General features: G+C 55.6%; 54 protein-coding genes and 1 other annotated feature (2 of these 55 only partly in view). Of the genes, 12 read left to right on the plus strand and 42 right to left on the minus strand.

Translation table 11 applies throughout. The features are described 5' to 3' along the window. Together leuD and leuC are read right to left on the minus strand one after the other, a co-directional pair. Positions 1-579: the 5' portion of a 3-isopropylmalate dehydratase small subunit gene (gene leuD, locus NLX71_RS01030; RefSeq protein ID WP_254361640.1), read on the minus strand. The gene continues 27 nt to the left of window position 1, outside the view; the window shows 579 of its 606 coding nt (coding positions 1-579); it begins with the start codon at positions 577-579; its stop codon lies off the left edge, out of view. Between the two features lie 35 nt (positions 580-614). After that, positions 615-2,033, minus strand: coding sequence for a 3-isopropylmalate dehydratase large subunit (gene leuC / locus NLX71_RS01035; RefSeq protein ID WP_254361641.1), 1,419 nt, complete (start codon positions 2,031-2,033; stop codon positions 615-617). 220 nt (positions 2,034-2,253) lie between these two features. Here leuC and NLX71_RS01040 point away from each other — a divergent pair, with 220 nt between their 5' ends. Together NLX71_RS01040 and NLX71_RS01045 are read left to right on the plus strand one after the other, a co-directional pair. Beyond that, positions 2,254-2,412, plus strand: a complete 159-nt coding sequence (locus tag NLX71_RS01040) for a hypothetical protein (protein WP_254361642.1) — start codon at positions 2,254-2,256, stop codon at positions 2,410-2,412. A 202-nt stretch (positions 2,413-2,614) separates the two neighbouring features. Next, complete coding sequence (locus tag NLX71_RS01045; RefSeq protein ID WP_254361643.1) at positions 2,615-3,538, plus strand: LysR family transcriptional regulator; 924 nt, start codon at positions 2,615-2,617, stop codon at positions 3,536-3,538. 33 nt (positions 3,539-3,571) lie between these two features. Here NLX71_RS01045 and NLX71_RS01050 read toward each other — a convergent pair whose 3' ends face one another. Then, the gene (locus tag NLX71_RS01050) at positions 3,572-4,369 is read right to left on the minus strand and encodes a carbon-nitrogen family hydrolase (RefSeq protein WP_254361644.1); all 798 of its coding nucleotides are present in this window, start codon (positions 4,367-4,369) and stop codon (positions 3,572-3,574) included. Positions 4,370-4,540: 171 nt separating this feature from the next. Then, on the minus strand, positions 4,541-4,873 hold the full coding sequence (locus tag NLX71_RS01055; RefSeq protein ID WP_254361645.1) for a hypothetical protein: 333 nt from the start codon (positions 4,871-4,873) through the stop codon (positions 4,541-4,543). A 207-nt stretch (positions 4,874-5,080) separates the two neighbouring features. Between NLX71_RS01055 and NLX71_RS01060 the strand changes: the two genes are divergently transcribed. The 7 genes from NLX71_RS01060 to mtnB all read left to right on the plus strand — a co-directional run bounded on the left by NLX71_RS01060 (position 5,081) and on the right by mtnB (position 12,608). Beyond that, positions 5,081-6,292, plus strand: coding sequence for a pyridoxal phosphate-dependent aminotransferase (locus NLX71_RS01060; RefSeq protein ID WP_302058020.1), 1,212 nt, complete (start codon positions 5,081-5,083; stop codon positions 6,290-6,292). 339 nt (positions 6,293-6,631) lie between these two features. Beyond that, positions 6,632-7,765: a glutamate 5-kinase gene (gene proB, locus NLX71_RS01065; protein ID WP_254361646.1), complete on the plus strand. Its 1,134-nt coding sequence runs from the start codon at positions 6,632-6,634 to the stop codon at positions 7,763-7,765. A 68-nt stretch (positions 7,766-7,833) separates the two neighbouring features. Then, positions 7,834-9,081 carry a glutamate-5-semialdehyde dehydrogenase gene (locus NLX71_RS01070; RefSeq protein ID WP_254361756.1) on the plus strand — a complete coding sequence of 416 codons (1,248 nt, stop codon included), beginning with the start codon at positions 7,834-7,836 and terminating at the stop codon, positions 9,079-9,081. A gap of 47 nt (positions 9,082-9,128) precedes the next feature. Further along, on the plus strand, positions 9,129-9,995 hold the full coding sequence (proC, locus tag NLX71_RS01075; protein ID WP_254361647.1) for a pyrroline-5-carboxylate reductase: 867 nt from the start codon (positions 9,129-9,131) through the stop codon (positions 9,993-9,995). Positions 9,996-10,010: 15 nt separating this feature from the next. Then, entirely contained in the window at positions 10,011-11,309 is a 1,299-nt protein-coding gene (locus NLX71_RS01080; protein WP_254361648.1) for a 2,3-diketo-5-methylthiopentyl-1-phosphate enolase, read from the plus strand. Next, positions 11,306-11,974 carry a 2-hydroxy-3-keto-5-methylthiopentenyl-1-phosphate phosphatase gene (locus NLX71_RS01085; protein WP_254361649.1) on the plus strand — a complete coding sequence of 223 codons (669 nt, stop codon included), beginning with the start codon at positions 11,306-11,308 and terminating at the stop codon, positions 11,972-11,974. Before NLX71_RS01080 ends, NLX71_RS01085 begins: the two co-directional genes overlap by 4 nt. Continuing rightward, positions 11,964-12,608 carry a methylthioribulose 1-phosphate dehydratase gene (gene mtnB / locus NLX71_RS01090; protein ID WP_254361650.1) on the plus strand — a complete coding sequence of 215 codons (645 nt, stop codon included), beginning with the start codon at positions 11,964-11,966 and terminating at the stop codon, positions 12,606-12,608. The genes NLX71_RS01085 and mtnB overlap by 11 nt, the downstream gene beginning before the upstream one ends. A gap of 124 nt (positions 12,609-12,732) precedes the next feature. Here mtnB and NLX71_RS01095 read toward each other — a convergent pair whose 3' ends face one another. The 11 genes from NLX71_RS01095 to pyrR all read right to left on the minus strand — a co-directional run bounded on the left by NLX71_RS01095 (position 12,733) and on the right by pyrR (position 25,440). Continuing rightward, positions 12,733-13,614 carry an ABC transporter permease gene (locus NLX71_RS01095; RefSeq protein ID WP_254361651.1) on the minus strand — a complete coding sequence of 294 codons (882 nt, stop codon included), beginning with the start codon at positions 13,612-13,614 and terminating at the stop codon, positions 12,733-12,735. After that, the gene (locus tag NLX71_RS01100) at positions 13,611-14,576 is read right to left on the minus strand and encodes an ABC transporter ATP-binding protein (RefSeq protein WP_254361652.1); all 966 of its coding nucleotides are present in this window, start codon (positions 14,574-14,576) and stop codon (positions 13,611-13,613) included. Before NLX71_RS01100 ends, NLX71_RS01095 begins: the two co-directional genes overlap by 4 nt. Next, complete coding sequence (locus NLX71_RS01105) at positions 14,573-15,694, minus strand: hypothetical protein (RefSeq protein WP_254361653.1); 1,122 nt, start codon at positions 15,692-15,694, stop codon at positions 14,573-14,575. Before NLX71_RS01105 ends, NLX71_RS01100 begins: the two co-directional genes overlap by 4 nt. 13 nt (positions 15,695-15,707) lie before the next feature. Then, positions 15,708-16,226, minus strand: coding sequence for a sigma-70 family RNA polymerase sigma factor (locus NLX71_RS01110; RefSeq protein ID WP_254361654.1), 519 nt, complete (start codon positions 16,224-16,226; stop codon positions 15,708-15,710). A 136-nt stretch (positions 16,227-16,362) separates the two neighbouring features. Further along, on the minus strand, positions 16,363-17,022 hold the full coding sequence (pyrE, locus tag NLX71_RS01115; RefSeq protein WP_254361655.1) for an orotate phosphoribosyltransferase: 660 nt from the start codon (positions 17,020-17,022) through the stop codon (positions 16,363-16,365). Between the two features lie 55 nt (positions 17,023-17,077). Continuing rightward, on the minus strand, positions 17,078-17,800 hold the full coding sequence (gene pyrF / locus NLX71_RS01120) for an orotidine-5'-phosphate decarboxylase (RefSeq protein ID WP_254361656.1): 723 nt from the start codon (positions 17,798-17,800) through the stop codon (positions 17,078-17,080). A 117-nt stretch (positions 17,801-17,917) separates the two neighbouring features. After that, complete coding sequence (gene carB, locus NLX71_RS01125; protein WP_254361657.1) at positions 17,918-21,133, minus strand: carbamoyl-phosphate synthase large subunit; 3,216 nt, start codon at positions 21,131-21,133, stop codon at positions 17,918-17,920. Next, entirely contained in the window at positions 21,120-22,295 is a 1,176-nt protein-coding gene (carA, locus tag NLX71_RS01130; RefSeq protein WP_254361658.1) for a glutamine-hydrolyzing carbamoyl-phosphate synthase small subunit, read from the minus strand. The genes carB and carA overlap by 14 nt, the downstream gene beginning before the upstream one ends. Positions 22,296-22,623: 328 nt before the next feature. Beyond that, positions 22,624-23,907 carry a dihydroorotase gene (locus NLX71_RS01135; RefSeq protein ID WP_254361659.1) on the minus strand — a complete coding sequence of 428 codons (1,284 nt, stop codon included), beginning with the start codon at positions 23,905-23,907 and terminating at the stop codon, positions 22,624-22,626. Positions 23,908-23,953: 46 nt separating this feature from the next. Then, the gene (locus NLX71_RS01140) at positions 23,954-24,862 is read right to left on the minus strand and encodes an aspartate carbamoyltransferase catalytic subunit (protein ID WP_254361660.1); all 909 of its coding nucleotides are present in this window, start codon (positions 24,860-24,862) and stop codon (positions 23,954-23,956) included. Continuing rightward, complete coding sequence (gene pyrR / locus NLX71_RS01145) at positions 24,859-25,440, minus strand: bifunctional pyr operon transcriptional regulator/uracil phosphoribosyltransferase PyrR (protein ID WP_254361661.1); 582 nt, start codon at positions 25,438-25,440, stop codon at positions 24,859-24,861. The genes NLX71_RS01140 and pyrR overlap by 4 nt, the downstream gene beginning before the upstream one ends. Before the next feature lie 414 nt (positions 25,441-25,854). Between pyrR and dapD the strand changes: the two genes are divergently transcribed. Then, positions 25,855-26,568 carry a 2,3,4,5-tetrahydropyridine-2,6-dicarboxylate N-acetyltransferase gene (gene dapD, locus NLX71_RS01150; RefSeq protein WP_090670002.1) on the plus strand — a complete coding sequence of 238 codons (714 nt, stop codon included), beginning with the start codon at positions 25,855-25,857 and terminating at the stop codon, positions 26,566-26,568. Between the two features lie 76 nt (positions 26,569-26,644). Then, entirely contained in the window at positions 26,645-27,793 is a 1,149-nt protein-coding gene (locus NLX71_RS01155; RefSeq protein ID WP_254361662.1) for an N-acetyldiaminopimelate deacetylase, read from the plus strand. 61 nt (positions 27,794-27,854) lie between these two features. Here the strand turns inward: NLX71_RS01155 and NLX71_RS01160 are convergent, their stop codons facing one another. Genes NLX71_RS01160 through lspA form a run of 3 tightly spaced genes read right to left on the minus strand, consistent with a single transcriptional unit; the run spans position 27,855 to position 30,514 of the window. Then, complete coding sequence (locus tag NLX71_RS01160; protein WP_254361663.1) at positions 27,855-29,018, minus strand: aminotransferase A; 1,164 nt, start codon at positions 29,016-29,018, stop codon at positions 27,855-27,857. Between the two features lie 18 nt (positions 29,019-29,036). Then, the gene (locus tag NLX71_RS01165) at positions 29,037-29,990 is read right to left on the minus strand and encodes an RluA family pseudouridine synthase (protein ID WP_254361664.1); all 954 of its coding nucleotides are present in this window, start codon (positions 29,988-29,990) and stop codon (positions 29,037-29,039) included. Then, on the minus strand, positions 29,987-30,514 hold the full coding sequence (gene lspA / locus NLX71_RS01170; protein WP_254361665.1) for a signal peptidase II: 528 nt from the start codon (positions 30,512-30,514) through the stop codon (positions 29,987-29,989). The genes NLX71_RS01165 and lspA overlap by 4 nt, the downstream gene beginning before the upstream one ends. 117 nt (positions 30,515-30,631) lie before the next feature. Here lspA and NLX71_RS01175 point away from each other — a divergent pair, with 117 nt between their 5' ends. Next, positions 30,632-31,402: a TraR/DksA C4-type zinc finger protein gene (locus NLX71_RS01175; protein WP_254361666.1), complete on the plus strand. Its 771-nt coding sequence runs from the start codon at positions 30,632-30,634 to the stop codon at positions 31,400-31,402. Between the two features lie 9 nt (positions 31,403-31,411). On the opposite strand, the gene NLX71_RS01180 is transcribed toward NLX71_RS01175, so the two are convergent. The 24 genes from NLX71_RS01180 to NLX71_RS01295 form a co-directional block, all read right to left on the minus strand. Then, positions 31,412-31,738 (minus strand): DUF5665 domain-containing protein, encoded by a 327-nt coding sequence (locus NLX71_RS01180; protein ID WP_254361667.1) that lies wholly within the window; start codon positions 31,736-31,738, stop codon positions 31,412-31,414. A gap of 78 nt (positions 31,739-31,816) precedes the next feature. Then, positions 31,817-34,585, minus strand: a complete 2,769-nt coding sequence (gene ileS, locus NLX71_RS01185; protein WP_254361668.1) for an isoleucine--tRNA ligase — start codon at positions 34,583-34,585, stop codon at positions 31,817-31,819. Between the two features lie 49 nt (positions 34,586-34,634). Then, positions 34,635-34,903: a binding site (T-box leader), on the minus strand. Positions 34,904-34,963: 60 nt separating this feature from the next. Next, entirely contained in the window at positions 34,964-35,443 is a 480-nt protein-coding gene (locus tag NLX71_RS01190) for a DivIVA domain-containing protein (protein WP_254361669.1), read from the minus strand. Positions 35,444-35,561: 118 nt separating this feature from the next. Continuing rightward, complete coding sequence (locus tag NLX71_RS01195) at positions 35,562-36,344, minus strand: YlmH family RNA-binding protein (RefSeq protein WP_254361670.1); 783 nt, start codon at positions 36,342-36,344, stop codon at positions 35,562-35,564. 26 nt (positions 36,345-36,370) lie between these two features. Further along, positions 36,371-36,640, minus strand: a complete 270-nt coding sequence (locus NLX71_RS01200; protein ID WP_254361671.1) for a YggT family protein — start codon at positions 36,638-36,640, stop codon at positions 36,371-36,373. Between the two features lie 28 nt (positions 36,641-36,668). Next, a complete protein-coding gene (locus NLX71_RS01205; protein WP_254361672.1) occupies positions 36,669-37,094 on the minus strand; it encodes a cell division protein SepF in 426 nt (141 codons plus the stop codon). 29 nt (positions 37,095-37,123) lie between these two features. Further along, positions 37,124-37,813 carry a YggS family pyridoxal phosphate-dependent enzyme gene (locus NLX71_RS01210; protein ID WP_254361673.1) on the minus strand — a complete coding sequence of 230 codons (690 nt, stop codon included), beginning with the start codon at positions 37,811-37,813 and terminating at the stop codon, positions 37,124-37,126. Between the two features lie 78 nt (positions 37,814-37,891). Continuing rightward, complete coding sequence (gene pgeF / locus NLX71_RS01215) at positions 37,892-38,752, minus strand: peptidoglycan editing factor PgeF (protein WP_254361674.1); 861 nt, start codon at positions 38,750-38,752, stop codon at positions 37,892-37,894. Between the two features lie 98 nt (positions 38,753-38,850). Then, the gene (locus NLX71_RS01220; RefSeq protein ID WP_254361675.1) at positions 38,851-39,150 is read right to left on the minus strand and encodes a YlmC/YmxH family sporulation protein; all 300 of its coding nucleotides are present in this window, start codon (positions 39,148-39,150) and stop codon (positions 38,851-38,853) included. Positions 39,151-39,477: 327 nt separating this feature from the next. Continuing rightward, positions 39,478-40,260, minus strand: a complete 783-nt coding sequence (sigG, locus tag NLX71_RS01225) for an RNA polymerase sporulation sigma factor SigG (protein WP_010491950.1) — start codon at positions 40,258-40,260, stop codon at positions 39,478-39,480. A 171-nt stretch (positions 40,261-40,431) separates the two neighbouring features. Next, on the minus strand, positions 40,432-41,154 hold the full coding sequence (sigE, locus tag NLX71_RS01230; RefSeq protein WP_254361676.1) for an RNA polymerase sporulation sigma factor SigE: 723 nt from the start codon (positions 41,152-41,154) through the stop codon (positions 40,432-40,434). Between the two features lie 148 nt (positions 41,155-41,302). Beyond that, positions 41,303-42,202 (minus strand): sigma-E processing peptidase SpoIIGA, encoded by a 900-nt coding sequence (spoIIGA, locus tag NLX71_RS01235; protein ID WP_254361677.1) that lies wholly within the window; start codon positions 42,200-42,202, stop codon positions 41,303-41,305. Positions 42,203-42,648: 446 nt separating this feature from the next. Next, positions 42,649-43,785, minus strand: a complete 1,137-nt coding sequence (gene ftsZ / locus NLX71_RS01240) for a cell division protein FtsZ (RefSeq protein WP_254361678.1) — start codon at positions 43,783-43,785, stop codon at positions 42,649-42,651. 49 nt (positions 43,786-43,834) lie between these two features. After that, complete coding sequence (ftsA, locus tag NLX71_RS01245) at positions 43,835-45,082, minus strand: cell division protein FtsA (RefSeq protein WP_090669944.1); 1,248 nt, start codon at positions 45,080-45,082, stop codon at positions 43,835-43,837. A gap of 182 nt (positions 45,083-45,264) precedes the next feature. Beyond that, the gene (locus tag NLX71_RS01250; RefSeq protein ID WP_254361679.1) at positions 45,265-46,179 is read right to left on the minus strand and encodes a cell division protein FtsQ/DivIB; all 915 of its coding nucleotides are present in this window, start codon (positions 46,177-46,179) and stop codon (positions 45,265-45,267) included. Between the two features lie 250 nt (positions 46,180-46,429). Continuing rightward, a complete protein-coding gene (gene murA / locus NLX71_RS01255) occupies positions 46,430-47,698 on the minus strand; it encodes a UDP-N-acetylglucosamine 1-carboxyvinyltransferase (protein ID WP_254361680.1) in 1,269 nt (422 codons plus the stop codon). A 15-nt stretch (positions 47,699-47,713) separates the two neighbouring features. Then, on the minus strand, positions 47,714-48,619 hold the full coding sequence (murB, locus tag NLX71_RS01260; protein WP_254361681.1) for a UDP-N-acetylmuramate dehydrogenase: 906 nt from the start codon (positions 48,617-48,619) through the stop codon (positions 47,714-47,716). Positions 48,620-48,813: 194 nt separating this feature from the next. Beyond that, positions 48,814-49,887, minus strand: a complete 1,074-nt coding sequence (locus tag NLX71_RS01265) for an undecaprenyldiphospho-muramoylpentapeptide beta-N-acetylglucosaminyltransferase (protein WP_254361682.1) — start codon at positions 49,885-49,887, stop codon at positions 48,814-48,816. A gap of 9 nt (positions 49,888-49,896) precedes the next feature. Then, entirely contained in the window at positions 49,897-50,994 is a 1,098-nt protein-coding gene (gene spoVE / locus NLX71_RS01270; protein WP_254361683.1) for a stage V sporulation protein E, read from the minus strand. 89 nt (positions 50,995-51,083) lie between these two features. Beyond that, positions 51,084-52,505, minus strand: coding sequence for a UDP-N-acetylmuramoyl-L-alanine--D-glutamate ligase (gene murD / locus NLX71_RS01275; RefSeq protein WP_254361684.1), 1,422 nt, complete (start codon positions 52,503-52,505; stop codon positions 51,084-51,086). Between the two features lie 2 nt (positions 52,506-52,507). Next, positions 52,508-53,470, minus strand: a complete 963-nt coding sequence (gene mraY, locus NLX71_RS01280; RefSeq protein WP_254361685.1) for a phospho-N-acetylmuramoyl-pentapeptide-transferase — start codon at positions 53,468-53,470, stop codon at positions 52,508-52,510. Positions 53,471-53,474: 4 nt separating this feature from the next. Continuing rightward, positions 53,475-54,884 (minus strand): UDP-N-acetylmuramoyl-tripeptide--D-alanyl-D-alanine ligase, encoded by a 1,410-nt coding sequence (locus NLX71_RS01285; protein ID WP_254361686.1) that lies wholly within the window; start codon positions 54,882-54,884, stop codon positions 53,475-53,477. Next, positions 54,881-56,374 carry a UDP-N-acetylmuramoyl-L-alanyl-D-glutamate--2,6-diaminopimelate ligase gene (locus NLX71_RS01290; RefSeq protein WP_254361687.1) on the minus strand — a complete coding sequence of 498 codons (1,494 nt, stop codon included), beginning with the start codon at positions 56,372-56,374 and terminating at the stop codon, positions 54,881-54,883. The genes NLX71_RS01285 and NLX71_RS01290 overlap by 4 nt, the downstream gene beginning before the upstream one ends. Positions 56,375-56,483: 109 nt before the next feature. Next, a protein-coding gene (locus tag NLX71_RS01295; protein ID WP_254361688.1) for a stage V sporulation protein D crosses the window boundary here: on the minus strand, positions 56,484-57,671 show its 3' portion. 762 nt of this gene lie beyond the right edge of the window; the window shows 1,188 of its 1,950 coding nt (coding positions 763-1,950); the start codon falls outside the window, past its right edge; it ends in the stop codon at positions 56,484-56,486.

Genomic DNA, 57,671 nt, shown 5'->3' on the forward strand with positions numbered 1-57,671 from the left:
CCCCACTTCGTATGCCGTGATTTTGTCTTCATGCTGCAGCGTCAGACCGATATCGTCGAGACCGAGCAGCAGGAACTGGCGGCGGTGCTCATCCAAATCAAAGTCGATGCTCAGGCCTTGATCGTCGGTGATCCGTTTGTTCTCCAGATCGACGGTCAGCTTGTAGCCTTCTTTCGCCGCGGTGCGTTGGAACAGCTCCTCGACCTGCTCTTCGCTCAGCTTGATCGGCAGAATGCCGTTCTTGAAGCAGTTGTTGTAGAAAATGTCGGCGAACGACGGCGCGATCACGACTTTGAACCCATAGTCCTGAATGGCCCAAGGCGCATGCTCCCGGGAGGAGCCGCAGCCGAAGTTGGCGCGGGAAATCAGAACGGAGGCGCCTTGATAGCGCGGCTGGTTCAGGCTGAACTCCGGAATCGTATGGCCATTCAGGTCAAAACGCCACTCGTAGAACAGAAATTGGCCGAAGCCGGAACGCTCGATACGCTTCAAAAATTGTTTAGGAATAATGGCGTCCGTGTCCACGTTCACGCGGTCCACCGGACCGACCAGGCCGGTATGCTGTTTAAAAGCTTCCATATCGTTTAACTCCTCGCTTCGATAAAATAATCTTCTTAAGCTTCCTGCTTCACTTTGAATTTCCAATCGCGCACGTCGGTGAAACGGCCTTCGATCGCCGCTGCGACTGCCATTGCCGGAGACACGAGGTGCGTGCGCCCGTCACGGCCTTGTCGGCCTTCGAAGTTCCGGTTCGACGTCGAAGCGCAGCGTTGGCCCGGCTTCAGCACGTCCGGGTTCATCGCCAGACACATGCTGCAACCGGCATCGCGCCATTCAAAGCCCGCTTCGATGAAAATTTTATCGAGCCCTTCTTTTTCCGCTTGGATTTTTACCCGGCCCGAGCCCGGCACGACGATCGCCGTCACGTTCGGAGATACCTTGTAGCCTTGAGCTACGGCAGCCGCCGCGCGCAGGTCCTCGATCCGGCCGTTCGTACAGGAACCGATAAATACGTAATCGATCGTAACGTTCGTCATCGGCGTTCCCGGCGTCAAGCCCATGTACTCGATCGCTTTTTCCGCTGCTTTGCGCTCGTTCTCCGTGCTGAAATCCGCCGGATTCGGCACGCGGGACGTTACGTCGGTACCCATGCCCGGGCTAGTGCCCCAGGTGACTTGCGGAATCAGGCTGTCCGCGTCGAAATCGACTACACGATCGTACACTGCGCCTTCGTCCGTCGTCAGCTGCTCCCACGCCGCTACCGCTTGCTCGAACGCTTCACCTTGCGGCACATATTCGCGTCCGCGGAGGTAATCGAACGTCGTTTGGTCCGGAGCTATCAAGCCTGCTCTTGCACCCGCTTCGATCGACATGTTGCACACGGTCATGCGCTCTTCCATGGACAAGCTGCGAATCGCTTCGCCCGTGTACTCAATCACGTACCCGGTTGCAAAATCCGTGCCGTATTTCGCAATGACGCCGAGAATCAAATCCTTTGCCGTAACGCCTGGCTTCAGCTTGCCGTTGATGCGCACTTCCAGCGTTTTCGGCTTCGCTTGCTGCAAGCACTGCGTCGCAAGCACATGCTCCACTTCGCTCGTTCCGATCCCGAACGCCAAAGCTCCGAACGCGCCGTGCGTCGACGTGTGGCTATCGCCGCAAACGATCGTTTTGCCGGGATGCGTCAAACCGAGCTCCGGTCCCATAACGTGGACAACCCCTTGATCGATGCTGTCCAGGTCAAACAGGGTGACGCCAAAATCCGCACAGTTTTTGGAGAGCGTATCGATCTGCTGCTTGGAAATCGGATCGGTGATATTGAAGCGATCCTTCGTCGGAACGTTGTGATCCATCGTTGCGAACGTCAAGTCCGGACGGCGAACCTTGCGGCCGCTCAGGCGAAGACCTTCGAACGCTTGCGGCGAAGTCACTTCATGGACCAATTGAAGGTCGATATAAATGATGCTCGGCTTGCCCGACTCCGAATGAATAACGTGATTGTCCCAAATTTTTTCGAACATTGTTTTTGCCATCGGTTCCACCTCGGTATCTGAATGATGCTCCTAATGTCACCTATCGTATCACGTCCATCTTCATTGATCCAAGATATAATATCTATAGCCTTCATAGGTTTTCACTATGAGATAATCAAAAAAACGACCGGGGCTCTTCCCCTTCCCGCTGTATAAATGAAGGCCCGGCTGGACAACCTTTCAACGAAAGCAAAAGTAAGGAAACTGGGAGGACTGTACAATGACCGATACGCCTCGCCCTGCAAATGCGGCCCCGTCAGAGGAGCCAACTCCCGGCAAAGTAAAGCTGGTCGCCGAAATGCCCGGAGACGAAGAGATGCGTGAGCATTTGGAAGATATGAAACGGAACGACGGGTATCCCGGCTCTTGCGGGACTTGATGCTTCCTAACCGAAAAAATGCGACTGCTTGCGCGTGCCAGCCAATATTCCGTTATGCCCTGGAAGAAGGAGCCTCCCGCTCTTTCTTCCTTTTTTACTTGCAAACGGGGAGTACCGCACGCCAGCTCTTTTATTCTTATAGCAAATACGTTACGATTAACGTATCATTCATAGGTATTCTTTATAAAAGGAGCCGAGCCGCATGGAACTGCGCCAGCTGCAATACGCTTTGCAAATCGCCATTGAAAAGAACTTTTCCCGCGCAGCCGAAAAGCTGCATATCGCCCAGCCGTCGCTCAGCCAGCAGCTTTCCAAGCTGGAGAAGGAGCTCGGCGTCCTTTTGTTTCAACGGACGACCAACTCGGTGGAGGTCACCTATGCCGGAACCCGGTTCGTGGAAAAAGCGCAAAAAATTCTCGACATGGTCGAGCAGTTAAAACAAGAAATGGAAGACATTTCCCAAATGCGTAAAGGCAAGCTTGTCGTAGGTAGCCTCCCGATTACGGGCGCGCACGTGCTGCCCCTCGTTCTGCCCGTCTTCCAAGAGCGCTACCCGGAAATCGATATCGTGCTCGTCGAAGAGACAACCTCGAACCTCGAACAATTGACGACGAGCGGGCAAGCCGACATCAGCCTGCTTTCCCTGCCCCTGATCGACGACTCGCTTGACTACGAGCCGATCATTGAGGAAGAAATCGTACTAGCCGTCCCGCCGCAGCATCCGCTGGCCGCGCGTCTGACCGAGGGAGCAAACAAAACGGTCAATATTGCGGAATTGCAGGAGGAGCCGTTCATCGCGCTAAAAAGAGGCCAGGGCTTCCGTCAAATCGCGATCCAATTGTGCAACGACGCCGGATTTACGCCGAACATCGTGTTCGAGAGCAGCAATATCGAGACGGTCCAGTCGCTCGTCGCGGCGGGGATGGGCATTGCCTTCATCCCGCATATGCTGCTGAGGGGGCGGAACGAGCTGGCGCCCGCGTACCTGCAGCTGTCCAGCCGGCCGACCCGTACGCTCGTGATCGCCCATCGCAAGGGGCGTTATTTATCGAAGGCGGTCGCCGCGTTCATGGAGACGTTCCGCAAGGTGATGGAAGCCGAACGCGCAAAAGACCGGCCGGAATAATCCGAGCCGGCTTTCGCATGCTGTTTGTGCTTTTTAATATAAGGAAGGACGTCTGTCTTCAAATACCGGAATTTTGCTGCGTACGGCAGGTACCTGGCTAAGATCGACGGATGCGCGAACGATCGTTTCCGCTTCTTCCCCTTCGGCCAGCACCTCGCCCCACGGATCAATGACCATCGAATGGCCGAAAAACTCCGTCTTCCCGCTCATGCCTACACGGTTGCAGGAGACGACGAACATCTGGTTCTCGATCGCCCGCGCCATCAGCAGCGTGCGCCAATGATGCAGCCGCGGGTTCGGCCATTCGGCCGGAACGAATAAAATTTGCGCGCCGCCGAGCGCCAGCTTTCGCGCAAGCTCCGGAAAGCGGATGTCGTAGCAGATCATCATGCCGGCCGGAATACCGTCCAGTTGAAGCTCGCCTGCGCGGTCTCCGCTTTGCAGAAACTTCTCCTCATCCATGAGCCGGAACAAATGAATTTTCGAGTAGTCTCCTGCACGGTTTCCTTGCCGGTCATATGCGAATATCGTATTGTAGACACCGTCGTCCCGCTTCTCCGCGATCGAACCGCCGATGATGTTCACGCCGTTCTTTCGGCTAAACGCCGACAGCAGAGCTTCGGTCCGCTCTCCGTAATGGTCCGCCAGCTCCTGAATCCGATCCAACGCGTAGCCGGTGTTCCACATCTCCGGAAAGACGATCACATCCGGCTTCGTATCGTGAGCGACCGCTTCATGCAGAAGGCTCTCCAGCTTTGCGAAGTTGCGATCGGGCTCTCCTATCGCGATGTCCATCTGCAACAGAGCCAAATTCCATTGTTGCCCAGCCATCTAACCTTCCCCCTCACCCGTCTCGAAATTCCGAACGCAGCGGCCCGCTTGGGGAAACTGCGCCGTTTCTTCCTATTATGATAGAGCAACGGAAGCGGAACTTCAACGCGCCTGTGCAAAGAATATGGTCCAGCGGTCCCGTTCCCGGACGGGCTCATTTATTCCATAGCCCTAGTCCGCTGCGATGGCATCAGCCAAATCCTGAAGCTCCGCATCCGACAATTCATGCAAAATCGAACGGCCCTTCCGGCTCAAAAGCTCCTTTCGATAATAGCTATAGCTTGCGTAGCTTTTGCGCACTTCCCATACCTGCGTTTCTTCCACGACCGAGAACCCGGATGCTTCCAGAGCCTTGCGTATGGCCGCCGCATCGTGACGGCGTCCTGCTTCCAGCTGGCGGAGACGCGGGTACTTCTCGAACCAGTAACCGCGCATATGCTCCCTGCTCCCGGGAAGCAGGCAGTCCTCGGGCGTGCGATCCTGCACGATCAGCAGGTAACACATCCCCTTGAAGTTTGCACATGATAAGCTATGAAAAACGTTTCCCTCGACAGTTAAACGGATGATTCGACGAAATAGACCCGTATACACGCACCGTTTTTCATGTTACATTATTCCTATCCGTTCAGATTATTTACTATATTCCGATAAGAACACGAGGAATTTATTGTATGGCAACACATTTGAAACCAAACAAATGGAGTGACATAGATGAAGACCAACAACCCGACGAAAGCAGCCGTCAGCGCTTTTCCCATGATTCCGGCTGAACGGCTGCAAGAGCTGCCTACCCAATTTTTCGCCACGCTTGTGCGCAAAGCCAATGTTCAGATTGCCGCTGGACACGACGTGATCAATCTGGGACAAGGGAATCCGGATCGACCGACCCCGCCGCACATCGTCAAGGCGCTGCAGCAAGCGGCGGAAAACCCGCAGTACCACCGCTACCCTCCGTTCAACGGCTACTTGTTTTTAAAAGAGGCCGCCGCACATCGATACCGGGAAGATTACGGCGTCGAGCTCGACCCGGAGACGGAAGTGGCGGTTTTGTTCGGCGGTAAAACCGGTCTTGTGGAAATCGCCCAATGCCTGCTCAATCCCGGCGACGTCTGCTTGGTACCGGACCCGGGATACCCGGATTACTGGTCCGGCGTCGCCCTGGCCGGCGGCCGGATGGCCTTCATGCCGCTTCTGGAATCGAACGGGTTCCTGCCGGATTACAGCGCGCTTTCGGCCGATGACGTGAATCGGGCGAAGCTGCTGTTCATCAACTATCCGAACAATCCGACGGCGGTTTCGGCTCCGGCTTCCTTCTATAAGGAGACGATTGCTTTTGCGGCGAAGCACGGCATTGTAGTGGCCAGCGACTTCGCTTACGGCGCCATCGGCTTCGATGGGCAGAAGCCAGTCAGCTTTCTGCAGCTGCCGGGCGCCAAGGAGGTCGGCGTCGAATTTTACACGCTGTCCAAAACGTACAACATGGCCGGCTGGCGGGTCGGCTTCTGTCTCGGCAACCGCGAAATCGTGCGAATGATCAACTTGATTCAGGATCATTACTACTGCAGCTTGTTTGGAGGCATCCAAGAGGCGGCGGCCGTCGCGTTGACCGGTCCGCAGGACAGCGTTTGCGAGCTCGTGCAGATGTACCAGAGCCGCAGAGACGCCCTATTCGGGGCTTTGGACCGGATCGGCTGGCAAGCGTCGCGTTCGCAAGGCTCTTTCTTCACTTGGCTGCCTGTGCCAAAGGGTTATACGTCGGAGTCGTTCTCCGACATGCTGCTTGAGAAGGCCAAGATCGTCGTCGCTCCGGGAGTCGGCTTCGGCGACCACGGCGAAGGCTACGTGCGCCTCGGCTTGCTCAGTACGGAAGAGCGGCTCCGTGAAGCGGTTGACCGAATAGACGCCCTTCGCCTGTTCGGCTGATTCCTTTACAAACCTCCCCCCTCATGCTATGCTAATGAAAAGCAAAACGTATTGATGGGAATAGTAGGAAAGCCCCTGCACGATCAGAGAGTAAATTCCACCGGCTGCGAGAATTTACCGTGGAGCCTTGCCGAACCCGCCCCTGAACGGCCAGCGACGAGCTGGACGGCTTTCCCTGCCGTTACAAGGGACTGAAGCAGGATGGATTGGTCGTCAATTCATCAAGTAAGGTGGTACCGCGGAAGTGGAGGCTTTCGTCCTTAAAGGACGGGGCCTTTTTGCGTTTTCCGCACCTGCCCCGGGGCGGCAGCCAGATCAGTCATAGAAAGAGTGATTCCTATGCAGCAAACGATCGTAGTGAAAATCGGCAGCAGCTCGCTAACGTCCAACGAAGGCGGATTGAACCGGGCAAAAATCGCATTTTTCGCCGCCGAGCTGGCGGCGCTTCACCGTCAAGGCTTTCCCGTGCTCCTCGTGACCTCGGGAGCCGTGGCAGCCGGCTTTCGGGAGCTGGGGTACGCATCCCGTCCCAAGCTGCTGCACGAGAAGCAGGCCTCCGCTTCCGTCGGGCAGGCGCTGCTGATGCAAGCATATCAGGCGGCATTCTTGGGGCAAGGCGTAGGCGTAGGGCAAATTTTGCTGACCCGCTCCGACTTCTCCAACCGCAAGCGAATCCATAACGCGCAGATGACGATTGAAGAGCTGCTGCGCCGCGGAATGCTGCCGATTATTAACGAAAACGATACGGTCTCGGTCGACGAGCTGAAATTCGGCGACAACGATACCCTTTCCGCCCTCGTAGCCAATTTGGTCCGGGCGCAAAGGCTGGTCATCCTTACCGATACGGACGGATTGTACACCGAAGACCCGCGCAAAAACGCGGACGCCAAGCGGATCGAACGCGTGCTGGAAATCGACGAAAACATTTCCCGGATCGCTGGGGGCTCCGGCTCTATGGTCGGCACCGGTGGCATGCGCTCCAAAATCGAGGCCGCTCGAATCGCAATGCGCGGCGGCGTGCCGGTGTTCGTCGGGCGCGTCACGGAGCCCGGCGATCTGACGCTGGCCGTGGAAGGAACCGGGAAAGGCACTTATTTCGATACGGCGGAGCATAATTTACCGATGAAAAAGCAGTGGCTCGGGTTCCACTCCCAGCCGCAGGGCTCAGTCTATGTGGACGAAGGCGCGGAGCTGGCGCTCGTCACAGGAGGCAAAAGCTTGCTGCCCGCGGGCGTCAAGGAAGTGACCGGGGAGTTCCATCCCGGGGATGTCATCGAAGTGCTCGGCCCGGATGGGGAAACGATCGGGCGCGGCGTCGTCAATTACGCCTCCTGGCAGCTTCAAGCCGTTGCCGGTCTTAGTACGGAGGAAGTGCAGAAGCGGATCGAGGTGCCGCGCATCGAAGTCATACACCGCGACGAATGGATTACCCTGGCATCGACGGCTAAAGCAAAGGATGCTGCCGAAACCTAAGCAAGTACGACCTTAGAAAGACGCTTCGAAGGAGGAAATTGAATATGACAACGGATCAAGCTCTAAACCTGAGCGAAGTAGTGCAAAAAGCGAAGCTGGCCAAGCAAGCCGCGCCGAAGCTCGGTTTGCTACGCACCGAGCAAAAGAACGACGCGCTGCTGTGCATGGCGGACGCCCTCGTAGCGGAGGCCGAATCGATTATCGCCGCCAATGCGGAGGATCTGCAGCGCGGGCGCGAGAGCGGCATCAGCACGTCGCTGCTCGACCGGCTGGCCCTGAACCGCCAGCGGATCGAAGCGATGGCTGACGGACTGCGGCAGGTCGTCGCCTTGCCCGATCCGATCGGCGATACGCTGGAGACGTTCGACCGCCCGAACGGACTGCAAATCCGCAAAGTCCGCGTGCCGCTCGGCGTCATCGGCATCATCTACGAAGCGCGTCCGAACGTTACCGTAGATGCGGCCGGGCTCTGCCTGAAAACCGGCAACGCCGTCGTGCTGCGAGGCGGCTCCTCGGCGCTTCATTCCAATAAGCGGATCGTCGAGGTGCTCCACAATGCGCTGAAAACGACCGACGTTCCGGCGGACGCATTGCAGCTCGTCATGGACCCAAGCCGCGCATCAGTTGACGAAATGCTCAAGCTGAACGGCCTGCTCGATGTGCTTATTCCGCGCGGCGGCGCTTCTTTGATTCAGAACGTCGTCAAAAACGCAACCGTGCCGGTGATCGAGACCGGAGCCGGCCTTTGCCATACCTATATCGACGCCAGCGCGCAGCCGGACATGGCGCTGAAGATCGCCATCAACGCGAAGGTGCAGCGGCCTTCGGTATGCAACTCGATGGAAACGCTGCTGGTGCATCGCGATTTTGCGGAGCGTCATCTGGCGAACATCGCCGAGTCATTCGTGCAGCAAATGGTCGAGCTGCGGGGCGATGCGGAAGCGCAGCGGCTCGCACCGGCGGTGAAAACGGCCTCGGAAGCCGACTGGGATACGGAATATAACGATTATATTTTGAACGTTCGCGTCGTGAACGGGCTGGACGAGGCGCTGGCGCACATACACCGCCACGGAACGATGCATTCGGAGTGCATCGTGACCGAAGACGCGGCGAACGCTGCACGCTTCCTGCAAGAGGTCGATGCAGCCGCCGTGTATCACAACGCCTCCACTCGTTTCACCGACGGCTTCGAATTCGGCTTCGGCGCCGAAATCGGCATCAGCACGCAAAAGCTGCACGCTCGCGGTCCTATGGGCTTGCCAGCGCTGACATCGAGCAAATACTGCATTATAGGAAACGGGCAAATTCGCGGTTAACCCAGAAGATCGTATACACTTTATGGATATCGAAAGGAGCAGCCAATATGTCACAGATTTTATCCAAAAACATCACGTTCGTCGGCGCCGGCTCCATGGCAGAAGCGATCATCCGGGGACTCGTCTCCGAGGCGGGCATGGAGGCGGGACAGCTTGTAGCTGTTAACCGGTCGAATGAGGCCCGGCTGCAACAATTGAACAAGCAATATGGCATTCGTTATGCCGCCGGTGCTGCCGAGCGAAACGAAGCCATCGGTTCCGCCGATATCGTCGTACTGGCCTTTAAGCCGAGCGACGCCGCTCAAGGCATACTCGACTTGAAGCCGGTGCTCCGCAAAGAACAACTGCTCGTATCCGTGATTGCCGGGCTTTCCATCGAGACGATGGAGGCGATTCTTGGCAGCCCCGGCTGGGCCATCGTCCGCACGATGCCCAATACGTCCAGCACAATCGGGCTTGGCGCGACCGGGCTCAGCTTTTCCGGCGGCGTCTCGGACGCGCAGCGGCAGCTGGGCGAAGAGATGTTCCGCTCCGTCGGCATCGTATCGATCGTCGAGGAGCCGCTGATGGAGACGATTGTCAGTTTGTCCGGCTGCGGCCCGGCTTACATTTATTATATGATGGAAGCGATGATCGAGAGCGGAATGAATGGCGGGTTGACGCATGAAGAGGCCAAACGTCTGACCGTGCAAACGGTCTTGGGCGCGGCCCGCATGGTCGAGCTGAGCGGAGAAGAGCCGGCCGAGCTGCGCCGCAAGGTGACGTCTCCGAACGGCGCTACGCATGCAGCCATTGAGACGATGGACAACTGCGGCTTCACCGATGCGATCTCCAAGGGGATACGTCGCGCCGCGGAACGCTCCGCCGAAATGGGCGCGGCCATCAGCGCGGCCATCGCTTCCCATACCAAGTAAAGAAGGTGTAAGTTTGTGAGTCTTGCTATATCCTCAGCGTATTGCGTAGCCACCTACCGTTGCTACGACGAGAAAGCCGATTTTCATAAAAAAGCGACCGGCATCGCCGTCGGTCTAACCGTCGGAAGCTGGACCGAGCTGCCGGAAGCGCGCAAGGCGGAGATGGAAAAACATCTCGGCCGCGTCGTCAGCGTGGACGTACACGAACCGTCTGCGGGCGAGCCCGCTTCCGCAAGATATGCCGATATTCGTATTGCTTATCCCGATATTAATTTCAGCCGCGATATCCCCGCCCTACTCGTCACGGTTTTCGGGAAGCTGTCGATGGACGGCCGGATTAAGCTGATCGACCTGGCATTCTCCGAGTCGTTCTTATCCGCCTTCCCAGGACCGCGCTTCGGTATCGAGAGCGTGCGCAAGCTGCTTGGCGTCTACGACCGTCCGCTGCTCATGAGCATTTTCAAATCGGTGATCGGCCATGATCTTCCCGCGCTGCGGGAGCAGTTTTATCAGCAGGCGCTCGGCGGCGTCGATCTGATCAAGGACGACGAGATTTTGTTTGAGAATCCGCTGACTCCGATCGAGAAGCGGGTTGAGCTGTGCATGAAGGCAGCGGCCGAAGCCGAGCGGGAAACCGGCCAGAAGCTGCTGTACGCGGCCAATTTGACCGGACCGACCTTCGGGCTCGTCGAACAAGCCAAAAAAGCGATCGACGCCGGAGCCAATGCGCTGCTGTTCAATGTGCTCGCCTATGGCTTCGACGCGCTTAGCGAGCTAAGCCGTCACCCTGACGTCAACGTGCCGCTGATGGCCCATCCGTCGCTTGCCGGCGCCTTGTATCCGTCGCCGTATCACGGCATCGCCGCGAACGTGCTGCTTGGCAAGCTCATGCGGCTAGCCGGGGCCGATCTCGTGCTGTTCCCTTCGCCGTACGGTTCCGTCGTTATGCCGAGGGAAGAGAACATGGCGATCAAGGAAGCGCTGCTGACAACCGAAACGGCCGACTATATCTACGGCGGGGACGGCGCAACACCGTCTGCGAACGGGCAAGTTCCACTTGCAGCGAGCTTCCCAGTTCCTTCGGCCGGCATTCATCCCGGACTTGTGCCGCTCATCTTGCGGGATTTTGGCGGAGAAGTGGTCGTCAATGCCGGAGGCGGAGTCCATGGCCATCCTATGGGCGCTGCGGCCGGCGGGCGGGCCTTCCGGCAGGCGATCGACGGCTGTCAGGCAGGGGTTCCGCTGCGGGAGTATGCCGCAGACGGGCATCCGGAGCTGCAAGCCGCAATTGACGCATGGGGGATCAAAGAATGAGCAAGCAGCGGGTTATTTTTTGCGATTTCGACGGGACGATTACCGTCAACGACAATATCGTAGCGATTATGAAGCATTTTCAGCCTGAGGGCTGGGATACGTTGGTTAATCAAATTATTTCCAAGGAAATTACGATTCGAGAAGGCGTCGGACGCATGTTTGCGCTGCTTCCGACCTCCCGCCGGCAGGAAGTCGTCGATTACGCGATCGGCAACGTGACGATTCGCAGCGGGTTTCGCGAGCTGCTGGATTACTGCAAGCAGGAGGACATCCACTTCCTGGTGACAAGCGGCGGAATCGACTTTTTCGTTTATCCCGTCCTGTCGTCGTTTGCGATTCCGAAGGAGAACATCTATTGCAACGCGAGCAACTTCAGCGGCACGCATATTCGCATTTTGTGGCCGCATTCGTGCGACGCGGAATGCGACAACGACTGCGGCATGTGCAAAACGCGAATTATTCGCTCCTACCCGCGGGAGACGTACGAGCGCATTATGATCGGCGACAGCGTCACCGATTTTGCCGGGGCCAAGCTCGCCGATACGGTATTCGCCCGCTCCCATCTGATCAAGCTGTGCCAGGAGCTTGGGTTGAACTACTATCCTTTTGAAGATTTTCACGACGTGATCAAGCGGTTAGAGGAGATGAAAGTGCGTGAGCTTTAGCGCCATTCGTTTGGAAGAAAAGCAGCAGGCGTTCGCCGAGCTGCGGGAGATTAAAACTTTGCTGGCCGCACGCGGCTTGTTCCCGGGAACAAGCGGCAACCTGTCAATCCGGACGGGAGAATTTTCTCCCGAGCAGTTTGCGTTTGCCATCACGGCCAGCGGCAAGGACAAGTCGGTCAATACGCCGTCCGATTATTTGATAGTCGACCAGTCGGGCCAACCGATCGAAACGACCGGGCTGAAGCCGTCCGCGGAAACATTGATTCATTGCGAGATTTACCGTTTGACGGGCTGCGGCGCTATTTTTCATGTGCACACTGTGTTTAACAATCTGATCTCCGAGCTGTATGCGGAACGAGGCAGCGTGCCGGTCGACGGCGTCGAGCTGATCAAGGCTTTCAATATTTGGGAAGAGGAAGCGCACATCGATATCCCGATTCTGCCCAACTATGCGGAAATTCCGCGGATTGCCGAATTGGTCGAAGACGCAATCGTGCCGCGCATTCCCGGCATTCTGCTGCGCAAGCACGGCATTTACGCGTGGGGCGCCAATGCCTTCGAAGCGAAGCGGCACCTCGAAGCGTTCGAATTTCTATTCGAGTACGCCTATCGCTGGGCCCTGCTGAAGAAATAACCCCGATATGCCGCCTCAACGCTCGCGCGCGGCCAACTGAACCCGTACAAAAGCCCGTCTACCCCGCTCATCGCAAACAAGCGATGAATGGCGCAGACGGGCTTTTTTGGGGGACGCGTACGGATCATAAGTCTTTTCTCCGAAACGACCATAAGCCGAGCAGCAGCATTATAAGCATATATCCGGCACTGTACATTAAAAAGGCGTTTGAAGGCACACGATCGAAACTGAAGATATCGAAAACGCTTCTCAATTTCACCAGTCCTTGAAGCTCGGTTATGGCAAACAGTTCTGCTTGCATCCGACTTTGCAGTGAGTCGGCCGGCATAACAAGCGACATGATTCCTGCAATCGTCAGCAGCGGCTTAATGGCTATATTTTGATCGATTTGGATCGAGCCTGCTACTTTTTCAATCATGCCCCCGAGCCATCCCGCCCCATAGAGCATCGTCATCAACACACCGTTCCCGGTGGAAGAAAAATGGCAGGAGCCCAGCATCGATAAAGACACAAGCAGCGGCACAACAAATATAAACAAGGCAAACGAACGCGTCAGCGATACGATATCTCCGGGAATTCCGGCATGAATCCAGGATACCAGCAGAATCGATGTAAAGAGCAGAGCCGCATAACCGATTCCCCAGCTAACAAAACCGATCCACCGCCCCATGTACCAGGACAAACGAGACAATGGACGCGTCATCAGCGCCTGCAGCACGCCCTGCTCCGCTTCCCCTGCGATGACGGAGAACGAGCTGAAGATGGACAAAAAAGCAATGACGAACGAACCGAAAAAAAAGCCGAGCGACAAGATCATCGCGCTTCGTTCGTAAACGGCAATCAAATGCTGCATGTCCGATGCAAAATGGCTCTCATGCAAGCTTGCTCCGATAGTTTTGGCTACGAACCAGAAGGCGAACAAGAAAATAACGGTCATCAGCAGTGTCAGCAGCATAACCCGCTTGCGAAGCAGCTCTTTCCAAGTCGAGCCGATGATGGTGATCATTCGCGTTCCCCCCTGTGGCTCCGTCCGGCAACGGAGCTGACGAACCATTCGTCCAGCTTCGTTTTTGCCTTCTTCACTTCGTACAGCGTCATCCCCTGCTCGATGACAAGCGAGTTCAACCAGCCGATCTGCTCTTCATCCTCCAGCTCCGCTTCCAGCCAGACCGCGTCCTCTTCCGCTGCCGTCCCTTCCTTATGGGCAAGAAGGCGTACGGTCAAGCCCGAAGCTTCCTGAAGCCATTCCAGCAAAAACGGCGCAAACCCGCCGACACGAAGGTGCCAGCGGGATGTCTCGTGCAGCACGTCGGCCACGGTGCCGACCTGCAGAATTTGACCGTTATTCAGCAACGCGACGCGGTCGCACAGCAGTTCCACGTCCTCCAACAGGTGCGAGTTGAGAAAAATCGTTTTCCCCCGCGCCTTCATCAGATGGAGCAATTCTCGTACGTCTCTGCGGCCCAAGGGATCAAGCGCGGAGGCCGGCTCGTCCAAAAAAACGATAGGCGGGTCGTTCACCAGAGCGCAAGCCAATCCAAGCCGCTGCTGCATTCCTTTGGAGTACCTCTTGACCCGGTCTTTGCCCCGAAGCCCTAGGCCGACGAGGTCGAGCAGCTCCGGTATGCGCCGCTTCGCCTCGGAAGCTTCAACCCCGCATAGCCGGGCATGCAGCCAAATCACTTCTTCGCCGCTGAGCCATTCCTGATACCGGTACAGCTCCGGCAAGTAGCCAAAATGCCTTCTTGCTTCCAACGAGCCGATCGGATGGCCACAAATCGTACCGTGCCCCTCAGTCGGCCGGATCAAGCCTACGAGCATTTTCACAAAAGTGCTCTTGCCCGCCCCGTTCGGGCCGAGGAAGCCAAAGGCTTCCCCTTCCCCTACGGTAATCGTAATGCTGCGGCAGCCGCGGCCATTGCCGTAATCTTTCGTCAGATCATGCGCTGTAATGGCTTGCTCGTTCAAGAGCCGATCAGCTCCTTCACTTTGTCAAGCAGCGCTTCGCGGTCGGTAAAATTGTCGCCATTTAGCCCAAAGAGTTGACCTTGATTTACCCACATGGCAAAGTAATATTGACGCTTGTCTATAGAATCCGTCATGACCAGCACATCCGTACTTCCCACCTTGACTTTCTCCGAAGGCCGATTCATGATGATAGGCAGCGGCACGTTTCCGGTCGTAAGCAAGTCCACGTTCTGCAAGCTGTCCTTCAGATTATCCGGCAGCAGCGGGAATTGCAAAACAGCTTGCAGCGCCTCAGCCACCGGAATGGACGGATCGACGGATACGACGGGGATCGGCTGTTGTGTCAGGGAGTAGTTGCCTTTACCGTTTTTCACATTCATGTAGACCGTCTCACTCGTTTCAAGCGTAATCGGTTTGCCATCAATGGATTTAGGCAGCGTCTGCTTTGCCCCAAGTCTGGACATTGCCTTATTCACTTCGTCAACGTTTAATTTGAACGTTATTGTCTTGGAATGGCTAATGTAAGGCTTCTCCTGCTCTCCGGTGTAGTCCTTCGGAATGACGATGCTGCGCCCCAAAATCTCGGAAATTTTGTTGGCTGGGAATTGTCCGTCTATTTTGCCGGACGTATTCGTGAATGTGCCAAGCTTGTTGATACTCTCTCTCGTTTGCCCGTCGGGAAAAACGCTGCTCAACAAAGACCGGAGATCGTTTTCCTGAACGACCGTCATTTCCTGCATTCGAAATTTATTCAATATGGAAGCTAGCGCCTCGTTCCCGATTGGCGTGCTGAGGAAAGCGGCCAGTACCAGCACTGCGGCCGCTGCGGCCACCCTTTTGCTCCGCCTTCTGATCCAACGGACGAAGGGATAAGCTTTAGGCGTCTCCGCCGTTGTCCTATCCGGTTCCAAAACAGGCAACGGACGATTATCGGATATAGCGATCGATTGTAACGATTCTATATCCCCGGCTTCTGCTGCCGACGAGTTTATTTTATTGGCTTCTTTCGCCCACTGCTCCCAGCGGAGCGACTTCGGTTCTGAAGCAAGTCGCTGCTGGAGCTTCGCCCAAGCGGCATCCGTGGGATCGGAATTTTTCCTTGCAAATGACTCCGTCATATGCCGTGCCCTCCTATTCAACTTGAGTTTGCAATTCCGCATGCCGTTTCAATCGGGCGGTCGCCCGGTGGATAAGCGTGCCTACAAGCGGCGCGCGAATTTGAAGCTTCTCGGCGATCTCCGCATAGCTGTAGCCGGAGAAACGAAGCAGCAGCGCCTGCCGGTCCCGTTCCGAAAGCTGGTCCAGCCACCCGCGCAATTCCTCGTGCTCGAACTGCTCCAATACCGTCTCCTCGTTCGACTTGCCTTCTTGCTTCGTTACCCGCAGATGAAGCTCCTGCTTCTCTTGAAGCGCCCGTTCGCGGGCACGCTTGGACATATGATCGTAGGCGATCCGGGTCAATACCCGATGAAGCCAAGCGCCGATCAACTGCGGATCGTCCGGCGGATTGCGGTATAGACGCAGGAATACTTCCTGTGCCAAATCCTCAGCGGCTGCCTCGTCGCGGACCAACGCAATCAATTTTCGGCGCACCGACGGGTAATGCTTATAAAATATATGATGGAAATAATCGGAATCCGGATGTTCCAATGTGAAGTCCTCCTTTCAGCTGCAGCTATACATAAGACAGGGATCAACATTATTTTATATCACCCGGTGAAAATAGAAAAGCATCCGAGCCCTTCCCTTTACCGTAGCGGAAGAATTCGAATGCCAAAAATTCTTTTTAGGCTTTGCCATATTCGCTCGGATTTTCACTCCATGCTTTTAGCGCCTGCAAATCCTGCTCCTGAATGCTGCCGTTCCGAAGAGCGACGTCGAGCAGTACTGAGTAATTCGTCAGCGTCTCAAAAGGAATGCCAGATCCGGCAAAGGCTTCTCGCGCCTTCTCGAACTGATACGAGAAGATGCCGAGTACCCCGAGAGCTTGCGCTCCGGCTTCATTTACAGCCAAGGCCACCTTGAGCGAGCTGCCACCCGTCGAGATTAAATCCTCGATGACCACCGTCTTCTGACCGGGCTTAATCAAGCCTTCGATCAAGTTTTCCTTCCCGTGGCCTTTTGCCTTGTCGCGTACGTAAACCATCGGCAAACCGAGCTTCTGGGCTACCCAAGCCGCATGCGGAATGCCTCCGGTTGCCGCTCCGGCAATGACCTCGGCATCCGGGAAATTGTAGCGGATGAGCGTAACGAAGCCTTCAGCGATCCGTTCGCGAATCTCGGGAAACGAAATGGTGAGCCGGTTGTCGCAGTAGATCGGCGATTTCAGGCCGGACGTCCAAGTAAACGGCTGCTGCGGACGAAGCGCCACGGCGCCGATCGCGAGCAGGTCGGCGGCTATTTCCCCGGCCAGCTCCGGATTTATACGAATCGATGGGGTTGTCATTCAAGTTCCTCCTTAAAAGGGTGTCTTATCTAAATAACGAACCTTAGCACGCTGGTTAAACGGAGGCGATAATCGCTTCCAGCGCCGCTCTCGGGTCCGCCGCGGCTGTGATCGGACGGCCAATGACAATAAAGTCCGTCCCTTGAGCAAACGCCTGTTCCGGCGTCATGACGCGGGATTGATCGCCGATGTCCGCTCCTGCCGGACGGATGCCCGGCGTCACGGTCACAAAGCCGCTTCCGCACGTCTCTTTAATTCGAACAACCTCCAGCGGAGAGGCTACCACACCGTGAAGACCGGCGGCTTGCGTCAATCGGGCATACCGGAGCACCGCATCCTCTATCGTACCTTCGATGCCGATTTCTTCGTTCATGACCGCCTGGCTTGTGCTGGTAAGCTGCGTAACGCCGATGACGATCGGCTTCGAAGCGGCTGCGCCTTGAAGCGCTTTGTCCACGCCTTCCATCGCCGCCTCCATCATCTGCTTGCCACCCGCTACGTGCACATTGAACATGTCTACGCCAAGCTTCGTGATGCTTTCCGCGCCGCCCTTGACGGTATTCGGAATATCGTGCATTTTGAGATCGAGAAAGACGTTGTAGCCTTTTTCTTTAAGCATTTGTACGAACGCCGGACCGGCGCTGTAAAACAGCTGCATTCCCACCTTCAAATAACACGGAATGCCTTCCAGCGACCGGACGAGTGACTCCGCCTGCTTCGCCTCGGCATAATCGAGCGCAACCACGATCCGTTTCGCTGCCGTTAAGTTGGTAGACACAAGTTACCGCCCCTTTTCTTTAAAATCGGATAAATCTGACCGCTCGTAGAAGGGCCTAATCAAGGGATTAGCACAGCATTACGCAAGGAGCGGAACGCTGTGCTAATACAATTGTTGTTATGCGTGATTCGCAGGCATGGCCGTGGATTGGAAGTAGGTAGACTCCAACACGTGCAGCAGCGCGCTAACCGTATCCAGCGAAGTCATGCAGACGATGCCGTTCTCCACCGCTTCGCGGCGAATCCGGAAGCCGTCGCGCTCCGGCGTCTTGCCTTTCGTCAGCGTATTGACGACGAAGTGCGCTTCGCCGTTGCGGATCAGGTCGAGAATGTTCGGCGAGCCTTCGCTCAGCTTGCTGACGCGGGTCACTTGGAGACCGGCGTCCTCCAGAGCCTGTGCCGTTCCGCCTGTAGCGACGATGCGATAGCCCAGTCTGTCGAAGCCGCGGAAGATTTCCATCGCTTCGTCTTTGTCTTTATCGGCAATCGTAGCGATGATCGCGCCTGTCGGCGGAATTTTCATGCCGGAGCCGATCAGGCCTTTATACAGCGCTTTGGCAAACGTTTTGTCGCGGCCCATCACTTCGCCCGTCGATTTCATCTCCGGTCCGAGCGTCGTATCGACACGGCGCAGCTTCGCGAAGGAGAAGACCGGCACTTTGACGGATACAAACTTGTCTTCCGGCCACAAGCCGGTTTGGTAACCCATATCGGCCAGCTTTTCGCCCATAATGACACGGGTTGCGACGTTGGCCATCGGAATTTTCGTCACTTTGCTAAGGAAAGGAACCGTACGCGAGGAGCGCGGGTTGACTTCGATCACATACACTTCGTCTTGATAGATGACGAACTGGATGTTGACGAGACCGACGATCTGCAGCCCTCTGGCGATTTTGGTCGTAATGTCGATAATTTTTTGTTTCAGCTCGGCGGATACCGTCTGCGGCGGATATACCGCGATGGAGTCGCCGGAGTGAACGCCGGCCCGCTCTACGTGCTCCATAATGCCCGGGATTAGTACCGTTTCTTTATCGCAGATCGCATCGACTTCAACTTCTTTTCCGAGCATGTAACGGTCGATGAGAACCGGATGCTCCGGATTGATTTTGACCGCATATTCCATGTAGCTGAGCAATTCTTCGTCGGAGTAGACGATTTCCATTGCACGGCCGCCAAGGACATACGACGGGCGAACAAGCACCGGATACCCGAAGCGGGAGGCCATGCCGACAGCCTCGCCCACCGAGGATACCGTACCGCCCGGCGGCTGTGCGATGTCCAGCTGACGCAGCAGCGCTTCGAATTTTTTGCGGTCTTCAGCCGCGTCGATGTTCTCCAAATCCGTGCCGAGGATGCGCACGCCCGCTTTCACGAGCGGTGCCGCGAGGTTGATCGCGGTTTGTCCGCCGAATTGGACGATAACGCCGATCGGCTGCTCGCGCTCGATGACGTTCATGACGTCCTCGAAGAACAGCGGCTCAAAGTACAGCCGGTCCGATGTATTGAAGTCCGTAGACACCGTCTCCGGATTGTTGTTGATAATGACGGCTTCATAGCCGGCCTTTTGGATTGCCCACACCGCATGCACAGTCGAGTAATCGAACTCGATCCCTTGACCGATCCGGATCGGACCGGAGCCGAGCACGACAACCTTTTGCTTTGTCGTTTCCTTGACTTCGTCTTCTGTCTCGTAAGTCGAGTAGTAGTAAGGCGTCGTCGCTTCGAATTCCGCGGCGCAGGTGTCGACCATTTTATAAACCGGTTTCAGCCCCAAGCCGATCCGGTATGCGCGAACGTCGGCTTCCTGCGTTAAGCTCAGCCCTTTGTCGGCTTGACGGCGCAGTTCGGCAATGGCGCGGTCGGTGAAGCCTTTGCGCTTCGCTTCGCGGAGCAGCTCTTCGCTCAGCTCCGGCTGCAGCAGCTCGGCTTCGAAGGCAATCAAGCCTTCCAGCTTATGCAGGAACCACCAGTCGACCTTGGTCAAATCCTGCAATTGCTGTACGCTGTATCCGCGGCGGAGCGCCTCGGCGATCAGGAAGATCCGCTCGTCGTCAGGCTTCACGAGCCGCAGCTCAAGCGTGTCTTGATCCAAAGTCTCCGCATCTTTCAGATACAGGCGGTGCACGCCGATTTCAAGGGAGCGGACCGCTTTGTGAATCGACTCCTCGAACGTGCGGCCGATGGCCATGACTTCGCCCGTCGCTTTCATTTGCGTGCCGAGCTTGCGGTTTGCCGACGTAAATTTATCGAACGGCCAGCGCGGAATTTTGGATACGATATAGTCCAGCGTCGGCTCGAAGCAAGCGTATGTCTGACCCGTTACCGGGTTGACGATTTCGTCGAGCGTATAGCCGATCGCGATTTTAGCTGCCATTTTGGCAATCGGGTAGCCGGTTGCCTTGGAAGCGAGCGCCGACGAGCGGCTAACCCGCGGATTCACTTCGATGACGTAATATTGATAGCTGTGCGGGTCCAGCGCAAACTGCACGTTGCATCCGCCTTCGATGTTCAAGGCGCGGATGATTTTGAGCGATGCGGAACGAAGCATCTGGTATTCCCGGTCCGACAGCGTCTGGCTCGGCGCAACAACGATGCTGTCGCCCGTATGAACGCCGACCGGATCGAAGTTTTCCATGTTGCACACGACGATACAGTTGTCGTTCGCGTCGCGCATCACCTCGTACTCGACTTCCTTCATGCCGGCGATACTTTTCTCGATCAGACATTGACCGATCGGGCTGTAGCGAATACCGGAGGCAACGGTTTCCAGCAGTTCTTCCTCGGTGGCGCAGATGCCGCCCCCTGTGCCGCCGAGCGTGTACGCCGGACGTACGATAATCGGATAGCCGATTTCATTCGCAAAATCGAGCGCTTCCTGCACCGTCGTGACGATCGTGCTTTCTGGTACCGGCTGTTCCAATTCACGCATCAGATCACGGAACAAATCGCGGTCTTCGGCTTTCTCGATTGCCGTCAACTGGGTACCGAGCAGCTTCACGTTCTCGCGCTCCAGCACGCCGGCGCGCGCCAGCTCAACGGCCATATTGAGACCAGTCTGCCCCCCGAGGGTCGGCAGCAAGCCGTCTGGGCGCTCTTGGCGGATGATTTGGCTGACGAAGTCGAGCGTAATCGGTTCGATATATACTTTGTCGGCCATATTTGTATCGGTCATGATCGTCGCGGGATTGCTGTTGATCAGAACGACCTCGAAGCCTTCTTCTTTCAAAGCCTGGCAAGCTTGCGTACCGGCGTAGTCGAATTCCGCCGCTTGTCCGATGACAATCGGACCGGAGCCGATCACGAGAATTTTTTTGAGGTTATTATTTTTCGGCATAGTGGAGCTCCCCTTTCGATGCGGATACGGCCGTGCTGCCCGCTTTGTATGCCGCTGCGATCTGCGCCTGACGCGGAAGCTGCGGGTTGTTTTGCTTATGGTCGCGGATCAGCTGCAGGAAGTCATCGAACAAGTAGCTCGAATCGAACGGTCCCGGCGCTGCCTCCGGGTGATACTGAACGGAGAAGGCCGGATATTTTTTGTGGCGCAGCCCTTCGATCGTCTTGTCGTTGTTGTTGATATGAGTCACTTCCAAATCCGTGCCGGCGATCGACTCTTCTTTTACGGTGTAGCCATGGTTTTGCGATGTGATGTAGCAGCGGTCCGTAATCAAATCTTTCACCGGGTGGTTGCCGCCACGATGGCCGAATTTCAGCTTTTCCGTATCGGCGCCGCCCGCCAAAGCGAACAGTTGATGCCCGAGGCAGATGCCGAAGATCGGGAATTCGCCGAGCAGTTCGGCAATCATTTTTGCCGCATGCGGCACGTCTTTCGGGTCCCCGGGGCCGTTGGACAGCAGAATGCCGTCCGGCGCCAGCCGGCGGATTTGGTCCGCGGTCGTATCCTGCGGCACGACGACGACGTCGCAGCCGCGCTTGGTCAAGTCGCGCAAAATGCCGCTCTTGGAGCCGAAATCGACGAGCACGACGCGCTCTTTCGTGCCCGGTGCGCTAAACACGCTTTTTGTAGATACGCGGGACACTTGATCAGTCATAAGCGGCGATGCTTTAAGCTGCTCCAGCAGCTCTTCCACACGCTTTTCGGAGGTGGTCAGCATGCCTTTCATGACGCCGTGGTGACGGATGCGGCGAGTCAGCATCCGGGTATCGATGCCGCTGATGCCGATAATGCCGTATTCTTTAAGCAAGCTGTCCAGCGAGTACTCGGCTCTCCAGTTGCTGGGTACCGTTTCATGCTCGCGAACGACGAACCCGTGAATGAACGGGCGAATCGATTCGAAATCGTCGCGCGTAATGCCGTAGTTTCCGATCAGCGGGTACGTCATGGTCACGATCTGGCCGCAATAGGACGGATCGGACAATACCTCTTGGTATCCTGTAATGCCTGTATTGAATACGACTTCGCCAACCGAGTCGCCGGTGCTTCCGAATGCTTTGCCGGTAAACAGCGTACCGTCTTCCAACAACAATCTTGCCTGCATCTGCTGTCATCTCCCTATGTGGTATTAATCCCCCTAAATCCCCCTTTTTAAAGGGGGACCCCAGGGGCGTTGCCCCTGGACCCCCAAGTTGTCGCACAAGGGGGTATGTAGCTTTGAAGGAGCTGCGACGGGGGATCGCGTTTGTCCGGCCGGCGCGGAGGCTGACGCCCCCGCGGCCGGCCGGACACGCTTTACGGTGCTGCGGGTATTCGTGCGCGACGTCACTCAAGCCGTTCTTTCTACAAAATCACTTCTATAAATAAGGAACTTTGTTCCTTTATTTCCCTAACTGTAGATTCCCCTTTTGGCGGTCGTCTACTCGCTTTTCCTACTCGGACCAGACGACGTTGCCGCCGACGATGGTTAAGGTCGGCCAGCCTTTTAAGCTCCAGCCGGTGAACGGCGTGTTGCGTCCCTTGGAGAGGAATTCCGCCGGGTTGACCTTCTTCTCCGTTTCGAGGTCGATCAGCGTCAGATCAGCGGCTTTGCCAACCTCGATCGTTCCCCAAGGAAGTCCGAATACTTGCGCCGGCAGCTTGGTCATTTTATCGAGCAGAAACTCCAGCGTCCATTGTCCCGTAGCGACGAACTTCGTGTACAAGAGCGGGAAGGCCGTCTCGAAGCCGACGATGCCGAATGGCGCAAGCTGCATGCCGCGCGCTTTCTCTTCCTCGCTGTGCGGAGCATGGTCGGTGACCACGATGTCAATCGTGCCGTCAACAAGGCCCTCAATGCAGGCCTGTACATCGCGCGGTGTGCGCAGTGGCGGGTTCATTTTCCAGTTCGCATCCATCCCCGGAATGTCTTCGTCCGACAGCAGCAGGTGGTGCGGGCAGACCTCGGCGGTTACTTTGATGCCGATCTGCTTCGCTTGACGGATCAGGCGGACCGACTGCTCCGTACTGACGTGGCACACATGGTAGTGTACCCCTGTCGCTTCAGCCAGCAAAATGTCGCGACCGACGTGAATCGCTTCGGATTCGTTCGGGATTCCTTTGAGTCCGTGCTTGCGAGCGAACGCTCCTTCGCTAACGGCTGCGCCTTCGACCAGCGTGTTGTCCTCGCAGTGCGCAATAATCGGCATACCGATCGAGGCTGCTTTGGCCATCGCATCCTTCATCATTTGCGCGCTTTGCACGCCGACGCCGTCATCCGTGTAGCCGATGACCCCGGCTTCCTTCAAGGCATCGAAGTCCGTGAGCTCGCGGCCAAGCTCGTTTTTCGTAATGCAGCCGTAAGGCAGGACGCGTACGATGCCTTTGGTTTGCGCCTTGTTCAGCACGTACTGCACCGTATCCACCGTATCGATGACCGGCCGCGTGTTCGGCATGCAGGCAATCGTGGTGAAGCCGCCGCGCGCCGCAGAACGGGTGCCCGACGCGATATCCTCCTTATATTCGAAGCCCGGTTCGCGCAGATGCACGTGCATGTCGATGAGTCCGGGTGCCAGCAGCTTGCCTTGGGCGTCGATAACCGTATGTCCGGCCGTATTCGGTAAAGTCTTCCCTGCGTCGACGATTTGCTCGATGCGCTCGCCATTCGCGAACACGTGCTTTTTCTTTAATTCATTGCCCCCAGCCGACACGCTGGCATTCAATATCCAAATTCCCATGAGAACCTCCGCTTCGTTTCATCTTCGTAGTAGGTCAGGATTCGGTTTAGCTCAGCGCCCGCTCGATGACCGCCATCCGGATCGGCACGCCATGGCTCATTTGCGTAAAAATTTTCGATTTCTCGCATTCCACCAGCTCATCGTCGATTTCTACATTGCGGTTGAACGGAGCCGGATGCATGATGATTGCGTGCGGCGCCATGCGGGCGGCGCGTTCTGCCGTCAACCCGTACGCGGCGCGATATTCCTCCGCCGAGCCGAACAGCGAGCCTTCGTGCCGTTCGAGCTGCACGCGCAGCATCATGATCACGTCGGCTTTCAGCGCTTCGTCGAACGAGATGTAAGGCGCATGCTCTGCAAGCTCGGCGGCCTGCATGATCGGCGGCGCGCAGAAGCTTACTTTGGCTCCCAGCGTTTGCAGCGCCCACAAGTTCGAGCGGGCCACGCGGCTGTGCTGGATGTCTCCGACGATTGCCACATGAAGGCCGCGGATCTCGCCGAACTGCTTGCGCATCGTATACAGATCGAGCAGCGCCTGCGTCGGATGCTCGTTGTTGCCGTCGCCCGCGTTGATCAGCGGGACTTTGATTTTTTGCGCCAGCTCGGCCAGCAGCCCGTTGGGCTTCATGCGGATGACGCCGGCGTCGATGCCCATCGATTCGAGCGTACGTACCGTATCGTAGATCGATTCACCCTTCTGTACGCTGGAGACGGCTGCCGCGAAGTTGAGCACTTCCGCTCCGAGCCTTTTTTCCGCAACCTCGAAGGAGAATCTCGTTCTTGTGCTGTTCTCAAAAAACATGTTGGCGACAAAGCGCCCCTGGAGCTGGTTCGTCACTTTTACCGGATGCTGTTCCCAGTGGGCCGCACGATCAAGGATCGCGTTCAGTTCTCCGGCGCTTAGTCCTTTGGTGCCTAGCAAATGTTTTTCCGACTGTACTTGAAGCTGTGTCATTCGTTTGGCCCCCTCTGTCCTGTAATGACGACTTGATCCACCCCATCCACTTCATTCACCTGTACCTCGATACTTTCGAGCCGGGACGTCGGAATGTTTTTCCCTACGAAATCCGGACGAATCGGCAGTTCCCTGTGCCCCCGATCCACCAGCACCGCCAATTGAATCATTTGCGGCCGGCCGAGATCCATCAGGGCATCCATGGCTGCCCTTACGGTGCGTCCCGTGAACAGCACGTCATCGAACAAAATAAGCTTTTTGTTGTGAACCTCCAGACGATCGTTCGCCTGCTCGCTTCCCGACGCATCTTCCCGGGCTCCCGATACGGTCGCTTCCAGCAAGCCGCTCCGGTCGTCCCGGTATTTGGTCACATCCACTTCGCCGATGGGAGCGGGTATGTCCTCGATCTCGCGGATGCGGTCAGCCACCCGCTTCGCAAGGTGAATCCCCCGTGTCCGGATACCGATTAACATGCAGTTTTCGAAACCCTTGTTTTTCTCCAATATCTCATGGGCAATACGCGTCAGAGCCCGCCGTATCGCGGTTTCATCCATTAACACATGCTCAGCAGACTGCATCGGTCAGGCAACCTCCTTCACCAAAGCTTTCGCGATTTTGACCATAAAAAAACCTTGCCGTATCGGCAAGGTTTGCGCACACAGGAACAGAACAGGTCACACCGGGACGGACACACCTCACCGGCATCTATGCCGTCGGGAGCATCCGCTTGGACCGTTCGATTCGTCGTTCACCTTGCCAGCCTCACGGGACTGATTTTAAAGGTGCTATTCAGTTACAAGCATTATGCCATGTTCGACACCCGATGTCAATACTCTACGAATCGCGCCCTAATCGCCCCCGGTTCAATCGGCCAAGGATTGCTAGGGCATGCGTTTTATGCTATAAAAGATGTAGTTCGTGATCTTCGGGACAACGGATCATGCCCGTTTGTCGTTCACGGTATCACTACATAAGGAGCTGGAATCCCGTTTATGTCGATCGAAATGAATACGGAAGATGTCATTAATCTCATTAAAACAAGCAAGAAAAAGACCCCGGTTAAAGTATACGTCAAAGGCGACCTGGAATCCATCTCCTTCGGAGACCATATTCAAGCGTTCATCTCCGGCAAAAGCGGCGTGCTGTTCGGCGATTGGGCGGAAGTAAAAAGCGTGCTGGACGCAGAAGCCGGCAAAATCGAAGACTACGTGGTGGAAAATGACCGCCGCAATTCCGCAGTACCCCTGCTGGACCTCAAAAATGTCAATGCCCGCATCGAACCGGGCGCGATCATCCGCGACATGGTCGGCATCGGCGACAACGCGATCATTATGATGGGAGCCGTGATCAACATCGGCGTAACCATCGGCGAAGGTACGATGATCGATATGAACGCCATTCTCGGCGGCCGCGTGAAAGTCGGTAAAATGTGCCACATCGGCGCAGGCGCTGTCCTCGCGGGCGTGATCGAGCCGCCTTCCGCGCAACCGGTCGTGATCGAGGACGACGTGCTCGTCGGAGCTAACGCCGTTATTCTCGAAGGCGTACGCGTCGGACAAGGCTCCGTCGTCGCTGCAGGCGCAGTCGTTGTTGAAGACGTGCCGGAGTTCAGCGTCGTTGCCGGTACCCCTGCCCGCGTCATCAAAAAAGTGGACGACAAAACGAAGTCCAAAACGGAAATTTTGAAAGACCTGCGCAACCTGTAATTCGGCGCATTCAAGGCTCGGCGATCTGACGCCGGGCCTTTCTCTTCATTCTCTAACCTAAGGAGGCATTGCTGACATGTCCGTAGCCGTTAACCCGAGCCGCTTTGTCCAAATTCGCAGAGATTTGCATAAAATCCCGGAGCTCGGGTTTCAAGAGTTTAAGACCCAGCGGTATTTGCTGGATTACATCGCATCCTTGCCGCAAGAGCGGCTCGAAGTCCGCACTTGGCGAACCGGCATTATCGTAAATGTGAAAGGAACCGCGCCCAAGCGTCGGTTCGGCTACCGCGCCGACATCGACGGCTTGCCGATTACGGAAGATACCGAGTACGATTTCCGTTCGGAGCATCCCGGCTTTATGCACGCTTGCGGACACGACCTGCATATGTCCATCGGCCTCGGCATCCTGACTCATTTTGCACAGCAGCCGATCCGCGATAATCTGACCTTTATTTTTCAGCCCGCGGAAGAAGGACCCGGAGGCGCCAAGCCGATGCTCGAATGCGAAGAGCTCCGGGAGTGGATGCCTGACGAAATTTTCGCCTTGCACGTCGCGCCGGAATATCCGGTAGGCACCGTGGCTACGAGGCCCGGCATCTTGTTTGCCAATACTTCCGAGCTGTTCATCACCCTGACAGGCAAAGGCGGACATGCAGCTTTCCCGCACAACGCGAACGATATGGTCATTGCCGCATGCCAGCTTGTAGGACAACTGCAAACCGTCATTTCCCGCAATGTGAATCCCCTTGATTCGGCGGTCATTACAATCGGTAAAATCGACGGCGGCACGAAGCAGAACATTATCGCCGAGACAGCCCGCCTGGAAGGAACGATACGGTCGCTCTCCGCCGATACGATGTCGCTCGTCAAGTCCCGGATCGAGGCGCTCGTCGCCGGAATGGAGACGGCTTTCGCCTGCAAGGCCGAGATCGACTACGGCGCCAATTACCGGCAGGTGTTTAACGAAGCGGATGTGACGGGCCAATTTATGACCTGGGTTCGAGATACGGACCATTCAGTTCCCCTTCAGTTGATCGAATGTACTGAAGCGATGACCGGGGAAGATTTCGGTTATTTTCTCGAGACAATACCCGGATTTATGTTCTGGCTCGGCGTCGGGACCCCTTACGGACTGCATCATGCGAAGCTTGAGCCGGACGAACGCGCCATCGACTTCGCCATCGACCTGATGAGCCGCTTCCTGAATTGGAAAAGCGAACAATAGCAAAAAAGCTTCTCATCACCATCTCTGTCACAGAGAACGGATGAGAAGCTTTTATTTTTACCTACAGGCCGCTTACGAATACCTTCAACCGCTCCATGGCCCGCTCCAACACATCCATCGAATAAGCGTACGATAAGCGAACATAGCCTTCCCCGAGCGCGGAGAACGCATCTCCCGGCACAACGGCTACCCGCTGTTCATTCAGCAGCTTCATGGCAAAATCCATAGAAGACAAGCCAAAGCGCTCAATCGAAGGGAATAAATAAAACGCTCCCTCCGGCTTCGCCAGCTCGAAGCCCATCTCGACGAGCCGGTTATAGACGAAGTCCCGGCGCTTCACGTATTCGGCTCGCATCGGCAGCGCATCGTCGATTCCCGCCGTCAGCGCTTCGATGGCTGCATACTGGCTGATGGAGCTTGCGCAAGTAACGTTGTATTGGTGTACCTTCACCATGTGCTGCGTCAAATAAGCCGGGGCAAAAGTAAAGCCGATTCGCCAGCCCGTCATCGAGTGCGATTTCGACAATCCGTTTATGACGATAGTACGCTCCCGCATCCCAGGCAGGGAGGCGATGGAACGATGAGGCCCGTCGTAGATCAGCTCGCTATAGATTTCGTCGGAAATGACGAACAGCTTGCGCGATTCGAGCAGCCGGGCAATGTCGGCAAGCTCCTCAGCGCTCATCACCCGGCCGGTCGGATTGGACGGATAGGCCAGAATGACGCACCGTGTTTTGTCGGTCAGATACGGCTCCAGCACTTCCGCCGTCAGCTTGAAGCCGGTGCCGCGGGTATCCGCATACACCGGCACGCCGCCGCACAGGCGAATGAGCGGCTCATAGCCCGGGTAGATCGGACCCGGCAAGATCACTTCGCTTCCCGGCTCCAAAATCGTGCGAAGCGTAATGTCCAGCGCCTGACTCGCACCTACGGTTACAAGCACTTCTTCCAGCCCGGAATAGCTGAGCCCGTATTTGCGTTCGATGAACGCCGCCGCAGCCTGCCGCAGCTCCGGTAGACCCGGATTCGACGTATAGGTCGTCCGCTGCTCTTCGATCGCCCGCTCGGCCGCGCGCATAATGTGGTCCGGCGTCGGAAAATCAGGCTGACCGATCGTCAACGTGAGGGCGTCTTTATAATTCGCAACCAAATTGGAAATTTTCCGGATGCCGGAGATTTGAATCTCCTTGACACTCGGATTAATTAAGCGCTCAAGCTGTTCCATAACGTTCCCCCATGTTCCTTACCTTGTTCTTAGCACTTCCAGAACCCGCTGCATATCGTCCGGAATCGGCGCTTCGAACTGCAGCTCCGCTCCCGAGCGCGGATGCTCGAATCCGAGCACGGCCGCGTGAAGCGCTTGTCCCTCCATCAAAACCCCTTTATTTTTGGAAGGACCATACGCCGGATCTCCCACAAGCGGATGTCCGATAAACTTCATGTGCACCCGAATCTGATGCGTGCGCCCCGTCTCCAGCTTCAGTTCCAACAACGTGTAATCGCCGAACCTCTCCACTACTAGAAAATGCGTTACCGCATGCTTGCTGTTCCGTTCGGTGACAGTATACAGCTTCCGATCCTTCGAATCGCGTCCGATCGGCGCATCGACGGTGCCGTTCTCATGCGGAACGTTGCCATGCACAAGGGCAAAATATTTGCGATTGACCGTATGGGCCTTCAGTTGGGCAGCCAGCCCCGAATGAGCCAGATCATTTTTCGCAGCCATCAGCAGACCCGACGTATCCTTATCGATACGATGAACAATGCCGGGCCGAATGACGCCGTTAATGCCGGACAAATCCTTGCAATGATACAGAAGCGCATTGACGAGCGTTCCGCTGTAGTGTCCGGGCGCCGGGTGCACGACCATGCCCCGCGGCTTGTTTACGACAATTACGTCCGAATCTTCATACACAACGTCCAGCGGAATCGGTTCCGGCGTAAGCACCAGCTCTTCCGGTTCGGGCATGACCAGTGTCATCGCGTCTCCACCGGAAAGCTTGTAGTTTGGCTTCACCGCGCGGCCGTCGACCTTCACGCAGCCGTCCTTGATCCACTGCTGCACTTGCGTGCGGGACACTTCTTCCTCCAGCGCTTCCGTGATGAACTTATCGATTCGTTCTCCAGCGTCTTCCGGCTCGGCCGTCCATTCGAATCGCTGATCCTGTTCCAACCATCCTTGCTCGGTCACATTCATGATTGTGCATCCCCGCTTTCCAGCTTGTTGGCGGCGTTTTGTTTCGATTCCTGGCGCCAGCTGATCAGCGATTCCACGAAGATCAAGGCGACACCGACGACAATCGCAGAATCGGCAACGTTAAAGATCGGAAACGGATAGTTCACCGGGATACCGAAAAAACTGAAACGGAAGTGAAAATCGAGAAAATCCACAACTTCGCCAAATAGCGCACGGTCGATAAAATTGCCTAGCGCGCCTCCGAGCAGCAAGCTCAGAGCAAAAGGCAACAGCTTCTTTCCTTCTTTACGCGTCCTCTGCAAATACCAGACCACCCCAACCGCTACAAAAACGGTAATGACCAGGAAAAACCAGCGCTGATTTTGCAAAATACCGAAAGCCGCTCCGGCGTTCCGATGAGAAGTGATTTGGAAAAACTCGCCGATGACCGAGCGCGATTCCCCCAGCTCCAAACGGCTTACGATGAGCCATTTGGTAGCCTGGTCCAACAGGAGAACGATGAAAGCGTAAATGTAATATCTCAAGATAACAACTCCTTATTGGGCTTGCTGACAACCTGCATACATTTACCTAGCTAAAAACAACGGGCAGCGCGAAAAATAACAATACATGCTTGCTTTAATCAAAAGGAGGCGCTTTTCTTGACAAACCTTCCGTTCGAATCCGGTTCATCCGGTCCGCTTACCGGGCAGCAACTGCAAGCGCTCAAAGCCAAGCTGACGGAAGAAAAGCAGTGGCTGGAGCGGCACTTGGAATCGCGCGAGCATATGGGACTTGGCGATTCCATGCGCGTCCAGACCGGCGAGCTTTCCAATTACGACAACCATCCGGCCGACTTGGGCACCGAGATGTACGAGCGTGGCAAAGATATCGCTCTTCACGAAAATGCCGAGCACCAGCTTACCGACATCAACGAGGCTCTCGCACGCATGGAATCGGGGGAATACGGCATTTGCCGGGTATGCGGGCAGCCGATTCCGCACGAACGGCTGGAAGCCGTCCCTACAACCGCATACTGCGTGGAGCATGTACCCGACCCCGATATGTCCCAACGCCGTCCCGCGGAAGAAAAATTTCTTGACCCGCCGTTCGGAAGAACAAGTCTCGACGAACGCGAGGGGCAAAATCAATTCGACGGCGAAGACGCTTGGCAAATCGTCGAAAGCTGGGGAACGTCCAATACGCCGGCGATGGCCGACGATCCGAACGAGTCCGACAGCTACAACGAGATGCAGATCGAAGCCGATGAGACCGAAGGATATGTCGAACCGATTGAAAGCTTTCTTGCAACTGACATGTACGGCCGTCAAGTCACGGTTGTCCGCAACAAGGCGTACCAACACTATATGCGCAGCGGCGAAGGAGACGGCTTGCTCGAACCCGAGGAAGAAGCCGAAGACCGGTTCCCGTAAGGCTATGAGCTAGTACGTTTTTCTTCCTTCCAATTGGTACTGCACATGCTTGACAATATCGGCAATATAATCCCCGATAATAGGCAAGTTTAACACGTTAAGCGCCTGAAGCAGATACAGGATGGTTGAAGCGAATATAGTAAAACCGATCGCAATGCCTACGCCGCGTGATATCCCGGCAATCAGGTTGGTCCAAAGCAGGCGGATCGGGCTGTTCATGAGCAGAACGTAGTCGGCAATTTGCGTCCTTTCGATGTCCGCAGCAATTTCGCTTACTTTTTTGTGCACCTGTTCAAGCAGTTTTTCCTGATCGTTCTTTTTCGTCGTCTGTTCCATTGCGCAACCCTCCCGGGTTTCATGTAACGAGCTTTCCATGGGAAGAACTTCACCTCCCATGGATGGCTCGCTAGCCCATTAGCCTACAGCGCCGGCTTTCAGCACTCCCGAGCAGCGTTTGCACAGCGTCGGATGCTCGGAGTCATGACCGACCTCCGGCGTAACGATCCAGCACCGTTCACACTTCTCCCCATCGGCTACTACGATTTTTACGGCAAGCCCCTTGAATGTTTTAGCTCCCTCGGAAGCTGTCTCGTCAGGATGATGCACCTTCACCGCGGAAACGATAAACAACAGATCCAACCGCTCGAAGCTACCGAGCAGCTCGTACGTCTCCGCACTCGGGTACAGATGTACCGAGGCACTGAGCGAATTGCCGATCAGCTTCTCCTTTCGTGCTTCTTCAAGCGCCTTCAGTACGTCGTCACGCACGCCGCTGAACTTTTCCCATTTTTGTTCCAGATTCACATCAAACAAGCTTAGATTGACCGTCGGCATCTCCGCGAGTTGTACGCTCGGCAGTGTCGTGCCAGGAATGTATTTCCATACTTCGTCGGCCGTATGCGGCAAAATCGGAGCAATCAACTTAGTTATTGCCGTCAGCGCTTCGTATAATACGGTTTGCGCCGCTCTGCGGGCCGGATCGGACGGAAGGCTGGCATACAGCCGGTCTTTCAAAATATCCAGATAGAACGCGCTCATATCGACCGCGCAGAAATGGTTCACCGTCTGATACACCACGTGGAAATCGTACTTGTCATAGGCCTTGATGACACGATCCGTCATCCGGTGCAGACGCAGCAGCGCGAACCGGTCTAGTTCGCTCATTTGTTCTACGGCTACGCGATCTTTAGCCGGATCGAAATCGTTCAGGTTGCCGAGCAAAAAGCGCAGCGTATTGCGGATTTTCCGGTAGCTCTCGGCAATCTGGTTCAAAATGTTATCCGAGATGCGCTGATCCGCTTGGAAATCGGTCGAAGACACCCACAAGCGCAAAATATCAGCGCCCAGCTTGTTGCACATCTGGTTCGGATCGATCGTGTTGCCAAGCGATTTGGACATTTTACGTCCTTCGCCGTCCAGCGTAAAGCCGTGGCTCAGGATGCCTTTGTACGGCGATTGTCCTTTGACCGCCACGCCGGTAACTAAAGATGAGTTATACCAGCCGCGGTATTGGTCCGAGCCTTCCAGATATAGATCGGCCGGCCATTGCAGTTCTTCCCGTGTTTCGAGCACCGCCGAATGGCTGGACCCGGAATCGAACCAAACGTCCATAATATCCGTTTCTTTGCGGAAATGGTCGTGACCGCATTTCGGACAGACGGTGCCCGTCGGAAGCAGCTCTTTCTCCACACGCAGGAACCAGGCGTTGGAGCCTTCCTGCTCAAAAATCGAAGCGACATGCTCGATTGTCGTCTCGTTGACCAGCGGATCGTTGCAGCTGCGGCAGTAAAAGATCGGAATCGGCACGCCCCATGCCCGCTGACGGGAAATACACCAGTCGCCGCGGTCGGCGATCATGTTATGAAGGCGAATCTCGCCCCACTCCGGCGTCCAGTTCACGCGCTTGATTTCGTCCAGCATCGCTTGACGGAATTGATCTACCGATGCGAACCACTGCTCTGTCGCGCGGAAAACGACCGGCTTCTTCGTCCGCCAATCATGCGGATATTGATGCTGAATAAAGCCCATTTTCAGCAGGTGGCCGCTTTCCTGAAGCTTTTCCGTGATCGCCTTATTGGCTTTATCGTAAAACAGCCCTTCAAAGCCCGGCGCTTCCGCTGTCATATGCCCTTGATCGTCCATGGGACACAAGACACCCAGACCGTATTTTTGCCCGATCACGAAGTCGTCTTCCCCGTGCCCCGGAGCGGTGTGTACGCAGCCCGTACCAGCTTCCAGCGTTACATGCTCGCCGGTCATCACGAGCGACGTCCGATCGTAGAACGGATGGCGGCAGAGCACATGCTCCAGCTCACTGCCCTTGAACGACTGCAGAACGTTCGCATCGGCCCAGCCAATCTCCTTCGAGGCCGCTTCGAGCAGTCCTTGCGCCAGTACAAACTTCCGGCCCCCCGCTTCCACCAGGACGTAATCGAAGTCCGGATGAATGCTGATCCCCAGGTTTGCCGGCATCGTCCAAGGCGTCGTCGTCCAGATCACGATGGCGGCGTCCTCGGGCAGCTTGCCCTTGCCGTCCTGCACGTCGAAGGCGACATAGATTGAGGGGGATGTCTTGTCCCGGTATTCGATCTCGGCCTCCGCCAGCGCGCTTTCCGAAGAAGGCGACCAGTACACCGGCTTCAGCCCTTTGTAGATATAGCCTTTCGTCACCATTCCGCCGAAAACGCGGATTTGCTGGGCTTCGTATTCAGGCAACAGCGTAATATATGGGCGGTCCCATTCGCCGCGTATGCCGAGACGCTTGAACTGCGCTTTTTGCTTCTCCACCCATTGCAAGGCGTAGTCTTTGCAATAGTCGCGGAATTCCGGCACGCTCATTTTTTTTCGATCGACTTTGCCGCTGTTGGTGATCGCCTGCTCGATCGGCAAGCCGTGCGTATCCCAGCCCGGCACATAAGGCGCATCGTAGCCCTGCATCGTTTTGAAGCGGACGATAATGTCCTTTAAAATTTTGTTCAGCGCATGGCCGATATGAATGTCGCCGTTCGCATACGGCGGTCCGTCGTGCAATACAAACTTCGGTTTGCCCTTACGGCTCTCCTGCACTTGACGGTAGATATCCGTCTCGTCCCAATGCTGCTGCATTTTCGGTTCAGCCTGCGGAAGGTTGCCGCGCATCGGAAAATCCGTTTGCAGCAGGTTTAGCGTTTTTCCATAATCCATCGAATGTCTCACTCCTAACTGATTTTACAACAAAAAAGACCTCGCATCCCTAAGGGACGAGAAGTCTCGCGGTACCACCCTGATTAAGACGACCAAGCGTCAAAGCAATCGTCCGTAACGTTCACGGCCGCTGCCCGGCTCGAAGTCTTCGCTCCATGATCGATAACGGGATCAGCCGATGCTCTTTACTTCCGGAATGAGGTTCAAGAGATGCTCCTGGGGGATATTCCTTGACCGCCGAAGTCCGGGCTCGCACCATTCCCCCGGTTCGCTGGCCTCTGCTGGACGTCAAGTACTCGTCCCAGTCATCGCTTTGATTCATGTTAACTTATACTGGGAGTATAGCGGAAATGAGCTGCCACGTCAACTTGGGCCAACTTACGGCTGCTCAATTTCCATCCGTTCGAGCGAGCTCCAATCTTCCTTGCTGAGCAGCTCCAACTGCGCCTCGATAAGCGTGCGGAACCGGGTCCGGTAGATTGACGCCTGCTTCTTCAACTCCTCGATTTCTACCGATACTTTACGCGCTTTGGTCAGCGAATCGTTAATGATGCGGTCGGCGTTCTTTTCCGCTTCTTTAATAATCAGTTGCGCTTCTTTCTTCGAGTTATTTTTCACTTCATCCGCAGCTTCCTGCGCGATGATGATCGTTTTGCTAAGCGTTTCTTCGATGTTGGCAAAATGGTCCAGACGCTCTTGAATCGCGGCCAACTGATTTTGCAGCTCTTTATTTTCACGGATCAGCGATTCGTAATCTTTAATGACCTGATCCAGAAATTCGTTCACTTGATCTTCGTCATATCCCCGAAACGAGCGGCTGAACTCCTTGTTATGTATATCGAGCGGTGTTAAAGCCATTGCTGCACCTCCTGCAAATTTGGCAAAGAAGCATGATCCTTGTTGTCCGCGCATGCGTAATCCTATATTCGACAGTTGCTGGCATATTCCTGCATCGGCAAACAAAAAAAATCGGCGTTCACGCATATTTGCCGATTTTTAAGCGATATCTCCCTTTTTTGGTTAGCCCTTCGACTTCCAACACCTTGAAGCGTCCGAACCCTCGAAGCGATACGACATCGCCCTGCTTCAGCGGCTTGCTCGGATCTTCCTCCTGCTTCCAGTTCAATTTGCACCGCCCGGCTTTAATCGGAACAAGCACTTTGGCCCGGCTCAGCCGATACACGTCGCTTACGATGCCATCCAGACGCAGCGAAGCGACCGATAAAAACATCTCGTCCAGCTTCGTTTCCGTCGCCTCGAGCTTATCGAGCGGCAATTGCTCCGTCCGCACATGCAGCCGGTGCACTTGACTCAGATTGAGCCGGATATAATCGGCAATTTCCGAAGCTACAAGAAAATGACAGCCGTCTTCCCGCACATAAATATCGCCGATTTTATCGCGCTTGATGCCAAGTCCGAGGATCGCCCCCATAAAGTCGCCGTGGTCCAGCTCCTTCAGCTTCTCGTCCTCGGAAGTAATTTCAATCAGGCTGATCTCCATCTCTTCGTCGTCCAGCACGCGATAATCCGGAGCGACCAATGCTCGCTTCCGTTCCGCGCCCGGATGTCCGCCGTCGAATCGGATCTGCACGTCCGGGTTTCGGTTGGCGAGTGTGGCCAGGATAAAGGTCTGCCGCGGGTCCAAAAAATCGGTCAGCTTGACCGTATGCTGCCCGGCCCGCTCCACCCATTCCGCCGCCTTATCGACAAAGCGGTGTTCGTCTGGATGGAAGTGGGCATGTAGATGTTCCTGCATCATCGGTTTACGTCTCCTGCCATATTAGGCTACCGAATAATGAAGCGTAGAACCGCAACGATTCCTTCCCCTACGAAACGCAGCGCAATCAGCGCGACAATCGGGGAGATATCGATCATCCCGCCGATCGGTGGAATGAAACGGCGGAATACGGACAAATACGGCTCACACAGCTTCCCCAGCATTTCCCCGATAAAGCTTTCTCGCGCGCTCGGCAGCCAGGAGAGCAGAACGTAGGCGATGAGCACGTACTGGTAAATCTGAATTAAAGTGCGAATGTAACCTTCAATGGAGTACAAGCTGTTCACCTCGTTCTTTCTAAGTACGCTATTCTTCGTTATGATGCATCATTTCCGAAATCGAACCGTGAATTTCCACGTTATCCGGAGTGCACAAAAAAATGTTCGGTCCGATCTTCGAGATGGAACCGCTGAGCGCATACACAGTACCGCTCAGGAAGTCAACGATCCGCGTAGCCTGATCCGGCCGGACCCGGTGCAGATTGACGACGACGGGCCGGTGTGAGCGCAAATGGTCGGCAATTTCCTGGGTTTCCTCGTAAGACCGTGGCTCATTCAAGATAACCCGCACGTTTTTTTGTGAATGGATGCTGACGATGTTCCCCTTATTTTTACGCAGTTCCTGCGCCGGGGTTTCAGCTTCTTCGCGATGCTCTCCGACGCGCTCGCGCTCCACGACTACTTCCTCTTCCTGCAGGCCGAGAAAGTTCATGAATTTATTCATTACGCCCATATCCTTTCCTCCCCGGAGTTTCATCTCTGTCACTCTTTACCTACCAAGACCGAACCAAGACGCACCCAAGTCGCTCCTTCTTCAATGGCCACTTCAAAATCGTTCGACATTCCCATCGATAAACCGGTCACTTCGTAATCGAACACGGCTTCCCGGTTCAGATTGTCCCGCCATTCGCGCAAGCCGCGGAACACTGGACGGGTCGCCTCAGGCTCCGCTTCATAAGGCGCCATGGTCATCAGACCGGCCACACGGATATGCTTCATGCTCCGCAGCTCCGCCGCAAAATTAAGCAGCTCGCCGGGCTCCAAACCGTACTTTGTTTCTTCCCCCGATATGTTCAGTTGAATAAAGCACGGAACCTCGATTCCGAGCGCCGCCGCTTTCTTCTCGATCTCTTTGGCCAGCGACAACCTGTCTAATGAATGAATATAGGTAAATCGTCCGACGACATCCTTTACTTTGTTCGTTTGCAGATGTCCGATGAAATGCCACACGCCTTCGCTACCGAAAGCTTCCCATTTGGCAGCGGCATCCTGCCAGCGGTTCTCGCCGACATCCGTCAGTCCGCTCCGCAGCGCTTGTCCCGTCGTTTCCAAAGAAACGTACTTCGTCACGGCGATGACGCGCACCTCCTCAGGGCTGCGTCCCGCGCGGGCGCAAGCCGCGGCAATACGTTTGCGGACTTCTTCGATTCGTTCCTGCAGTTGTATAGTCAAAACGTCAATTCACCTCACTTTCGGCCTGCCCGGCTATGGGGCGGTCCCGGTGTTGCCAAGCCGGAAGTCCCCCAGCCGCTATTCCCGCAGTCCGATCCATGCCGCCATTCTGCCGGTTTTTCCGCCCTCTTTGCGGTGCGAGAAAAACAAGTCGGTACGGCAGCTTGTGCATAAACCACTTATTTCGATAGAAGACGGCATAATTCCTGCTTTTATCATAATTTGTCGGTTTATTTGTTGCAAGTTCAACTTGTATTTTCCGTCGGGCTTTTTTTCATAGAACGGCGAAATGCCGGATTCGTTGGCACCGCTTCCCGGCGCAACCTTTTCCAGCACCTTGTCCATTCGCGCAATAACGGCATCATCCACCTCGTAGCAGCATACGCCGATGGAAGGGCCGATCGCGGCCTTCACGTCCCGGGGCTTGGTCCCGTATGCTGCGCTCATCGTTTCCAGCGTTGCCTTGGCGATTTGCAGTGCGGTCCCCTTCCACCCTGCATGCGCCAATCCTACCGCTTTGCGGACCGGATCGTAAAAATACAGCGGCACACAATCCGCAAACAACGCGTGCAAAAAAACTCCCGGTTCGTTCGTCACGAAGCCATCTTTGCCTTGCAGCGCCTTCTCCCGAGAATCGTTGCCCGCACCGCGCTCCCCTCTGCCAACTACCTGGATTTCCTTCCCGTGCACTTGCTCCGCGTATGTACACGATTTGAACGGCAGTTCAAGCGACTCGGCCAGCAATTTTCGGTTCGCGACCACGTCTGCGGGCGCATCCTCCACGTGAAGCCCGCAGTTTAAGCTGCCGAAGGCTTCGCGACTGACTCCGCCGCGTCTTGTCGTAAAGCCGGCCGTTACGGCCGGACGGGCGTTCATGAAACGCTCCAGCATAAGCAATTCACAGCCGTTTTCGGCTTGTCGGATTACAAAAGGTTCCATGGGTCCGCCTCCCGTCTTTTTACTACTCAGTATACACGAAGCGAAAAAAAAGAACACCCTTGTTCGTCCGGGTGAATACACGTCTGTCTTCGTTTGTCTTATCCGCGGGATTGGCGGTTGTACTCATACACGTTATCGGCCGGCTCCTGCTGGCGGAAAGCCCGAACGTCCTCCAGCTTGACCAGGACGACGTCCATGCCGATCTTGACGATATTGTTCCAAGGGATAATCACATCGGTTCCGCCGCCGAACAATCCGAAAAAACGGGAGGAATTCGGGACGACGATCGCCTCGATGCGCCCGTGCCGGAGATCGAGCTCCAAGTCGCTGATTTGGCCCAGCTTTTTGCCGTCGACGATATTGATCACGTCTTTGGTTTGAAAATCGGATATTTTCACGCTGTCACCACCGGGGAGGCATGTTGCGGAACGATTTTGGAAGCTTCACTGGCGGCACGTCTGCGAGTGATAAGTAATCCGCTTCGGCTCAAACACCTGAAAAAAACTCGCCGCGGATCACTTTTCACTCTACGACCAACTCGCCAATAGACGTTCCAAAACCAAAAAACCGGTTCCACAAATGCCCTTTTTTATACTATATGAGCAACTTGGGCAAAATGTCCTTGCCAGGCTATAAAAAAGCTTTTTATCGAATCAATAAAAAAAGACCGTGCCCGCAGCATTGTAGCGAGTCGGTCGGATCTTCGCAGGTCGGGCAAGCTCCCGTCAGTTTTTCACATGCTTCTGCATCTGGGATATGGCCGATTTCTCGAGCCGGGATACTTGCGCTTGGGAAATGCCGATTTCGTCGGCCACTTCCATCTGGGTCTTTCCGTCAAAAAAACGCATGGACAAAATCATTTTCTCGCGGTCGTTCAGCTTCCGCATCGCTTCCCGGAGGGCAATACCCTCGATCCACGATACGTCTTTGTTCCGGTCATCGCTGATCTGGTCCATCACATAGATCGGATCGCCGCCGTCATGATAGATCGGTTCGAAAAGCGACACCGGGTCCTGTATGGCATCCAGCGCAAACACGACATCCTCCTTCGGCACGCCGAGCGCTTCCGAAATTTCATAAATGGTGGGCTCCCGCGAATTTTGATTCGTCAGCTGATCGCGCACCTGAAGCGCCTTATAAGCGATATCGCGCAAGGAGCGGGATACGCGGATCGGGTTGTTGTCCCGAAGGTAACGGCGGATCTCTCCAATAATCATCGGAACCGCGTAGGTGGAAAACTTGACGTTCTGGCTCAAATCGAAATTATCAATGGCCTTCATCAGTCCGATACAGCCTACTTGGAACAGGTCGTCGACAAATTCCCCCCGGTTGTTGAACCGCTGGATGACGCTCAGCACGAGCCGGAGGTTGCCGTTGACTAATTTCTCTCTTGCAGATCGTTCGTTATTCGTTTGCAGGTCCACGAATAGTTCACGCATTTCCGCATTGGTCAAAACCGGTAGCTTTGCCGTATCGACACCGCATATTTCGACTTTGTTTCGGGTCACCGTGATTACCTCCCAAGGAGAAATATTACTGTTAATTATCTCCTCGGAATGCTTTTTTATGCGGTTCCTCCGGGCTCTCTACCCGCCCCATCGCCACCCGAAAATCGTTCAAAGCCTGTTCCGGCAAGGACGGTTTCGCTTTCATCGCCAATGAAAAAAACTTTTTCCAGTTTACACCATCTTATTGAACTCTTTGCGGAGCCGTTTGATGATGCGCTTTTCGAGCCGCGAAATATATGACTGGGAGATGCCGAGCATGTCCGCGACGTCCTTTTGCGTCTTCTCTTCGCCGTCCTGCAAACCGAAACGCAGCTCCATGATGATCCGCTCGCGCTCCGACAGCTTGTCAAGCGCCTTATGGAGAAGCTTGCGGTCGACCTGCTCCTCGATATTGCGGTAGATGGTGTCGTTTTCCGTTCCGAGCACATCCGAAAGCAATAGCTCGTTGCCGTCCCAATCGATATTGAGCGGCTCGTCGAACGAAACTTCGGTGCGAATCTTGCTGTTGCGCCGCAAATACATCAAAATTTCGTTCTCGATGCAGCGCGAGGCGTACGTGGCGAGCTTAATTTTTTTCTCGGGATCGAACGTATTGACCGCTTTGATCAAGCCGATCGCGCCGATCGATACGAGGTCTTCGATATTGATGCCTGTGTTCTCGAATTTACGCGCGATGTAAACGACGAGCCTGAGATTTCGTTCGATCAGCATGCCACGGATGGCCGCATCTCCTGAAGGAAGCTTTTCCAGTAAATATTCTTCCTCTTCGCGTGTGAGCGGGGGCGGCAGCGCTTCGCTTCCACCGATGTAGTAGATTTCGTCCGATTTGAGCCCCAACGCCAGCAGCAGGCGAAAATACATAATTTGCAGCATCAGCTTCCACTTGACCATCATGTTTACGCTTCCTCCCATTCGAACCTTTTTAATAGCCGGACATCCCCGTCGTGAAAACAACTTTGTTGCGGTCAAGCTTCGTTCTTCCTTTACAAGCACGGACTTGAGCTGCGGCAAGCCAGGCGGCAGATATCAGGTCCCGCTCGTGTTACATGTTGACTAGCGACGGATGAATGATGGCCTGATAAGCGTTGTCCGAGCTGAGTCGACCTCCGTCCAGTCCGATCAGCACTTTGTTTGCCTCAATCTGCTCGCTTCCCGTCGTGATAACGACCCGGTCCGGCTTGAGCGCCAGCATAAACTGCGTATTCCGGTTCACTCCACGATACGGCACCAAGCGCAAGCGGTCCTGCCAGATAAAGGGTTCGGTACCGATCGACGTCACGAGCTGATCCACTTCGGCCCGGCGGATTTTGACCAGCCAAGCTTCGGGAATGCGCTCCCCCCACTGTGCCGCTTCCATGACCATGACCGGCGTTTTCGTCAGCGGATCGTACAGTTGGTTACCCGTATCAATAAGCCCGATACAACTGGAGGCAAATTCGTCGATATGAACCTCCACCTTGGCCAAGAACGAGGTCAGTTCCTGCTTGCGCCTCAAGGCTTGCAGGACGTGACGATACAGCCATAATGCCAACGGGAAGGAAAAGACCAGCATCGTCAGCGTAACCCCCAGATCGTGGCTGAACAAGAGGCCATTTATGATTTCGCTGGAGGATTGCCAGAAGTAGGCGCACCCGAAGACGGCACCAGCTGCCATAAAATTAATGACGTAAAATGCGCCAAGGTTTCGCAAAAAATGCTGCAATCCCCCAAATCCGAAGGCGGTCAGCAGCATGAGCAGAGAAAGCGCAAATTTTAGCGCAAACGTAAACAGAAACGATAACGGCGGAAAAAACAGCATCACCGCATAGCTGCCCCCGATGGCTGCGGAAAGCCCCAGCCGCCACGGACGGTAACGGAGCTTGCGCGACCAGGCCGTCGTCCAGAGCAGCGCGCCGTCGATCAGCACGTTCATGAGGAAAATGACATCGATGTACACGACCATCTTCGTTACCTCCCGCCCTGCTTGCCGCGAATGAGACAAGTATATCCCAACCATATTCCAAAGTCTGTCTAAACATGCCGAGGGGGCGGTACTATTTTTGTCGAGAGGAGGGGGTTGGGGGGAGTGAGCGGAGTTGATCGAGCGGGAGTTGAAACTTGATCAGCGGGGCATGTGGCTGCGAGCAGTCGTATGTGCCTTCGGCCGCTGTTGAACTCGGGTTCTATTAAACTTACCTTGCGGTAAGAACCCGAGTTCAAAGGCGGCACGTAAACTCTACGGCACATACACTGCTCTCCGCCACACAAGCTGATCTAGCGAGGGCTCACTCCTCCCAACCAAGGGAGGAGTAGGAAGAAACTGCCACCTCTCGGTACGCGAGGAGCCGAAAAAAATAGCCGTCTCTATCCCTAGAGGCGGCTGTGCATTAAATAATATAGATTAGTCCATTACTTGTCTAAGCCGTTGCGATTGCGATTGCGAAGGAAAGCCGGGATGTCGAGCTGGTCGTTCGACGATTGGCCTCCGAACGGACGGAGGTTGCCAAGACGGTTGTCCGCAGGCTCCTGCGATGGATTGGAGGACGTGGTCGTTCCCGTCGTTACCGGTTTTTTGGAAGCTGACGATGGTTCTCTATGTTCAAAACCGGTGGCGATAACAGTCACCCGAATTTCGTCTTTCAAGCTTTCGTCAATGACTGCACCGAAAATCATATTAACTTCCGGGTCCGCAGCATCGGCCACGATATCAGCCGCTTCGTTGACTTCGTAAAGCGACAGGTTGTTGCCGCCCGTGATGTTGAGTAGCACGCCCCGCGCGCCGTCAATCGACGTTTCAAGCAGCGGGGAGCTGATCGCTTTCTTGGCCGCTTCCGCCGCGCGGCTTTCGCCCGAAGCATAGCCGATTCCCATCAAAGCCGAGCCGCGCTCGGTCATGATCGTTTTGACGTCGGCAAAGTCCAAGTTGATCAAGCCGGGAACGGCGATCAGGTCGGAAACCCCTTGAACCCCTTGACGTAAAACGTTGTCCGCCGCAAGGAACGCTTCCAGCATCGGCGTCTTCTTGTCAACGATCTCAAGCAAACGGTCATTCGGAATAATAATGAGCGTATCGACTTTTTCTTTGAGAGCAGCAATCCCTTGCTCTGCTTGCCGAGCGCGCTTCAATCCTTCAAAACGGAACGGACGTGTCACGACGCCGACAGTCAGCGCGCCGCACTCTTTGGCGATTTCGGCGATAACAGGCGCTGCGCCTGTTCCTGTGCCCCCGCCCATACCTGCGGTAACAAAGACGAGGTCGGAGCCTTTAAGCGCGTTGGCGATTAACTCGCGCGACTCCTCGGCCGCCTTCTTCCCGACATCGGGATTTGCGCCGGCTCCGAGTCCACGCGTGAGCTTGTCCCCGATTTGCAGCTTCATCTCCGATTTGGCGAGGTGCAGAGCTTGCGCATCGGTGTTGACCGTTATAAATTCGACCCCTTTCACGCCGGTGTCAATCATCCGGTTAACAGCGTTGCTTCCGCCGCCGCCGCAGCCGATTACCTTTATTTTGGCGAACCCTTCCATATCCATATCAAATTCAAACATACTAGCGTCTTCCCCCTCATTAGGCTTTCGTCGTACAAGCTACCCGAGTTTAAATAAATTCGCTTAACCAATTTTTAAAACGTTCCATGGCCGAGGGCTTTTGCTCTTGACCGGAAGACGCTTTTTTCGTCGTGACCAGCTTCTTGACGCCGGAGCTTTGTTTGGCGTGTCGCAAATATTTGGAGGCGTACTGGATAATCCCTACGCCGCTCGTGAAAGCAGGGTCGCGCACGCCGATGAACTCGGGAACGGCAATACGAACGGAAGACGCCAGTTCCACTTGGGCGACATTCAACAAGCCGGGCAGCGAAGCCGTCCCGCCGGAGAGCACATAACCGCCAGGCAGATCGGTGAAGCCAAGCCGCTGAACTTCCAAGCGGATCAGGTGAAATATTTCTTGTACCCGGGGCTCGATGATGTTTGCCAGATCGACCTGGGAAAACTCCTTGTCCACATTGCTGCCGATCCGGTTAACCTTGAACACTTGATCCGGGTCTGCATGCTCTACGATGGCGCACCCGAATTTCAGCTTGATCTTATCGGCGATGTCCGCTTGCGTCCGCAAGCCGTAAGCGATATCGTTCGTAATGAACTCGCCTCCGATCGGAAGCGTCGATGTAGCAACCAGATTGTTCTCGTTAAAAATGGCGATCGTCGTAGCTCCGGCCCCGATATCGACCAGCACAGTCCCGACGGCCTTTTCGTCCTTCGACAAGGCCAGATGGCCTGCGGCCAGCGACATCAAGATAAGTCCGGCTACCTTGAGCCCGGATTTCTCCACGACGCGGAGCAAATTATGTATCGCCGTTTTCGTACCGGTAACGATGGTTGCTTCGACTTCCAGCCTAACTCCGATCATGCTCCGGGGATCGTGAATCTGATCCGTTCCGTCCACCACGTATTGGTTCGGCACAACGCCGATAATCTCGCGTTCGGGAGCCAATGGAATCACTTTCGCCGCCTGAATGACCCGTTCAATGTCATCGTCGCCGATTTCGCGGTCTTCGTTCGATACCGCAACGACCCCGTGACTCGATTGCAGCGCAATATGATTGCCGGAAATTCCAACGTACACTTCCGATATTTGCACTCCGACCATTCGCTCAGCATGATCCACTGCGCTCCGGATCGACTGGACCGTTTGATCGATATCCACGATCGCTCCTTTGCGAATTCCCTGCGAGTCGGCAGATCCAACTCCAATTATATTAATGGCGCCGTTAACGACTTCTCCAATAATAGCACGAACTTTGGATGTACCGATGTCCAAACTAACAATGATGTCATTGCTGCTCAACCCGTGGCACCTCCTGTAACATAATTTCGATAATGAGCCTTGGTCAGCAAAACCTCCTGTAGATATTCCACACGGCTCGGCAATTCCCTCTTTTTTAGTTCATTTTTTTTCACGGCCAGACTTAAATTATACCATAATTTCAATTCTAGCACTATTCTAGCAGGTAGAGTAGCGTATTTTGCTTAGTTACGGGCCGTTTCCTGACTTTCCCGCTTCTTTTCGTCGGCGGACGATGATGCGGTATCGCGCTTGTCCGTCTCTTTGGAAGCAGGGGTTTTACCATCCTTGGTGTCCTTGGTGTCTTTTCCGTCTTTTCCGTCCGCGCTGCCTTTTGCATCCTTGGCGTTCGTTTTGCCCGAATCCTTGTCAAAAGGGGCATGCGTATCTGCTTCGAGCATCGTAATCACGCCCCCTGTTATTTTACTACTTTGCAGGCTGGCAATTAAAGAATCCAAATATTTCATTTTTTCGGGCAAATACTCAATCGCCGTCTCCACTTCATAATGGGATCGGGTGTACATCTTGATTTTATCGGGATATGAAAGTGTCGGTGAAGGCTTGATCTCGGACACGTCGGAGAAGTAAGCGGCCGGCATCTTGGACATGTTCAGGCACAGCTTGATCTTGAGCGGATCGTCCTTCGACCATCCCGTCAAGATCGGCTTATCCAGCGCAACGCCCTGTACCGTTAAAGGCACGACGCTGGCGTCGGCGAGCAGCGCCTCAATCTGGCCGTTTTCTCCAACTTGGTAAGCTACCTTTGGGTACTCGTGCACCTGAATGATCAGACGCCCCGGGAACTTTTTGGACACTTCGACCGATTCGACCATCTGTAGTGCTTTGACCTGCGATTCGACTTTGGAGGATGAGACGGAAAAAAAGTGGTCTCCCGCTTTGACGGCGGCCGCTTGGGTGATTTCTTCCTTGGATACGAGCTGCTGCCCTAGAATCTCAATCTTCGTTATTTTGCTGAGCGACGATTGGAAAAAGAGAATCAGCAGAAGCGTAATAAAAAAGATAAATAAAAACACTAGCAGCTTCTTGCTGCTCCGGCTTTTCGGATTCGGTTTCTTGATCACTGGGAGTCTGTCTTCCATAGGTGCCTCCTCTTCTGAACGCAACAAAGCCCGCATGGCAGGCTCTGTACGCATTTTGCGCCGGGCAGCTTGTCCCGGACAGGACGGGAGCCGTCCGCAGGCTAGGCAGGACGGTCGTCCTCGCCCGTATTGCCGGCATCGCCTGCGAGATCACGCAACTCCAATACGGAATATGTAAACCGCAGGGTATCCCTTCTCCCAAGGAAAAAGGGATATTCCAGCGGCTGTGGTCATATGGATGTATAAAGTGCTACTCCGTAGGCACCGGCGTCGTACGATGAATACCCGCCCCAAGGGACGCGAGCATCAGTTCAATCCGGTCGTACCCCCGGTCGATGTGATGGATTTGTTCGATGATGGTTGATCCCTGAGCCGCCAATCCGGCGATGACGAGCGCAGCGCCTGCGCGAAGGTCGGTCGCTTCCACGGTGGCGCCATACAGTCTGGGCACTCCCCGGATATAGGCTGAATTCAAATCTACCCGGATATCCGCCCCCATGCGCGACAGTTCGTCAACATGCTTGAATCGTCCCTCAAATACGGTTTCCTTCACGATGCTTACCCCGTCGGCAAGGCTGAGCAGTACCATGATTTGCGATTGCAGGTCGGTGGGGAACGACGGATAAGGCGAGGTAACGATCCTCTCCACCGATTTGGGCCGGCCGAGAGCGCACACATTCATTATATCACCGTTAATTGCGATTTGAATACCTGCCCGCTTGAGCACATGAATGGCGGAGGTTAGATGAGCCGGACAAACCTTCTCCAGCGTCACGTTTCCTCTTGTAACCGCAGCGGCAATCATCAGCGTGCCGGCTACGATGCGATCGGGAATGATCCGGTAAGTACAGGGGGTTAGTTCCGATACGCCTTCGATGGTGATCGTATCCGTACCGGCGCCGATAATACGAGCGCCCATGGCGTTCAAAAAGTTTTGTAAATCTTGAATCTCAGGCTCTCGGGCCGCATTGGTGATCGTTGTCATCCCCCGGGCCATCGCGGCAGCCATCATGATGTTTTCGGTCGCGCCCACGCTCGGATAATCGAGCACAATTTCCGCACCCTGCAGCTCATTGGCCGTACACACGATCTGGCTGCCGTTTTCCTCGATATGCGCTCCCAGAGCTGCCAGCCCTTGCAAGTGCAGATCGATTTTTCGCTCGCCGATCGCGCAGCCGCCCGGTTGATACAGCTCCACGCGTCCGAGGCGGGAAAGCAGCGGGCCCATCAAAAAAATGGAGGATCGCATTTGGCTCATCAGGCTTTCGGGAATATGAAACTGATGAACGGCGTTCGTACTCACGATGACGTTATCCCCGACCAACTCCGCCCTGCATCCCAGCGCCCGCAAAATGCCGAGCATCACATGAATGTCCGACAAATTCGGCACGTTCTCAATCGTGAATGTTCCTTCCGCCATGATGCTGGCTGCCAGAATGGGTAAAGCGGCGTTTTTCGCACCGTGAATTCTGATGGCTCCCGAGAGAGGTTTCCCGCCTTCGATAACCAACTTTTCCAAAGTCCCACCTCCGATTTACCGCTCACCTACCACCAATACTTCGGTTACAAGGCAGACGCCGAACTTCTCGTTCACGGCAGTCTTGACTTGTTCGATCAGGGTGAGCACGTCGTGGGCCGTCGCCTGCCCGGTGTTGACAATGAAGTTGGCATGCAGGGGCGATACTTCGGCTCCGCCGACCCGAAGGCCTTTAAGTCCGGCTTCCTCGATCAGCTTGGCAGCGAAGTGTCCTTGAGGATTGCGAAAGACGCTTCCGGCGCAAGCAAGCTGCAGCGGCTGCGTCCGCAGCCTCCGGTCTTTGTACGACGCGAGTGTAGCGGCGATCTCCTTGCGGTCGCCATACCGCAGCTGGAATACCGCCTCAGTCACAATCCCCGGCTTCGTCTGCAGAATCGAATGTCGGTAAGCATAAGCCAAATCCTCATTGTTCAGCGTCACCAACTCCCCTGTCGGGAGCAGTACTTCAGCCCGCAATAAGATGCGTGACACATCAGACCCGTGCGCCCCGGCATTCATGTAGACGGCGCCTCCCACGGTTCCCGGAATACCCCCCGCGAACTCCAGGCCGGTCAATCCTTCCTTGCCCGCCATCACCGACAGCTTAATGAACGAATAGGCTCCGCCGGCATAGACGAGTTCCCCTTCGAACCTTACGGTTTCCAGAGCATCCCCGAGCTTAATGACCACGCCCCGTATCCCTTTGTCGGTTACAAGCATGTTGGAGCCCCGCCCTAGAGCCGTCCATGGAATCTGGTGCCGGTTCAGCAGCTTTACCGCATCGATAAGCTGCGATCGCGTACGAGGAATGAGCAGAATGTCGGCCGGACCTCCAATTTTCCACGTGGTGTAGGGAGCAAGCGGTTCGTTCAGCCGCAACTCGCCGCAAGACCCGTTCAGCAATTCCGTTATGACCTGTTGCATGGGAAACCTCCTTCACAGAACGACGCGGCGTCCGGCTTTCCGGTAAACGAGCTCCGGAACCAAGGATTGGCGGCACGCGCAGGGCTACTGCGTTCTTGCCCGGGCTGCGCGCCGCTTCGCCAAGTGTCTGTCACGGTATAGTGTAGTTTATGTGAAACGTATCAGAGTGTGACAATCGCCTAGTGCAAAATTCACTAGGCGCGAGGCAAACAATAGGCTTCAAGCAGCTTCACGACGTGATCGGTGCCGTTGCCGTACGGATTTAACTCCATCCGCTGCCGAATTTCATCCTGCTCCGCAGACAAGCCACAGAGATTGGAAATCAGCGACTCCGGATTCAGGTCCTCCTCGAACAGCACTTTGCCATAGCCCATGCCCCGGAACGATTCCGCGTTAAGAATCTGGTCTCCGCGGCTCGCCTGGCGGGTCAAAGGGATGAGCAGCATCGGCTTGCGCAGCGCAAGAAATTCGAAGATGGAGGTGGAGCCTGCCCGCGAGACGACCAGATCGGCGCAGGCAAGCAGATCGGGCAGCTCGTCCTTGACGTACGCATACTGCCGGTAGCCCCGGATTCGGTCGAAGGAGGGATCGGTATTTCCTTTCCCACAAATATGAATGACCTGAAACCGCTCCAGCAGTGATTCCAGCGATTCGCGAACCGTTTGGTTGATCCGCTGGGCTCCAAGGCTGCCGCCCATAATAAACAGGACGGGCTTTTGAGAATGAAAGTCGTTCATTTGCAGTCCGCGGGACGCCTTCCCGCCCAAGATCTGCTCGCGGATCGGAAGACCTGTGCGTTCCGCTTTGTCTCCGCGGACATATTTCAACGTTTCGGGAAAAGTCACGCAAATACGGGAGACGAGGGGCATCGTAATTTTGTTGGCGAGGCCCGGGGTATAGTCGGACTCATGCGAAATGACGGGAATTCCCCTCAGTTTGCTGGCAACGATAACCGGCACGGTAACGAAGCCGCCCTTGGAAAATACGATATGGGGCTTAATTTTGCCCAGCAGCCGGTAAGCCTGACCGACGCCTTGCAGCACTTTGAACGGATCTTTAAAATTTTTGGCGTCAAAGTAACGCCTCAGCTTGCCCGAAGCGATATGATGAAACAGAATCCCTTCGTGCTCGATAATTTCTCTCTCGATCCCATCCTTGGAACCGATATATTCCATGTCCCAGCCGAGCTGGCGCAGCTTGGCCATCACCGCCAAATTCGGCGTCACATGACCGGCCGTACCGCCGCCGGTGAAGACGATTTTTTTCATAAAGGAAGGTCACCTCGAATACCGGGAAATGTTCAAAAGCACGCCGATCGAGGTCAGCATCAGCGTTAGCGAGGAGCCACCGGCGCTGATTAGCGGCAAAGTAATGCCTGTGACGGGAAACATGCCGATCACGACGCCGATGTTGATGATGACCTGTACGGCGATCATGCCGACGATGCCCGTCGCAAGCAGACTGCCGAACGTATCCGGCGCGGTAATCGCCGTACGCAGCCCCCGCCAGACCAGCAGGGTGAACAGCAGCAGCACGAAAGAACCGCCTATAAAGCCGAGCTCCTCTGCAATGATGGAAAAGATAAAGTCCGTTTGGGGCTCCGGCAAATAACTGTACTTTTGCCGGCTCATGCCCAGACCGAGGCCGACCAGCCCCCCGGGACCGATCGCGTAAAGCGATTGAATCGCTTGATAGCCCGCGCCGAGCGGGTCCTGCCACGGGTCGAGAAAAGCGGTAATCCGCTGCAGCCGATAGGGCGCCGCTATAATCAAGCCGACGAATCCGAGAATCCCGACCAGTCCGAGATACGATAAATGCAGCAGTCGGGCTCCCGTCGTGTAGATGATCAGCAAGGCGGCGCCGACCAGCACCGCGCCCGTCCCCAGATCGGGCTGCAGCATGATGATTCCGAAAGCGAGGCCGACGAGGCCAAGCGGCGGCAGCAGTCCCCGGGTAAATTGCGTAATGGCGCCCTGCTGCTCGGACAACCATTTGGACAAAAACACAATCATACCCATTTTCATAAATTCGGACGGCTGAATCCCGAACGAACCGATTCCGAGCCAACTGCGCGCTCCTCCGCGAACGACACCGATGCCGGGAATAAGCACCGCGACCAGCAAAATGAAACAGACGATCAAAATGATTTTGGCATATTTTTTCCAAATCCAATAATCGGTGTTCATCGTAAAAATCATTGCTGCGATGCCGAGCGCCGCAAACAGCGCTTGGCGTTTCAAATAGTACAGCGAGTCGCCGAACTCGCGAAACGCAAGCACTGCGCTGGCACTGTACACCATAACCACGCCTACGGCAAGCAACAGCAGCGTGGAGCCCAACATCATCCAATCCGGAGTCGAACGTGCTTTCACCATACCGCCCACACCTCTACCTCTCGGTAATCTGGGAAGGGACCTTTCACGCCGGATCAGCAATGCCCGCTGACAGGGCTTGTTCCCCCCTTTTACAGGTTATGCACGGACTCCTTAAACATGCTTCCCCTCTCCTCGTAGGAGGAAAACATGTCCCAACTTGCGCATGCGGGCGAGAGCAGCACCACGTCCGCGGGCTTCGCCAGTGCCTGCGCTTGCCGCACCGCTTCCTCTACCGTTTCTCGTGCACCCTTAGCAGCAGTATCGACGGTTTTAATCCGACTCATGCCTGCAAGACGCGCCACGCGGGCGATTTTTTCCTTGGTCTCTCCGAAGGCGACAAGGCCTTTCACCCGGCTCTGGAATGCGGGCAGCAATTCCATGTAATCCGATCCGCGATCAAGCCCCCCCGCAATCAAAATAATGTCCTTCTTGAACGATTCGATCGTTTTGATCGTTGCCGTAGGATTCGTCGCTTTGGAATCGTTATAAAAGAGTACGTCGCCCTTCTGCGCCACATATTCAAGCCGGTGCTCCACCCCGCAGAACTCCTTCAGCACCCGGGCGATCGTCTCCAGCTCCACTCCGGAAGCGACGGCCATGGCACTGGCTGCCAGCGCGTTCTCCACGTTGTGGCTGCCCGGTATTCCGAGCTCCCGTACCGGCACAATGCGGTGAGCTTGTCCGTCTTGATCGCGGTAAACGATCGTATGTACCGTATCTTCGTCCCCGGCGGCAAGCGGAGGCTGCACGAACAATCCGTAAGACAATTCCTCACGGACGGAAAAAGGCAGCACCGAGGAACGAATCGCGCCCGCCGTTTGGCGGCAGACCGGATCGTCCCAGTTCAACACAGCTACGTCCGCTTCCGTTTGGTTGGCAAACAGCTTCGTCTTGGAGATGACGTAATCGTCCATCGTCCCATGATAATCGAGATGCGTCTCGTACAAATTCAGCAGAGTGGCCACGGCCGGACGGAACGCACGTGTTCCTTTGAGCTGAAAGCTGCTCAACTCGACAACCATCCGGTTGCCCGCTTCGGCTTCCAAAGCGGCTTCCGTCAAGGCACGTCCGATGTTACCGGCGACGATCGGCTTTAATCCGCCCGCTTCGAGCATGAGACCGGTCCACGTCGTCGTGGTCGTCTTGCCATTGGAGCCGGTTATGGCGATCATCGGCGCCTTGCAAATATGATAGGCGACTTCGACCTCCGTCACCACTTCGATTCCGAGCTCAGCCGCCTGCCGGACGGGCTCGATCGTGTAAGGAATGCCGGGATTTTTCACGACGAGCGCAACACCCTCATGGACAAGTCCTTCGGGATGGCTCCCGCAAACAACAGAAATACCCAGAGCCTCCAATTCGTCGGCCTCAGGGCATAAATGGCGTTCTTTCTTATCGTTGACGGCGACGACCGCGCCGTTCTCATAAAACAATTTGGCGACTGCAACGCCGCTGCGCGCAAGACCTAGAATGACGACCTGACGGCCGCGGTACTGAGCGGGATGCTCCATGCCTACAACACCTCGTTAATGTAAAGTCCGATACCGGCCAAAATCAGCCCCGCCGTCCAGAACGAAATGACCACGCGCCACTCCGACCAGCCGGTCAATTCGAAATGGTGATGAATCGGGCTCATTTTGAACACCCGCTTCCCCCTCGTCTTGAAGGAGACGACTTGAATGATAACCGATAAAATTTCGACCACGAACACGCCGCCGATCAGTGCCAGCAAAATTTCCGCTTTGGTCAAAATCGCCACGGCCGCCAATCCTCCCCCGATGCCGAGCGAGCCGGTATCCCCCATGAACACTTTCGCCGGGTGAGCGTTGAATACGAGGAATCCGAGCACGGCGCCGACCATCGCCGCACAGAAGATCGCGAGATTCGGCTGCGAGTTATTCAAAGCAATGATCGCATAAGCGCCGAACGCGATCGCGCTGGTTCCGGCCAGCAAGCCGTCCAGACCGTCCGTGAAATTCACCGCATTGGACGTGCCCAGCATCAGAAAAGCGACAAACGGGAAGTACAACCAGCCGATATCAAACGAAAAACCGATATAAGGGATCCGGATGTCCGTGTTGTGTCCGGTCTGCACCAGCAGGATACATACGATGATCGAGACGGTGAGCTGTCCGAGCAGCTTTTGTCTGGCCGTCAAGCCAAGCGAGCGCTTGAACAAAATTTTAATATAATCGTCCAAAAATCCGACAAAGCCGTATCCGAGCGATGCGATAATGAGAATGAGCGTCTCGATGTTTTTTTCTCCGAAACGCAGCACAGCCAGCGCCACCGCCAGCATGATGATGATCCCGCCCATCGTTGGCGTGCCCGCTTTTTTCAGATGCGCCTGCGGCCCTTCGGTACGAATCTGCTGCCCGAATTTGAGCCTGCGAAGAAGCGGTATGAATAAAGGTCCCATAATGACCGCAAGCAAAAAGGCCACGCCGAGCGTGATCATGACTATTTGAAAATCCACCGGACTATCCCCCCAATTGCATTAAAAACGATGCCACCTGCTCCATCCGCATGCCGCGCGAGCCTTTGATCAGCACGACGTCGCGCGCTGCGGCAGCCTGACCGAGCGCACGGGCCAGCTCCTCTTTATCTTCAAAATACCGAACGCGCTCCGCCGGAAACCGTTCCCTCACTCCCTCGGCGATATGCCGGGCAAGCGGGCCGTAAAGATACACCGCCTCAACCTCGTCCGGATCGACGAAACGGCCGACTTCCCGATGAAATTCCGCCTCTTCAGGACCAAGCTCGAGCATATCGCCGAGCACCGCGAACTTGCGGCTATAGCCCGTCGCCTCATGCAAAAGCGAGAGGGCGGCCCGCATCGCGGTCGTGGAAGCGTTGTAGGCGTCATTCCATACGGTCAAGCCGGAAGACGTCTGCGACACTTCGATCCGCATCCCGGTTACAACCAACGATTGTAAGCCCTCCGCCATTCGCACCGCATCCAGTCCGAAATATTTTCCGACAGCGATCGCCGACAGCGCGTTGATCGCATTATGTCCCCCGAGCAGCGGAATATAGAAAGGAACTCCCGGATCGGTATTGACGACAAAATGCATTCCTTTCGCATCCATCTTCATTTCCGGAGGATACAGATTATTCGACGCGTCCGCTCCGAAGCGGATTTTGGTATATCCGTCCGCCTTCATTCGTCCGGGCTGAGTCAGCTCCAGCAGAACCTCTTCAATCAGAGGCTCATCCCCGTGATAGATCAGTGTGCCGCCGGGCTGGAGTCCTGCCAAAATTTCCGTTTTGGCCCGTGCGATTTCGGTGCGCGAGCCGAGCTGCAGCAGATGCGCGTCTCCGATATTCGTGATGACGGCAAGCTCCGGCTCGGCGAGCCGGGACAGCAGCTCAATCTCGCCCCGCCCGCTCATGCCCATCTCCAGGACGGCGATCTCGGTATCCTCATCCAGCTCCAGCAAGGTGAGCGGAAGACCGATGTGATTGTTGTAGTTTCCTGCCGTTTTATGCACACGGAAGGCCGTAGCCAGCACGGCTCCAGTCATATCCTTTGTTGTCGTTTTGCCATTACTGCCGGTGATGCCGACAACGCGTACCTTCAGCTGGCGGCGATAGGCTTGGGCCAGACGCTGCAGCGCCGACAAGGTATCGTCCACAAGAATCAGCGGCTTGCCCTGCGGCGGGTTGTGACGGTCCGTCTGCCACAGCGCTGCGGCTGCGCCACGTTCAAAAGCGGCATTGGCGAACGCATGACCATCGAACGACTCCCCGATCAGCGGCACATACAAGCTGCCCTCCGCGAGAGTGCGCGTATCCTTCGAAACGCCGTGAATCACGGCATCGCCGGGCGTTCCTTGCGCCAAGGTTCCTCCGGCCATGACGGCAATCTCGGCCAACGTACGTCTGATCACTGCAACCGTCCCCTTATCGCGTTTTCCGCTACCAGCCGGTCGTCAAACGGATGCTTGACGCCTTGGATGTCTTGATACGTTTCGTGCCCTTTTCCCGCAATCAATACTACATCTTTAGAGGTTGCCCGGGCAATCGCTTTTTGAATGGCCTGTCTGCGGTCGGCGATCAGCTCGTAACACTCTTTGTTCCAGCCGGCCTCGACAAGGCCCGGTTCGATATCCCAGAGAATGCTTTCCGGATCTTCCGTGCGCGGATTGTCGGAAGTGACGAAGACGTAGTCGCTGTATTTGGCTGCTACGCCTCCCATCAGTGGCCGTTTGGCGCGGTCGCGGTCCCCGCCGCAGCCGAATACGCAATACACTTTGCCTTCCGCAAATTGCCGGATCGTCGAGAGCGCATTTTCCAAGCCGTCCGGCGTATGGGCATAATCGACCAGCACAAGAGACTCTTGCCCTGCATCCACAATCTCCATTCGCCCTTCGACGGAAGTGATGCTGCCGAGGCTGGCGACAATTCGCTCCAGCTCGATTCCCTCTGCCAGCGCTGCGGCGATGGCGCCGAGCGCGTTGTACACGTTGAACCGGCCGACCAGCCGCATCTTCACCTCGGCCGTTCCGCGGTAGGTGACGCAGCGGAACTTGGTGCCCTTGGCGGTTATATCTATGTTCTCTGCCCTCACGTCGGCAGCCGGATTGTCTATGCCGTACACGATCGTCTGCGCCGGTGTATGCTTGGCAAAGTAGTCGGAAGCCGAATCGTCTCCGTTCAGCACCGCATATTGGCGTTGATCGGCAACCGGCGCGAATTCGTTCCCGAGCCTGGAGAACAACAGCCCCTTAGCCTCCCGGTAACGCTCCATCGTCCCGTGATAATCCAAGTGATCCTGCGTTAAGTTCGTAAACAGACCGGTACGGAACTGGCAGCCGTTCACCCGCCCCATGTCGAGGCCGTGCGAGGAAACTTCCATGATGCAGTAATCGGTTCCCGCATCGGCCATATCGCGTAAAATACGCTGAAGCTCAATCGCCTCTTGCGTATTGTTCTTTTCGTTCGGATGACGGACAGCTCCGATCTTCACATGGATATTCCCCATTAATCCGGTTTGAAAACCTTGGTCCGATAATATTTTTTCCAATAAATATGTCGTCGTCGTCTTGCCGTTCGTTCCCGTCACGCCGATGAGCTTCAGCTCCCGGCTAGGGTATCCGTAGAAATGGCAGGCTAAAGCTGCCATGGCATAACGCACCTGCTTCACCAGCAGCACGGGGACATCCGCTTCAATCTCCCGTTCCGCAACCAAAGCGGCGGCTCCCTGCGCAACCGCCTGCCCGGCATAGTCGTGACCGTCCGTCTTCAGGCCGGGTACGCAAAAAAACAAATCTCCGGGCCGGACCCTGCGGGAATCGGCCGCGAGACCGCGAATATGGGTATCGCCATCGCCGATGATCCGACTGACGGCAAGCTGGGCTGCCAGCTCCTTCAGTTGCATGTTGTGTCCCCCTCCGTCTTTTGCACATGGTATCATTATGGACAAAAAAATGCGTGCTGAAAAGCCCATTTTCCCAAATGTTACCGTACTTTCATCGATGCGTCAGCCTTCACTGCGCCTGCGGTTTGCCGCTTTCCGGCGGGCTCGAATCGGACAAGTAAATCCGGATCGTCGAGCCTTGCTCCACCCGGGTCCCGGCTTTCGGCATCTGGCTGATCACGGTGCCGCCCGCGCCGGATTTTGCCAGTTGAAAGTTCATGTTCATACTTTCGTAAATCTCCGTGATGCTCATGCCTACTAGATTCGGCACTTCCACGATTTTCGTATCGCCATACACATATTTGCGGTCCATTTGATCTTTGCGCGGCGCAACCTTCATATAACGAAGCGTGTCCTCCATAATTCCCTTGACAAGCGGAGCGGCGACCAATCCGCCAAACTGGATGCCCTGGGGATTGTCGACCGCGGCGTACACGACGACTTTTGGATCGTCGGCCGGAGCAAATCCGATAAATGAGACGATGTGCTCGCTCGCGGAATAGCGTCCGTTCACGACCTTCTGCGCCGTTCCGGTCTTTCCTCCTACCCGATAGCCGTCAACGAACGCATTGCGTCCGGTTCCGTTCGCCACAACGCTCTCGAGTGTCTCCCGCACCTGCTTGGAGGTCGCTTCGGAGATCACCTGGCGCACAATCTCCGGCTTCATCTCCTCGACTAGCGCTCCGGTGTCCGGATTATACCAAGCCTTCGCCACATGCGGCTTAAACAGCTTGCCGCCGTTCACGGCTGCGGATACGGCCGTAATTTGCTGAATCGGCGTGACGGAGACCCCTTGCCCGAACGAGGTGGTGGCCAGTTCGACCGGACCGACCCGCGACGGCTTGAACATAATTCCGTTCTCTTCACCGCCAAGATCGATCCCCGTTTTTTTACCGAACCCGAAGTTATAAATATACTCGAAAAGCTTCTCTTTGCCAAGTCTTTGGCCCATCACCACGAAGCCCGGGTTGCAGGAATTTTCCACCACCTGCTGGAACGTTTCGCTGCCATGCCCGCCTCGCTTCCAACACCGCAGCCGGGCGCCAGCCACCTCAATCGCCCCCGGATCGAAAAACCCTTCCGTCAAGCTAACCTTTTTCTCCTCTAACGCTGCCGCAAGCGTAATAATCTTGAAGGTGGAGCCCGGTTCGTAGGTCATCCAAATCGGCAAATTCCGGTTGTAATTCTCCACCGGATACGCCTTATAGTTGCCCGGCTCGTAGCCCGGCCTCGACCCCATCGCCAAAATCTCTCCGTT

This window comes from Paenibacillus sp. MZ04-78.2, assembly GCF_024213375.1.
Lineage (GTDB): Bacteria > Bacillota > Bacilli > Paenibacillales > NBRC-103111 > Paenibacillus_G.

Excerpts from the sequence above, each read along its gene's own strand:
- leuC (WP_254361641.1), bottom strand. The coding sequence starts at position 2,033 with ATGGCAAAAACAATGTTCGAAAAAATTTGGGACAATCACGTTATTCAT.
- NLX71_RS01040 (WP_254361642.1), top strand. The coding sequence starts at position 2,254 with ATGACCGATACGCCTCGCCCTGCAAATGCGGCCCCGTCAGAGGAGCCA.
- NLX71_RS01045 (WP_254361643.1), top strand. The coding sequence starts at position 2,615 with ATGGAACTGCGCCAGCTGCAATACGCTTTGCAAATCGCCATTGAAAAG.
- NLX71_RS01050 (WP_254361644.1), bottom strand. The coding sequence starts at position 4,369 with ATGGCTGGGCAACAATGGAATTTGGCTCTGTTGCAGATGGACATCGCG.
- NLX71_RS01055 (WP_254361645.1), bottom strand. The coding sequence starts at position 4,873 with ATGTGTTACCTGCTGATCGTGCAGGATCGCACGCCCGAGGACTGCCTG.
- NLX71_RS01060 (WP_302058020.1), top strand. The coding sequence starts at position 5,081 with ATGAAGACCAACAACCCGACGAAAGCAGCCGTCAGCGCTTTTCCCATG.
- proB (WP_254361646.1), top strand. The coding sequence starts at position 6,632 with ATGCAGCAAACGATCGTAGTGAAAATCGGCAGCAGCTCGCTAACGTCC.
- proC (WP_254361647.1), top strand. The coding sequence starts at position 9,129 with ATGTCACAGATTTTATCCAAAAACATCACGTTCGTCGGCGCCGGCTCC.
- NLX71_RS01085 (WP_254361649.1), top strand. The coding sequence starts at position 11,306 with ATGAGCAAGCAGCGGGTTATTTTTTGCGATTTCGACGGGACGATTACC.
- NLX71_RS01095 (WP_254361651.1), bottom strand. The coding sequence starts at position 13,614 with ATGATCACCATCATCGGCTCGACTTGGAAAGAGCTGCTTCGCAAGCGG.
- NLX71_RS01105 (WP_254361653.1), bottom strand. The coding sequence starts at position 15,694 with ATGACGGAGTCATTTGCAAGGAAAAATTCCGATCCCACGGATGCCGCT.
- pyrE (WP_254361655.1), bottom strand. The coding sequence starts at position 17,022 with ATGACAACCCCATCGATTCGTATAAATCCGGAGCTGGCCGGGGAAATA.
- carB (WP_254361657.1), bottom strand. The coding sequence starts at position 21,133 with ATGCCGAAAAATAATAACCTCAAAAAAATTCTCGTGATCGGCTCCGGT.
- carA (WP_254361658.1), bottom strand. The coding sequence starts at position 22,295 with ATGCAGGCAAGATTGTTGTTGGAAGACGGTACGCTGTTTACCGGCAAA.
- NLX71_RS01135 (WP_254361659.1), bottom strand. The coding sequence starts at position 23,907 with ATGGGAATTTGGATATTGAATGCCAGCGTGTCGGCTGGGGGCAATGAA.
- NLX71_RS01140 (WP_254361660.1), bottom strand. The coding sequence starts at position 24,862 with ATGACACAGCTTCAAGTACAGTCGGAAAAACATTTGCTAGGCACCAAA.
- pyrR (WP_254361661.1), bottom strand. The coding sequence starts at position 25,440 with ATGCAGTCTGCTGAGCATGTGTTAATGGATGAAACCGCGATACGGCGG.
- dapD (WP_090670002.1), top strand. The coding sequence starts at position 25,855 with ATGTCGATCGAAATGAATACGGAAGATGTCATTAATCTCATTAAAACA.
- NLX71_RS01155 (WP_254361662.1), top strand. The coding sequence starts at position 26,645 with ATGTCCGTAGCCGTTAACCCGAGCCGCTTTGTCCAAATTCGCAGAGAT.
- NLX71_RS01160 (WP_254361663.1), bottom strand. The coding sequence starts at position 29,018 with ATGGAACAGCTTGAGCGCTTAATTAATCCGAGTGTCAAGGAGATTCAA.
- NLX71_RS01165 (WP_254361664.1), bottom strand. The coding sequence starts at position 29,990 with ATGAATGTGACCGAGCAAGGATGGTTGGAACAGGATCAGCGATTCGAA.
- NLX71_RS01180 (WP_254361667.1), bottom strand. The coding sequence starts at position 31,738 with ATGGAACAGACGACGAAAAAGAACGATCAGGAAAAACTGCTTGAACAG.
- ileS (WP_254361668.1), bottom strand. The coding sequence starts at position 34,585 with ATGGATTATGGAAAAACGCTAAACCTGCTGCAAACGGATTTTCCGATG.
- NLX71_RS01190 (WP_254361669.1), bottom strand. The coding sequence starts at position 35,443 with ATGGCTTTAACACCGCTCGATATACATAACAAGGAGTTCAGCCGCTCG.
- NLX71_RS01195 (WP_254361670.1), bottom strand. The coding sequence starts at position 36,344 with ATGATGCAGGAACATCTACATGCCCACTTCCATCCAGACGAACACCGC.
- NLX71_RS01205 (WP_254361672.1), bottom strand. The coding sequence starts at position 37,094 with ATGGGCGTAATGAATAAATTCATGAACTTTCTCGGCCTGCAGGAAGAG.
- pgeF (WP_254361674.1), bottom strand. The coding sequence starts at position 38,752 with ATGGAACCTTTTGTAATCCGACAAGCCGAAAACGGCTGTGAATTGCTT.
- sigE (WP_254361676.1), bottom strand. The coding sequence starts at position 41,154 with ATGATGGTCAAGTGGAAGCTGATGCTGCAAATTATGTATTTTCGCCTG.
- spoIIGA (WP_254361677.1), bottom strand. The coding sequence starts at position 42,202 with ATGGTCGTGTACATCGATGTCATTTTCCTCATGAACGTGCTGATCGAC.
- ftsZ (WP_254361678.1), bottom strand. The coding sequence starts at position 43,785 with ATGTTTGAATTTGATATGGATATGGAAGGGTTCGCCAAAATAAAGGTA.
- NLX71_RS01250 (WP_254361679.1), bottom strand. The coding sequence starts at position 46,179 with ATGGAAGACAGACTCCCAGTGATCAAGAAACCGAATCCGAAAAGCCGG.
- murB (WP_254361681.1), bottom strand. The coding sequence starts at position 48,619 with ATGCAACAGGTCATAACGGAATTGCTGAACGGGTCTTGCGGCGAGTTG.
- NLX71_RS01265 (WP_254361682.1), bottom strand. The coding sequence starts at position 49,887 with ATGAAAAAAATCGTCTTCACCGGCGGCGGTACGGCCGGTCATGTGACG.
- spoVE (WP_254361683.1), bottom strand. The coding sequence starts at position 50,994 with ATGGTGAAAGCACGTTCGACTCCGGATTGGATGATGTTGGGCTCCACG.
- murD (WP_254361684.1), bottom strand. The coding sequence starts at position 52,505 with ATGGAGCATCCCGCTCAGTACCGCGGCCGTCAGGTCGTCATTCTAGGT.
- NLX71_RS01290 (WP_254361687.1), bottom strand. The coding sequence starts at position 56,374 with ATGCAACTGAAGGAGCTGGCAGCCCAGCTTGCCGTCAGTCGGATCATC.